The organism is Daejeonella oryzae DSM 19973 (genome assembly GCF_000422945.1).
GTDB lineage: Bacteria > Bacteroidota > Bacteroidia > Sphingobacteriales > Sphingobacteriaceae > Daejeonella > Daejeonella oryzae.
In genome coordinates, this window is record NZ_AUHA01000003.1 from 692,059 (window position 1) to 740,939 (window position 48,881).

The 48,881-nt window shown below is 38.8% G+C and carries 40 protein-coding genes, 1 tRNA gene and 1 pseudogene (1 of these 42 running past the window's edge); 28 read left to right on the forward strand and 14 right to left on the reverse strand.

The window, feature by feature from the left end; all coding sequences use genetic code 11:
* The 8 genes from yidC to G521_RS0110670 form a co-directional block, all read left to right on the forward strand.
* Positions 1-1,609: the 3' portion of a membrane protein insertase YidC gene (yidC, locus tag G521_RS16980; protein WP_051189668.1), read on the forward strand. The gene continues 248 nt to the left of window position 1, outside the view; only the last 1,609 of its 1,857 coding nucleotides appear in the window; the start codon falls outside the window, past its left edge; the stop codon is at positions 1,607-1,609.
* Positions 1,610-1,752: 143 nt separating this feature from the next.
* Complete coding sequence (locus G521_RS0110640; RefSeq protein ID WP_026898529.1) at positions 1,753-2,706, forward strand: metallophosphoesterase family protein; 954 nt, start codon at positions 1,753-1,755, stop codon at positions 2,704-2,706.
* Between the two features lie 68 nt (positions 2,707-2,774).
* A complete protein-coding gene (locus G521_RS0110645) occupies positions 2,775-5,612 on the forward strand; it encodes a S9 family peptidase (protein ID WP_036678875.1) in 2,838 nt (945 codons plus the stop codon).
* A 28-nt stretch (positions 5,613-5,640) separates the two neighbouring features.
* On the forward strand, positions 5,641-6,828 hold the full coding sequence (locus G521_RS0110650; RefSeq protein ID WP_026898531.1) for a M14 family metallopeptidase: 1,188 nt from the start codon (positions 5,641-5,643) through the stop codon (positions 6,826-6,828).
* A 34-nt stretch (positions 6,829-6,862) separates the two neighbouring features.
* Positions 6,863-8,107 (forward strand): nucleoside recognition domain-containing protein, encoded by a 1,245-nt coding sequence (locus tag G521_RS0110655; RefSeq protein WP_026898532.1) that lies wholly within the window; start codon positions 6,863-6,865, stop codon positions 8,105-8,107.
* A 107-nt stretch (positions 8,108-8,214) separates the two neighbouring features.
* Entirely contained in the window at positions 8,215-8,757 is a 543-nt protein-coding gene (locus tag G521_RS0110660; RefSeq protein ID WP_026898533.1) for a DinB family protein, read from the forward strand.
* Positions 8,758-8,835: 78 nt separating this feature from the next.
* The gene (locus G521_RS0110665; RefSeq protein ID WP_051189670.1) at positions 8,836-9,258 is read left to right on the forward strand and encodes an OsmC family protein; all 423 of its coding nucleotides are present in this window, start codon (positions 8,836-8,838) and stop codon (positions 9,256-9,258) included.
* A 114-nt stretch (positions 9,259-9,372) separates the two neighbouring features.
* Positions 9,373-9,446: transfer RNA gene (locus G521_RS0110670), tRNA-Arg, on the forward strand.
* Positions 9,447-10,194: 748 nt separating this feature from the next.
* Here G521_RS0110670 and G521_RS18365 read toward each other — a convergent pair.
* From G521_RS18365 to bioB, 6 genes and pseudogenes are all read right to left on the reverse strand, one after another.
* A pseudogene (locus G521_RS18365) lies at positions 10,195-10,977 on the reverse strand (recombinase family protein); the annotation flags it as partial.
* A gap of 5 nt (positions 10,978-10,982) precedes the next feature.
* Complete coding sequence (locus G521_RS18145; protein WP_155975755.1) at positions 10,983-11,141, reverse strand: hypothetical protein; 159 nt, start codon at positions 11,139-11,141, stop codon at positions 10,983-10,985.
* Between the two features lie 432 nt (positions 11,142-11,573).
* Positions 11,574-12,842, reverse strand: coding sequence for an adenosylmethionine--8-amino-7-oxononanoate transaminase (gene bioA / locus G521_RS0110680; RefSeq protein WP_026898535.1), 1,269 nt, complete (start codon positions 12,840-12,842; stop codon positions 11,574-11,576).
* Positions 12,839-13,468, reverse strand: a complete 630-nt coding sequence (gene bioD, locus G521_RS0110685; RefSeq protein ID WP_026898536.1) for a dethiobiotin synthase — start codon at positions 13,466-13,468, stop codon at positions 12,839-12,841. The genes bioA and bioD overlap by 4 nt, the downstream gene beginning before the upstream one ends.
* Positions 13,465-14,613 carry an aminotransferase class I/II-fold pyridoxal phosphate-dependent enzyme gene (locus G521_RS0110690; protein WP_026898537.1) on the reverse strand — a complete coding sequence of 383 codons (1,149 nt, stop codon included), beginning with the start codon at positions 14,611-14,613 and terminating at the stop codon, positions 13,465-13,467. The genes bioD and G521_RS0110690 overlap by 4 nt, the downstream gene beginning before the upstream one ends.
* Positions 14,597-15,550 (reverse strand): biotin synthase BioB, encoded by a 954-nt coding sequence (gene bioB, locus G521_RS0110695; protein WP_026898538.1) that lies wholly within the window; start codon positions 15,548-15,550, stop codon positions 14,597-14,599. The genes G521_RS0110690 and bioB overlap by 17 nt, the downstream gene beginning before the upstream one ends.
* Positions 15,551-16,452: 902 nt before the next feature.
* On the opposite strand from bioB, the gene G521_RS0110715 reads away from it, so the two are divergent.
* From G521_RS0110715 to G521_RS0110760, 10 genes are all read left to right on the forward strand, one after another.
* Positions 16,453-16,890, forward strand: a complete 438-nt coding sequence (locus tag G521_RS0110715; protein WP_026898540.1) for a hypothetical protein — start codon at positions 16,453-16,455, stop codon at positions 16,888-16,890.
* On the forward strand, positions 16,845-18,116 hold the full coding sequence (locus tag G521_RS0110720; RefSeq protein ID WP_026898541.1) for a relaxase/mobilization nuclease domain-containing protein: 1,272 nt from the start codon (positions 16,845-16,847) through the stop codon (positions 18,114-18,116). The genes G521_RS0110715 and G521_RS0110720 overlap by 46 nt, the downstream gene beginning before the upstream one ends.
* A gap of 10 nt (positions 18,117-18,126) precedes the next feature.
* On the forward strand, positions 18,127-20,109 hold the full coding sequence (gene mobC / locus G521_RS0110725; protein ID WP_036678877.1) for a conjugal transfer protein MobC: 1,983 nt from the start codon (positions 18,127-18,129) through the stop codon (positions 20,107-20,109).
* A 147-nt stretch (positions 20,110-20,256) separates the two neighbouring features.
* On the forward strand, positions 20,257-21,525 hold the full coding sequence (locus G521_RS0110730) for an aminotransferase class I/II-fold pyridoxal phosphate-dependent enzyme (RefSeq protein WP_026898543.1): 1,269 nt from the start codon (positions 20,257-20,259) through the stop codon (positions 21,523-21,525).
* 3 nt (positions 21,526-21,528) lie between these two features.
* Positions 21,529-22,179 (forward strand): TetR/AcrR family transcriptional regulator, encoded by a 651-nt coding sequence (locus tag G521_RS0110735; RefSeq protein ID WP_036678879.1) that lies wholly within the window; start codon positions 21,529-21,531, stop codon positions 22,177-22,179.
* Between the two features lie 15 nt (positions 22,180-22,194).
* Complete coding sequence (locus G521_RS0110740) at positions 22,195-22,794, forward strand: Crp/Fnr family transcriptional regulator (protein ID WP_026898545.1); 600 nt, start codon at positions 22,195-22,197, stop codon at positions 22,792-22,794.
* A 72-nt stretch (positions 22,795-22,866) separates the two neighbouring features.
* Positions 22,867-23,097: a hypothetical protein gene (locus G521_RS17790; protein WP_026898546.1), complete on the forward strand. Its 231-nt coding sequence runs from the start codon at positions 22,867-22,869 to the stop codon at positions 23,095-23,097.
* The gene (locus tag G521_RS18505) at positions 23,024-23,245 is read left to right on the forward strand and encodes a MauE/DoxX family redox-associated membrane protein (RefSeq protein ID WP_407637172.1); all 222 of its coding nucleotides are present in this window, start codon (positions 23,024-23,026) and stop codon (positions 23,243-23,245) included. Before G521_RS17790 ends, G521_RS18505 begins: the two co-directional genes overlap by 74 nt.
* Entirely contained in the window at positions 23,233-23,457 is a 225-nt protein-coding gene (locus G521_RS18510; protein ID WP_407637169.1) for a MauE/DoxX family redox-associated membrane protein, read from the forward strand. The genes G521_RS18505 and G521_RS18510 overlap by 13 nt, the downstream gene beginning before the upstream one ends.
* A 72-nt stretch (positions 23,458-23,529) precedes the next feature.
* A complete protein-coding gene (locus tag G521_RS0110760) occupies positions 23,530-23,817 on the forward strand; it encodes a hypothetical protein (RefSeq protein WP_026898547.1) in 288 nt (95 codons plus the stop codon).
* Between the two features lie 62 nt (positions 23,818-23,879).
* On the opposite strand, the gene G521_RS0110765 is transcribed toward G521_RS0110760, so the two are convergent.
* Genes G521_RS0110765 through G521_RS0110775 form a run of 3 tightly spaced genes read right to left on the reverse strand, consistent with a single transcriptional unit; the run spans position 23,880 to position 30,279 of the window.
* Entirely contained in the window at positions 23,880-25,235 is a 1,356-nt protein-coding gene (locus tag G521_RS0110765) for a RagB/SusD family nutrient uptake outer membrane protein (protein WP_026898548.1), read from the reverse strand.
* Positions 25,236-25,252: 17 nt separating this feature from the next.
* Positions 25,253-28,438, reverse strand: a complete 3,186-nt coding sequence (locus G521_RS16990) for a SusC/RagA family TonB-linked outer membrane protein (RefSeq protein ID WP_081675057.1) — start codon at positions 28,436-28,438, stop codon at positions 25,253-25,255.
* A gap of 17 nt (positions 28,439-28,455) precedes the next feature.
* Positions 28,456-30,279 (reverse strand): TlpA family protein disulfide reductase, encoded by a 1,824-nt coding sequence (locus tag G521_RS0110775; RefSeq protein ID WP_026898549.1) that lies wholly within the window; start codon positions 30,277-30,279, stop codon positions 28,456-28,458.
* Between the two features lie 433 nt (positions 30,280-30,712).
* Between G521_RS0110775 and G521_RS0110780 the strand changes: the two genes are divergently transcribed.
* From G521_RS0110780 to G521_RS0110790, 3 genes are all read left to right on the forward strand, one after another.
* A complete protein-coding gene (locus G521_RS0110780; protein ID WP_026898550.1) occupies positions 30,713-31,063 on the forward strand; it encodes a helix-turn-helix domain-containing protein in 351 nt (116 codons plus the stop codon).
* 129 nt (positions 31,064-31,192) lie between these two features.
* Positions 31,193-34,990, forward strand: a complete 3,798-nt coding sequence (locus G521_RS0110785; protein WP_026898551.1) for a class I SAM-dependent DNA methyltransferase — start codon at positions 31,193-31,195, stop codon at positions 34,988-34,990.
* The gene (locus G521_RS0110790; protein WP_026898552.1) at positions 34,987-35,571 is read left to right on the forward strand and encodes a hypothetical protein; all 585 of its coding nucleotides are present in this window, start codon (positions 34,987-34,989) and stop codon (positions 35,569-35,571) included. The genes G521_RS0110785 and G521_RS0110790 overlap by 4 nt, the downstream gene beginning before the upstream one ends.
* 718 nt (positions 35,572-36,289) lie before the next feature.
* On the opposite strand, the gene G521_RS0110800 is transcribed toward G521_RS0110790, so the two are convergent.
* The gene (locus G521_RS0110800; protein ID WP_036678882.1) at positions 36,290-37,921 is read right to left on the reverse strand and encodes a hypothetical protein; all 1,632 of its coding nucleotides are present in this window, start codon (positions 37,919-37,921) and stop codon (positions 36,290-36,292) included.
* A 286-nt stretch (positions 37,922-38,207) separates the two neighbouring features.
* Positions 38,208-38,633, reverse strand: coding sequence for a heavy metal-binding domain-containing protein (locus G521_RS17795; RefSeq protein WP_051189674.1), 426 nt, complete (start codon positions 38,631-38,633; stop codon positions 38,208-38,210).
* A 598-nt stretch (positions 38,634-39,231) separates the two neighbouring features.
* Here G521_RS17795 and G521_RS17005 point away from each other — a divergent pair.
* A complete protein-coding gene (locus G521_RS17005; protein WP_036678887.1) occupies positions 39,232-40,389 on the forward strand; it encodes a DUF3800 domain-containing protein in 1,158 nt (385 codons plus the stop codon).
* A gap of 145 nt (positions 40,390-40,534) precedes the next feature.
* On the opposite strand, the gene G521_RS0110815 is transcribed toward G521_RS17005, so the two are convergent.
* Both G521_RS0110815 and G521_RS0110820 read right to left on the reverse strand, forming a co-directional pair.
* The gene (locus G521_RS0110815; protein WP_026898555.1) at positions 40,535-40,921 is read right to left on the reverse strand and encodes a hypothetical protein; all 387 of its coding nucleotides are present in this window, start codon (positions 40,919-40,921) and stop codon (positions 40,535-40,537) included.
* 150 nt (positions 40,922-41,071) lie between these two features.
* Positions 41,072-41,254, reverse strand: a complete 183-nt coding sequence (locus G521_RS0110820; RefSeq protein WP_026898556.1) for a type II toxin-antitoxin system HicA family toxin — start codon at positions 41,252-41,254, stop codon at positions 41,072-41,074.
* An 814-nt stretch (positions 41,255-42,068) separates the two neighbouring features.
* Here G521_RS0110820 and G521_RS18150 point away from each other — a divergent pair.
* The 3 genes from G521_RS18150 (at position 42,069) to G521_RS17010 (ending at position 45,441) form a co-directional block, all read left to right on the forward strand.
* On the forward strand, positions 42,069-42,437 hold the full coding sequence (locus tag G521_RS18150; RefSeq protein ID WP_155975757.1) for a hypothetical protein: 369 nt from the start codon (positions 42,069-42,071) through the stop codon (positions 42,435-42,437).
* A gap of 1,461 nt (positions 42,438-43,898) precedes the next feature.
* Positions 43,899-44,480 carry a GNAT family N-acetyltransferase gene (locus tag G521_RS0110830; RefSeq protein ID WP_026898558.1) on the forward strand — a complete coding sequence of 194 codons (582 nt, stop codon included), beginning with the start codon at positions 43,899-43,901 and terminating at the stop codon, positions 44,478-44,480.
* A gap of 4 nt (positions 44,481-44,484) precedes the next feature.
* On the forward strand, positions 44,485-45,441 hold the full coding sequence (locus G521_RS17010) for a helix-turn-helix transcriptional regulator (RefSeq protein WP_051189677.1): 957 nt from the start codon (positions 44,485-44,487) through the stop codon (positions 45,439-45,441).
* A 28-nt stretch (positions 45,442-45,469) separates the two neighbouring features.
* Here G521_RS17010 and G521_RS0110840 read toward each other — a convergent pair whose 3' ends face one another.
* On the reverse strand, positions 45,470-45,835 hold the full coding sequence (locus G521_RS0110840; protein ID WP_036678890.1) for a hypothetical protein: 366 nt from the start codon (positions 45,833-45,835) through the stop codon (positions 45,470-45,472).
* Positions 45,836-45,950: 115 nt separating this feature from the next.
* On the opposite strand from G521_RS0110840, the gene G521_RS17800 reads away from it, so the two are divergent.
* From G521_RS17800 to G521_RS0110855, 3 genes are all read left to right on the forward strand, one after another.
* Positions 45,951-47,369 (forward strand): tyrosine-type recombinase/integrase, encoded by a 1,419-nt coding sequence (locus tag G521_RS17800; protein ID WP_162141789.1) that lies wholly within the window; start codon positions 45,951-45,953, stop codon positions 47,367-47,369.
* A gap of 79 nt (positions 47,370-47,448) precedes the next feature.
* Complete coding sequence (locus G521_RS0110850) at positions 47,449-48,144, forward strand: hypothetical protein (RefSeq protein ID WP_155975759.1); 696 nt, start codon at positions 47,449-47,451, stop codon at positions 48,142-48,144.
* A gap of 158 nt (positions 48,145-48,302) precedes the next feature.
* Positions 48,303-48,881 (forward strand): hypothetical protein (locus tag G521_RS0110855; RefSeq protein WP_026898561.1); only part of this gene is annotated, 579 nt, incomplete at its 3' end.

A 48,881-nucleotide genomic window follows, 5' to 3' on the forward strand; every position in this document is an offset into this window, starting at 1 on the left:
TCAGCCGGTAGTTTTAGAAAACGAACTGATTAAAGTTAACATCAGCCCTAAAGGCGGAAAAATAGCATCGGTTGAATTAAAAAGCTTCAAAACTTTTGATCAAAAACCGGTAATTCTTTTTGAAGGCGAAGCCAATAAATTTGGTTTACTATTTGGCTCTGCAGGAAAAAATATAAATACCAACGAGTTGTATTTTACTTCAACAGCTCCTTCCCTTTCGGTTGCCAAAGTTGATTCGGGCTCATTAACCATGCGCTTGAATTACGGTCCTGAAAAATACATCGATTATGTATATTCTTTAAAGGGCGACAGTTATAATGTTGGCTTAAGCATCCTCACTAAAGGGATGCAGGATGTAATTATTTCTGATCAGCAAAATATTACGCTAAACTGGGAAACTATCCTTAAACAGAAAGAAAAGGATATGGCCATCGAACAGCGCACTTCATCAGCTTATTACAAGATGGTTGATGGCGATGTGGATCATCTTAGTGTTACAGAATCTGAGTCTAAAGAAATTAAAGAAGGCAAAATTCAGTGGATCTCGTTTAAGCAGCATTTCTTCTCAAACGTGCTGATAGCCAAAAAAGGATTCAGTAATGGTTTACTAGCCATTAATACTTCTACAGAAAAAGACGTAGTAAAAGGTTTTAGAGCAAATATGCAGATTCCGTTTACGGATCAGGATTTGAATTTCCCAATGGAATTTTATTTCGGACCGAATAAAATCAGCACTTTAGAAGCCGTAGGTTATGATGTTGAGAAACAAATAGATTTAGGATACTGGCCATTAAAATACATTAACCGCTGGGTGGTACTTCCGGTATTTAACTTTCTGGAAGGTTTTGGATGGGGTTATGGATTAATTATTCTGGTGTTAACCATTTTACTTAAAACCGTTTTATTACCGCTTACATACAAGTCATATCTTTCGATGGCTAAAATGAAGGTTTTAAAACCCGAAATGGATGAAATCAAGGCTAAAGTTGGTGATGATAATCCTACACTTTTACAGCAGGAATATTTAAAACTGTACAAAAAAGCAGGTGTAAATCCACTGGGAGGATGTTTACCCATGTTGCTTCAATTGCCCATTATTATGGCATTCTTCTTTTTCTTCCCTAACTTATTTGAGTTACGTCAGGAGAGTTTCTTATGGATGAATGACCTTTCAACGTATGATGCATTTTTTAATCTTGGTTTTACACTTCCGTTTCTTGGAAACCACATCAGTTTAATGTGTATTCTGATGACGATCTCTACCCTGATTTATACATACTTTAATAACCAGGTTTCCGGAGCTACTGGTCAGATGAAATATATCGGTTACATCACTCCTATTATTTTCTTCGGGGTATTAAACAGCTATCCATCCGGATTAAACTATTATTATTTCCTGGCTAACATGCTTACATTCCTGCAGCAATATCTAATCCGTCAGTTTGTAAATGACGAAAAGATTCATGCCCGCATTCAGGAAAACAAGAAAAAACCGGTTTCAGATAAAAAGAAATCAGGTTTCCAAAAGCGTATGGAAGATTATATGCAAAACCAGCAAAAAACTAAAAATGAAATTGCCCCTGTAAAGCCAGGCGGCAAGAAAAAATAAAAGTCAAACCATTTTTTTTAAAAGCGACTCTTAGCGAGTCGCTTTTTTTTTGCGGGAAACTTTTTAAAAATTACAAAACCTCACTAAATGTTCCCAAAAAAATAAATTGAACTTTAAATTTCTATTTTCGTTCAGTTTTAAGGATGAATAAACAGCGGCGAAAATTTTTACAGCAGGGAATTATAGGTGCAGTAGCCGGAATTGCAGCTCCGCTGCTCAGTTCAGCAACTTTACCTACTGCGGATAAAAAAAGGGTTCTTCGCATAGCTCATATCACTGATGTTCATATTAAAAATGACCCGGTTGCAGAAACCGGCTTAAGAAATCTTTTCAGAGAAATCAATTCACTCGTTGATGCTGCCGACTTTATAATTAATACCGGAGATACTGTATATGAAGCAAACAGAAAAACAGATTCGTATGTGGCCTCGTGCTGGCAAAGCTGGAATAAAATCAATCAGCTCGAAAATAAACTCCCTGTTTTCAGCGTAATCGGCAATCATGATAACTGGTATGCTCCCGAAGGAATGGTTGAGAAATTCAGATCCAGCCCTGATTACCGTAAAAACTGGGTTATTTCCCAATTAAATCTCCCCTCCAGATATTATCATTTCAAACAAAAAAACTGGCACTTTATAGCTTTAGACAGTATTGGTGATATTAATTATGAACTGGATAAAAGACAGTTAAACTGGTTAAGAGAAACGCTTAAAAGTATTAAAAAATCTGAACCAGTTTGTATACTTAGCCATGTACCCATTTTATCTGTAGCATCTTTAATGTATATGATGGAAAGCAGAGAATCACCCGAAGAGTACAAATTCCCGGCTTCTGAAATGCATCGCGACAGCCTGATTTTAAAGAATCTATTTTTTGAACACCCGAATGTTCGCCTGGCCCTTAGCGGTCATACCCATTATGCTGATTCTGTTAAGTTTCAGAATGTAACCTATCTGTGCAATGGTGCCGCTTCCGGAAACTGGTGGAAAGGTTCGTTAAATAATTTTGCTCCCGCATATGCGCTCATAGATCTGTTTGAAGATGGTAGTATGGAATCAAACCTGATTGAATACGACTGGAGAAAAGACGGTTTGTAATAATCCTGCTTTAATTTTTATATCCTGCTATTATTTAAGCATCTTTAAATCCACAAAATGCTTAAAATATGCGCTGCTTTTTATTTGTTGTTCTATTCATTTCTGTAAACCTGACAGCTAATTCACAGTCAAAAAAACCTCTTGATCATTCTGTTTACGATTCCTGGCAAAGTATATCTTCAGAACGGATAAGTAATAACGGACATTGGGTTTTGTACTCAGTTACTCCTCAGGAGGGTGACGCTTTACTGCGTATTACCAATTTAAAATCCAAGTCATCGGTACAGATTCCCCGGGTAAACTCAGCAGAATTCACCCAGAATTCGAAATATGCGGTATTTATGATCAAGCCTTTTTTTAAGGATACCCGTCAGGCTAAAATTAAAAAGAAAAAAGCCGATGATATGCCAAAAGACAGTCTCGGAATTTTATCATTAGGTAGTACTAATGTTTGGAAGGCTCCCCGAATTAAATCCTATTTAATTCCTGAGAATTCATCAGAGTATATTGTTTATTTAAAGGATATTTCAATCGCGGATTCTATTTCCAAAAAATCAGGAGCAGCTAAAAAAGATGATGATTATTTTTTTGCGGATGAAGAACCTGCGGCTTCAAAACAAAAAGATGGTACCGAGCTGGTTCTGCGAAATTTAAACACCGGAACTGAGCGAATCTTTAACTATGTAACAGATTATTCTATCAGTAAAAATGGAAAAAACCTGGCGTTTGTAAGTACAGGTTCAAAAAAAGACAGCGTTAATAAACCCGGTTTATATTTCTATGATATTGCTGAAGAAAAACTCTTAAAAATAAGCTCGGGCAAAGGTCAGTACAAAAACCTTGCTTTTGATGAGGACGGAGATCAGCTTGCTTTTTTATCAGAAAAGGCACCCGAAAAAACCTTGCAGAAATTTTATAAGCTGTATTATTTTACTGCTTTGCAGGATAGCGCAACCATTATTGCAGATCAAAAAACTGAAGGCATTCCTCTTAACTGGAGCGTAAGCGGAGATGGGAAAGTCTATTTCAGTAAAAACGGTCAGAAACTTTATTTTGGAACTGCTCCCATTCAATTGCCCAAAGACACCACTATTGTTGATTTCGAGGTAGCTAAGGTTGATGTGTGGAATTATAAAGATGATTATCTGCAACCTATGCAGCTTAAAAATCTGGAGAAAAATCTTAAAAGAAACTACCTGGCAGTGCTTTATCCTAAAGCAGGTTCAAAAAAAATCATTCAGTTAGGGGATGAGAAATTGCCGGATATTCAAATTGCTGACGAGGGAAATGCAGAATATGCCATGGCCGAAACCGATTTTGGGAACCGAATAGAAATGCAATGGACTGGTGGAACTTTACAGAATATTTACGTGGTTTCAACAATTGATGGAAGCCGAAAAATGATTGCTGAAAATGTTCGTGGTAATTCCAGTATTTCGCCAAAAGGAAATTATGTAGCCTGGTATAACCGGATAGATAAAAACTGGTATGCCTACTCAATATCAGAAAAAAAACAGATCCAGTTAAATACCGGGCTCAATATTCAATTTTATAATGAAGAAAATGATGTTCCTGATGAACCGTACCCTTACGGAGTTGCAACCTGGACAAAGGACGACAAAAATGTATTGATTTATGACCGTTATGATATCTGGAGTTTTGATCCTGCAAACGGCCGAAGTATTAATTTAACCAACGGAATTGGCCGCGAACAGAAAATAACTTTTCGATATACCACCTTAGATCCCAAGGAAAAATTTATCGACAGCAGGCAAGCCATTTATCTGCAAGCCTTTGATAATATTAGTAAAAAACACGGCTGGTATAAAAAGAATATATCAAATTCCAAAAATCCTCAATTACTGGTCATGACGGGTTACAGTTATTCCCGGCCGGAAAAAGCTAAGGATGCTGATATTCTTGTTTATGAAAAATCAAACTACACAGCTTCACCAGATCTGTACGTTTCAAATGGATTTAAGCAGGAAGTTAAGTTAAGCTCAATAAACCAGCAGCAAAGCAATTATAACTGGGGTACAGCAGAACTGGTTAAATGGAATACACCCAAAGGCTATAAGTCAGAAGGCATTTTATATAAACCCGAAAATTTTGATCCAACGAAAAAATATCCAATGATCGTTTACTTTTACGAGAAATTATCTGACGGATTATATAACTACCATGCCCCGGCTCCTACTCCGTCCCGGTTAAATATTTCATTTTTCGTAAGTAACGGCTATTTGGTTTTTGCACCGGATATTAGTTATGAAGCAGGATATCCGGGAAAATCAGCCGAAGAATTTATTAATTCCGGAGTGGAAGAATTAAAGAAAAATACGTGGGTCGACGGAACAAAAATTGGCATCCAGGGACAAAGCTGGGGAGGTTATCAGGTTGCACATTTAATTACTCGCACAAATATGTACGCGGCTGCATGGGCCGGAGCTCCGGTTGTAAACATGACTTCGGCATACGGTGGCATCCGCTGGGAAAGTGGCATGAACAGGCAGTTTCAATATGAACGCACCCAGAGCCGGATAGGCGCTACACTCTGGGAAAAACCTGAATTGTATATCGAGAATTCTCCTTTATTTCACTTTCCGAAAGTAAATACCCCGGTGGTTATAATGGCAAATGATGCCGATGGAGCTGTGCCCTGGTATCAGGGAATAGAAATGTTTACCGGCCTGCGCCGATTAGGAAAACCGGTTTGGATGCTGAATTATAATAATGAAGCTCATAACCTTGTTTTACGCCAAAACAGAAAAGATATTCAGATTCGCGAACAACAATTTTTTGATCATTACCTGAAAGGCAAGCCTGCTCCTGCCTGGATGGAAAAAGGAGTTCCGGCCACCGAAAAAGGTAAGAATTGGGGTTTTGAAATACCAGCTTCGGTTAATTAATATCTGAGTTTACATAAACCTGTCAGAAATGGATTTATTAAAAGACATTCAGAAATACCAGGAACATAGTATCAGTAACCGTTTTTTTAAACATACGGAAGTACAGATTCTGCTGAATAACCTAAACTCTGAAAAGTTTATCTTAACACAGATCGGACATTCTGCAGAAGGAAGAGCCATTCATCTGGTAAAATATGGAAAAGGTGCAACACGAATATTTTTGTGGAGCCAGATGCATGGAGATGAGGCCACAGCGACCATGGCTTTGTTTGATCTCTTCAACTTCCTGGAGGCAGATGATGAACAGGGTGAATTGAGAAATTCTATATCTAACAACTGCACATTATACATTCTGCCAATGGTTAATCCGGATGGAGCAGAATATTTTACCCGCCGCAATGCCCAGGGAATTGACATTAACCGGGATTTCAACAAAAGGCAATCACCGGAAGCCATTATTTTAGCTGAAACCCGTGATCAGATAAATCCACATTTTGGCTTTAATTTGCATGATCAGAGCACTATTTGGTCGGCAGGAAAAAGTGGAAATCCGGCAACAATTTCCGTTCTGGCACCTGCTTTTGATGCTGAACTGACTGTAAACGATACCCGCTTAAAAGCGATGAACGTAATCACGCTGATTAATGAAGAGCTGCAAAAAATCATTCCTGGTCATGTAGGCCGTTTTAATGATGAATATGAACCCCGGGCATTTGGAGATAATTTTCAGGCTCTGGGAACCAGTACCATTTTAATTGAAGCGGGCGGATACGCTGATGATTCAGAGAAACAATTCATCCGGAAAATATTTTTCAAAGCCATTTTAAAAGGACTGGAAGTCATTGCCGCAAACAACAATTTCAATAATATAACATCATCTTATTTTTCAATACCTGAGAATGAGAAGCTGCATTTTCAAACCCTTATAAAAAATTGCTTACTAACACAAAGTAACATTCATTATACTGCAGATATCGGATTAATAGCAATTGAAGAAATTGCCGAAGATTTAAAATCAGTTACTTATACCTATGTCGTGGAAGACATGGGTGATCTGGAGGGCTTTAATGGTTACGAGATGATGGATGCAAGCGGACTACAGATCACGTTAATTAAGCCATTAATCTGCGGACAAAATGCAGATTTTGTAATCCGGGACGGCATGACTACAATTTTATGCATCGAGAATGGCCGGATTACTGACAAAAACTTCTAAATTCAGCGATTCTTAATTCCATCAGTTTTCATATATGGCCCTTAATTACGTTTGGATTGCTTTTTTTCTTATTGCCTTTGTTGTTGCACTTATAAAATTAATTTTTTTCGGAGATACCGGTATTTTTATTGCAGTCGTAAACGGCATGTTCGATAGCGCCAAAACAGGCGCAGAAATCTCATTAGGTCTGGTTGGTATCATGACCTTCTGGCTTGGTATTATGAAAGTGGGTGAAAAAGCCGGAATGATCAGTTTATTCGCCCGTGGCGTGGGTCCATTCTTCAGCAGACTTTTTCCCGGAGTTCCAAAAAATCATCCCGCCAACGGTTCTGTAATAATGAACTTTTCGGCAAATATGCTTGGATTGGATAATGCCGCTACCCCGGTAGGTCTTAAAGCTATGAAAGAACTGCAGGAATTAAATCCTGTGAAAGACACCGCCAGTAATGCCCAGATTATGTTTCTGGTTCTTAATACCGCCGGTCTTACGCTGATTCCTACATCTGTTATTGCCTTGCGGATGGCCAATGGAGCAGCCAATCCGGCTGATATTTTTATCCCATCTCTGATAGGTACTTTCATTTCATTTACATCCGGAATGATTGCAGTAGCATTTTTTCAAAAGATCAATTTATTCAAATTACCCATTCTTATATTTTTTGGAAGCTTTCTGGCCATGATGGCCGGTTTGTATTTCTGGTTGGGCAATCTTCCCCCGGATCAGATACAGGTATTTGCCGGCTTAATCGGAGGAGTAATCATATTCTCAATAATCGCTTTGTTTATAGCATTCGGAGCTTCTAAAAAGATCAACGTATACGAAGCATTTATTGATGGAGCCAAAGAAGGCTTTTCTACCTCCATTATGATCATTCCTTTTCTGATAGCTATACTGGTTGCTATAAGTGCTTTCAGAACTACAGGCTGCATGGATTATATAGTGAACGCAATTGGAGCACTGGCAGCTTTATGCGGGCTGGATACCGCCTTTGTTCCCGCCTTGCCTGTTGGATTAATGAAAACTTTAAGCGGCGGCGGAGCCCGTGGTTTAATGGTGGACGTAATGAAAACATATGGTGCAGATTCCTTTCAGGGACGGCTTGCCAGTATTATTCAGGGATCTACAGAAACCACATTTTATGTTCTGGCTGTATATTTCGGTTCTGTTGGTATTAAAAAACCCCGTTATGCATTAATCTGTGGTCTTATTGCTGATATGGTGGGCTTAATTGCTGCTATTATTTTAGCGTATATGTTTTTTGGTCACACCATAAAATAACAGGATCAATACTATATCTTTATACGAATGCAATATTATTCTTAATGTTTTAGCACATCAAACATTGGCCTGATTATCACGTTATAGTATGACCTAACCCAATTAATATGGAAATTCCTGCTCCAACCATTTTGCGATTTTCATCTCAGTATAAGATTATTAAATATTATATCGACGGACTTCCTCCGGAAGCAATTTATTCACGTTTTTCGGAAGAGAAATTTTCAATTCACGAAAGCATAGCTTATTTGTGCCGGTATCAGTATATTTTTTTAAGCCGCTTAAAGAAAATATCTCAGGAAGTTAATCCCTTTTTTGAGATTTACAGTCCCGAGGATGATTCAGAATTTTGCTTTACTGCTGCTAAAACCAGTGGATCATTACTTCATGAAATATACCGTGTACGGGATGAAATGATTCAAATAATCAGCAAATTAAGCAGCGAACAATTCGGACGTTTCGGCACACATGCCATTCTTGGAAAAATGAATCTCACCCAGTGGATAGAGTTTTTCTTATTACATGAATCCAATCAACTTTTTAAAATCTTTAAATCTGCAGGTAGCTTTTGGTCCTTCGGGAACCAATACCAGGATAAGGTTATTAATCTTCCCAGGTACCAGAGTCAGGTAGATGAGCTTGCAGGTTAAATTCGGTTGCTTTTTTTGGGGAGCCATTTCAATTAATTGAGATGGCTTTATTATTTTACACTATTATATAATTAAATTATGGTTGATCATTGTGCAGGTGCTGCATGTGCTATTGTTGAAACAGGTAAAGATCATTATCGTACAGAAATACATGCCGATGGCCATGTAATAATCTCTGATGAACCTGTTGAATTGGGCGGTAAAAATGAAGGTATTAATCCAACACTATTATTACTTGCCAGTTTAGGAAGCTGCACCTCCATTACATTAAGAATGTATGCTGACAGAAAAAACTGGCCAATTGATAAGATACGGGTCGAACTATATTTAGACGTAGTAAAAAGCGAATTACAGCAAACTACGTTCATTAAAAGACACATTCATTTTGAAGGAGACATTACAGAAGAACAAAAAAGCAGGTTATTGGATATAGCAGACAAGTGTCCTTTGCATAAAGTTATGACTAACCCCATTGTAATAAGTACAAATATTTTAGATTAACCTGCCATTATTCAACTTTAACATACTGACAGTAAAACAATTAAATAATAGTGTGTAAAATATGTTGCTTGTATTTGCGGTTTAACGATGTTTTTATACTTTTGTGCCGTTGATGCACCCATAGCTCAGCTGGATAGAGCAACGGTTTTCTAAACCGTAGGTCATAGGTTCGAATCCTATTGGGTGTACAAATCCGGATTGGTTACGATTCTTCGTTCTAATTCGGATTTTTTTTGCATCTAACTGTCTGTTTATCTGATAGATAAGAAGGGCTGCTTCATTGATTTTATTGGTTCGATGTTGTGTTCCGTCATAACTCCATTTTTCAGTAAATATCGAACCAATTATATCACGTTTAGCTCCATTATCTGCATTAAGGTACAATAAATCAAGGTTTTCAAGCTTTTCTAAAGCTTTATTAGAGAGTTCATCTATTTCAATAGTTTCCTTCCCTTGATTGATTAAATCATTTAATTTAGCTTCAAATTTTAATATCGTTTCCTCTGCTTCTTTTCTGATGGACTTGTAATCTATAGGTTCAATGGCTTCTCTCAAAAGCAATTCTCTGGCTTTAGTAATCCGGTTATTATTTTCGGTAATCTTTGATATCAACCGCTTACGTTCCTCCTGCTGATAACTTCTATCATCTTTAAAAAGGTCAATAATTACTTCTTTATAAAGTTCAGATATTCCAGGCCTGGGAATAAATTTTTTTAGCTCAAGAACAAAAGCTGTGTTTACTTTTTCTGCTTGTAGCCTCCACCCACAAACAGAAAGACAGTGGTAGTAATAATAATATTGATTACGTCCTTTCGAAGCGCTCCCTGTAAGAACGCGATTACATTTTGGACACTTTAAAAAGCCCCTCAAAGGTAATCTATCATGTGAAACAATAGCAATACCTTTTTGAACCTGGCCTCTTTGTCTGCCATTCAATAAATCCTGAATATCATAAAATAATGATTCCGAAATTAAAGGTTCATGCGTTCCTTGTACTAAATAAGACTCCTCATTATTGTATGCTGATATTTTTATCTTTCCATAATAACAAACGTTTCGTAATGCATTCCAAAAGCTGTTTAAACTACACGATAATCCCTGCTCTCTAGCCATTTTCCAAACCTCTTTTGTGCAATAAGGCCCATCGACTATTTTTTTAAATGCCCACTTGATGTAAGTGGCCTGAGGTTCAGAAATAGCTATATATTTTTTACCATCTTCATTAACCTTATTTATATAACCAGGAGGAGCGGTCCCCATCCAGCGTCCTTCCTTTTTTGCCTGCCGCATCCCATGCTTAACATTCAGCGCTCTTCTATCATTTTCTATTTCAGGTGCAGTAAGATAAACAGCAAGCATCATTTTATTTTCCGGAATGTTCAAATTCAGGGGTTGTTCAATCGCCTGCGGTTCCACTCCGTTTTTACGAAGAATGCTTATCATTTGATATGCGTCGCTGGCATTTCTGCTAAATCTATCCCATTTTGTAAATAGCAATAATTGCGATTTACCTTTATGTTTTTTTAGTTGGGTAAGAAATTTTATCCATTGAGGCCTTTGAAAGGTTTTTGCTGAATGATCTTCAAAAATAATATCTCGAACTATTATAGAATTTATCTCACAATATTTAGTCAGTACATCCTTTTGGTCCCTTTGAGAATATCCTTTATCAGCCTGCTCTTCAGTGCTTACACGAATATATAAATCAGCGATTTTCATATTTACTATTTTTTAACGTATTGATTAACAGCTAATTTAGCAAATTTATACATAATACTTAAAATATATTCTGCATCTTTCAATGTCACTATTGTTCCATGGTTTTTCAAAATTTCCATAGCTTTTTCAGGTGTAACTGTTCTTTTTTCATTTATCATTTTCATCTCTTTTCTTTAAAAAAGAAACAAAACTGGTTTATTTAACAAGTTACTTTTAACACCATCAAAGGACTGTTGTATATTTAGTTATAGATTATTTAACGATTAATTACCAGGATTCTACAGACCTTACTGTAAAGCGCAGAACAACTATACTTTGGTTTAGTGGAATTATGTTTATAATGGAATAGTTGCAACCTATGGAGGATTAAATACTACCCAGAAATTTATATGAACCAACAAATAAAAAGCAAATTCCTGGCAAGTCAGGTTTATGTAAACCTGATATTATTTTAAAATGCTGAGCATTTTTTGAAGAATCTGTCAAAAATCCCCAACCCACACAGATCCTACCAAAACATATTTTGGCAGAACATTATTAAAAGAAAATTATGTATTATCTATTTATAACCAGACTTTTTTTTACAGAGCCTGTCTCTAAATAAACGACTCCATCGCAGCATAAACCCTTGATAGCTCCTGATCGTTAATGCAGTAAGGCGGCATTAGGTAAATGGTATTTCCTAATGGGCGAAGAATAATGCCTTGATCAATAAAATATGTATAAAGGCGGGTACTAAGTGAATGAAAATAAGAGTTTTGCTCTACCGTTTCAATATCCATAGCCAGTATGGTCCCTGTGCTTCGAAGGTTCTTTAGAATTTTGTGGCCCTGATTTCTCGTAACAAAATCAACATGGCTCGAGGCAATCCTCTGAATGTTCTGCTGGCATTCTTCTTTAATTAACAAGTCAAAACTGGCTAATGCTGCTGAACATGCAACGGGATTTGCAGTATAGGAATGTCCGTGAAAAAAGGTTTTAGATCGATCATCAGATAAAAAAGCAGCATAGATTTCAGCGGTGCAGGTGGTTGCACCAAAAGCCATTGTACCGCCTGTAATGCCTTTAGATAAACAAATAATATCCGGCTTTCGGGTCAGGTGACCGCATGCAAAATTCTTTCCGGTCCTTCCAAAACCTGTCATTACTTCATCGGCTATAGCAAGAATAGAATTTTCTGAACAGATTTCAAGAAGCTGGTCAAGAACTTCCGCTTCATACATGAGCATTCCGCCAGCCCCAAGAACCAAGGGCTCAAAGATGAATGCGGCAATTGTATTCCCGCTTTCGCTGATTTCTTTTTGCAAAATACTGATTGTAAGATTTTCATGTCCCTTTAATGGTAATGGAATATGGATAACTTCAAAAAGTAGTTCTGAAAAAGCGTCGGTAAAGCTGCCTCTGGCACTGGCCGACATAGCCCCAAAGGTGTCCCCATGATAAGCATGTTCAAAAGCAATGATTTTAGTTTTGGTAATACCTTTATTCCACCAGTATTGAATAGCCATTTTTATGGCTACTTCCGTAGCCGTAGAACCGTTATCGGAATAAAACACCCGGTTTTGATTTGAGGGCAGGATGCTGAGGAGACGTTCGGCAAGTTCAATGGCTGGTTGATGGGTAAAACCGGCAAATATCACATGCTCCAACGTATGTAACTGTTCGCTGATTTTCTGAGACATATAGGGGTGTGAATGCCCGTGGAGGTTTACCCACCAAGACGAAACGGCGTCAAGATATTTGTTCCCAGTATCGTCAAACAAATTGACCCCTTCACCCCGTACAATTGCTATTGGTGCGCCGCTTAGTTGGGCTTGCGTATATGGGTGCCAGATTACTTGCTGGTCTCTTTCTGAAAGTCTCATGTTAAAATACTTTTTAATCCCGCTTTTAATTCCTGAGTAAGTCGGCTCACCGTATCTTTGTTGATCATTGTTTGTTTACCAATATTGGCCAGACAAGGCATCCCGGTATAATTCATAATAAATTCTTCAGAAGCTGGATTTGGATTGCCGTTGAAAATGATACCAATGCAATGGATACCTTTGCTTTTTAATACCTCAACAGATAACAAGGTGTGATTGATACTGCCCAAATAATTCTCTGAAACAAGGATAAGCGGCAATCGCCACTGCTGTAATAAATCTATATTAAGTTGATTGTTGTTTAATGGCACCATTAAACCTCCTGCAAGTTCTATAATCAGGCTTTTCTTGGTTTGAGGAACTTCAAGTTTTTCCAATTCAATCAAAATTCCTTCTGCTTCTGCTGCCGCATGAGGTGACATTGGAGCTGATAAGCGGTAAGCCTCCGGATGGCAAACGGTTTTTTTATTGCTGATATGGTGCTTTATAAAATCGGTATCTGTACAATCAAGATTTCCGGCCTGTATCGGTTTCCAGTAATCGGCTTCCAAAGCTTCAACCAAAATAGATGAGATAAACGTTTTACCGATTTCAGTTCCTATTCCAGCTACTACAAAATACTTCATGCTAAAATCTCGTTCAATGTATTTTTTAAATTATCAACCTCTTTTAAACTATTGTGCATGTGCAAGCTGATCCGTAAACGTTCTTTACCCACTGGAACCGACGGACTGAGTATAGCTCTCACATCAAAACCCCAGGCTTGCAGAGCCAATGAAATGCTGCGGGCACGTTCATTGCCGGGAATGATCAGGCTCTGTACCGGACTGGTGCTTTCTATAAGATAAAAATCAGGATGTATAAAAAAATCACTTTTAAAATGACAAATGAGCTCATGCAGGTAACTGTTATCAAACTTTTCTGACAATAATTGATCATAAGCACTTTCTATTGCCGTTAATGAGTGGGATGACAATGCGGTAGTAAAAATAAAACTTCGCGAGAAATTGATTAGATAGTTACGGAGAACTTCAGTTCCAACAACAACTGCACCATGACAACCGATGGCTTTGCCAAACGTATGGATTCTTGCAAATACCTCCGCTTCCAAACCCAATTCTGATACCAAACCTCTCCCCTGTCTCCCGAAAACGCCGGTGGCGTGAGCTTCATCAACAATCAGATTTGCTTTATATTCTTTGCAAAGATCAGAGATCAGTTTAAGCGGGGCAATGTCGCCATCCATGGAATACACAGATTCCACAGCCACAAATATCTGCCCGTTCTGGATCTTGCCAGAGGCATGTTGAAGCTTCTTCTCTAGATCGTAAGCATCATTGTGTGCAAAACGCAACCTGCTGGCATAACTTAATCTGCCGCCATCGATAATACTGGCATGGATCAACTCATCACAAACCAGAAAGTCATCTTTTTTTGCGATACAAGAGAACAAGCCAAGATTTGCATCATAACCGGAATTAAACAACAAAGCCGCTTCGGCACGATGAAACCTGGCAAGTCTTTTTTCAAGATCTTCGGCCTGGGCCGTGTTACCAGATATTGAACGTGAACCGGTTGATCCCGAAAATCTTCCTGCTACATTAAAGGAATCTTTGACTTTCTGCTTTATTTTTGGGCATCGGGCAAAGCTTAAGTAATCATTGGAACAAAAATCAATCAGATCTTTATTGATCTGTAACTGGCGGTACAATGCTTGATCTTTACGTTTGTTAAGATCATCCTGCAAATATGTATTAATGGGCAGGCTCATTCTTGAACGCTTTACGTGCTGTTAAGCCGAGAATTTCAAACATCTGCATATCATCGTTAAAAGAAGGGTTAGGAGTTGTCAATAATTTATCTCCTGCAAAAATAGAATTCGCACCCGCCATAAAACACAATGCCTGTTCGGCCATGCTCATTTCTAGCCTTCCGGCTGATAAGCGAACAACTGTTTTTGGCATGATAATACGGGTTGTTGCTATCATGCGCACCATTTCCCAAACAGAAACCCGTTGCTGATTTTCAAGTGGTGTTCCTTTGATGGCCACTAATGCATTGATTGGAACCGACTCTGGATGATGAGGCAAATTGCAAAGCGTATGAAGCATTTCTATCCGGTCTTCTTCTGTTTCGCCCAAACCAATGATTCCACCTGAACAGACAGTCAAATTCGCTCGACGAACATTATGCAATGTCTGTAAACGGTCATCAAATGTCCTGGTGGTGATCACCTTGCTGTAATTCTCTTCGGATGTATCCAGATTATGATTATAAGCGTACAGACCTGCCTTTTTTAATTTAGTTGCCTGCTCAAATGTGAGCATACCTAATGTGCAGCAAACTTCCATATCAAGAGCATTTACTGCGGTTACCATTTCTATCACCCTGTCGAAATCTCGGTTGTTCCTTACTTCACGCCAGGCAGCTCCCATACATAAACGTGAGGATCCGGCATTTTTTGCTTTTTGGGCGAGTTCCACCACTTCGCCAACTTTCATCATCGCATGAACTTCCACCCCGGTATGATAACGTGCCGCCTGTGGACAATATGCACAATCTTCTGAACAGCCGCCGGTCTTGATAGATATCAAACTGCTAATCTGAACTTCACTGTAATCACTGTTGTTTCGATGAATTGTCGCGGCAGCATAAATAAGATCCAGCAGCGGTCGGTTATAAATTTCGGAAATTTCTTCTTTATTCATAGTGCTTAAGAAATGTTCGCCGAAAATAATAAATATCCTCTGCACCTGCGGATACCACATGTAAAAACTGGCTGCAAAATGAATGATGTTCAACTGCAAATCAAGATGGATGCGAAACTGAAGAATTCTCAATCATTTTACCAAGTTTTTGAAGAAGTTTGAATTCTTTTCTACGTTGAATTACACTGGCGGCTGTTTCACTTATATTTTTGCCCGGCAGTCAGAAGTTGCCAGACTTGTACAAATGATGAAATCTGATCGTTAAACAAAGAGTAGTGAAAAACCTCATAATTTTCATCGGAAATAATACCCTCCTCCCACTATTTTAACTTTATTTATTCCCGGTGATTATGTCTCGTATTTCACTTCTATAAACTGGCAAGGAATACCAGAGCCTTGGTCTAATTTCTATTTATTTTTAATTCGAAATTATATATAGTCTGATAAAAACTTTAACACCTTTCTATCTCCGTGTTAATCACTATATAAATCAATCCCAAACTTTGGCTTTATAAAATTCAAAGTTATGGCAAATAATCCCGCAATATCCTACCTTCTCAACCAGAAATTTATTGGCACTTTCCACCCTCAAATAAAGCGAATACGAGTAAGCCCAAAAATCCGGACTCATCTATTATTACGGTCTTTTATTCCATTGAAAAAGATAAAAAAGATGGAAGATAAAAGCTAACTGGTTTATCGCCTTTTCCTAAAATAAAAATATTTTTAATTACAAACCAAAGCTTTTGAATCGCAGTGGTAAGGTCAGTATTTGCCCACGCGGGTGTGCAGCAAGATGTATTTTCGTATACGAAAATATCTTGCCAGCCTTGAGGCCGGTGACTTTGCTGCGGAACTTGCAAAGTCTGAAACTTTCTTTTCGAGCCTTAAAGTAGATTTTTATGCCTAGAAAAAAACTTACTAACCCGGAGGATATTTTAAGTAAACCTATTATCATCCGGGTAAATGAAGCCGTTTTTAAGCGGCTGCAAGTGTTGCAAAAAGAAAGTGACTGCAGTTCCGTTGGTGAGGTCGCCAGGAAGATCCTTTCCCGCGAAAAGATTAATTGCTTTTACCGCGATATATCTCTCAATGCTCCCATGGAAGAAATGGCACTAATCCGGAAAGAATTAAAATCTATAGGCATTAATATCAACCAGCAAACCAAATACTTCCATACCAGTCAAAGTGAAGCAGAACGGGCCTTTTATACAAACAGAACTGCAAAACTTTACCAAACAATAGATGAAAAAGTTGAACAGTTGCTGACACTGATATTCCAACTGGCTGAAAAATGGTTGCAAAAATCTCAAGCGGTAAAAGCATCCGTGGAATCCTGAAGTATAACGAAAATAAGGTAAACCTCGGAGAGGCCAGGTTAATTATGGCTAGTGGATTTGCTATGGACATAAACAAGATGAGTTTTGAAAACAAGGCCCGGCGTTATGAAAGGCTGACCATGCTCAACGGAAGGGTCAAGACCAATGCCATGCATATCTCCCTCAATTTTGCCAATGAAGATAAACTCAGTGATGAAAAACTGCAGCAAATTGGCGCAGCTTACATGAACAAAATCGGGTTTGGAGATCAGCCCTATTTAATTTACAAACACCTGGATGCCGGTCATCCCCACCTGCACATCGCTACTGTTATCATTAAACCGGACGGCAAAAGAATTGACATACACGGTATTGGCAGAACAATTTCTCAATCGGCAAGAAAGGAACTGGAGCTGGAGTATAAATTGGTTCTGGCTGATGGGAGGACTTCAAGTAATAGGTTAGGTATAAAAGGGGCAGATATTGAAAAGGCCATTTATGGAAAAGTACACACGAAAAGGGCAATTACTAATATTGTAAATGATGTGATCCGTACCTATAAATTTACTTCCCTCACCGAGTTCAATGCTATTTTGAAACAGTTTAATGTAGTTGCTGACCGGGGGAAAGAAGATACCATCATGTTTCACAAGAAAGGCTTGATTTATTCCGTCCTGGATAAAAAAGGCGATCAGATAGGCATTCCCATTAAGTCCAGTTCCATATATGGTAAGCCAACTTTAGCAAACCTGCAGCTGCAATTTGAAATGAATAAAGAATTAAGGAAGCCCTACCGGGATGATCTGAAAGAAAGAATAGACCAGGTATTAGGGAAATACAGCGAAATAACCAGAACTACATTTCAGGCAGAGCTGCAAAAGCAAAAGATTCATTCAGTATTCCGGCAAAACAACCAAGGGTATATTTTCGGATTAACTTTTATCGACAACAAGAACAAAACAATATTTAACGGCAGTGACCTGGGGAAAAACTATAGTGCTAAAGTCATCATGAAACGCTTTGGCAATATAGATAATCCGATTAAGCCTACGGTAAAAGTGTATCTGACAGAGCAGAAAAACACAAGTTATCTGGAGCATCAGAACTCTCTGAAACAATATTTAAAGCTTCCCGAGGAAACAGGGTATTTGAAAAGTTTATTAAACCATTCCGATCAGGATTCCAGCCCACAAGGGATGAATTTCAAAAAAAAGAAAAAGAAAAAAAGGTCAGGGATCTCAATTTAGCTATTATATCATGAATACAGGAGAAGACGGTAATGGGCTTCGTAAGATCATTGACCTGACAAGGTTCATCAGCATATTGATATTAAGCATCCATTTTTATATATGCTGTTATCAAGTGTTTATACTTTGGGGCTTCACAGCAGAAATTACAGACCGAATTATTGGAACTATTGCAAAAACCGGTTTATTCAGCACCATTTTTAAGCCTAAATTGGCAGCTCTTTTATTCCTGATTATTTCATTACTGGGTATTAAAGGAAAGAAGGATGAACACATCAAGGTAAACATTATTCTGATTTACCTGATAGGAGGTTTTCTACTCTATTTTCTAAGTGAGTTATGCTTTTTTATGAATGCAGAAGACCGGACCCTGGCAGTTTGTTATATGCTTTTAACTTTAGCCGGATACCTGATGATTATTTCCGGGGGAGCTTATTTATCCCGTCTAATCAAGTTGAACCTGCAAAAAGACATTTTTAACGAGGATAACGAAACATTTCCTCAGGAAGAACGGCTATTGGAAAACGAATATTCTATAAATCTGCCTGCCCGATACAACTTGAAAGGAAAAATTCGTGAAAACTGGATCAATTTCATCAATCCATTCAGGGGAATGCTGGTTGCAGGAACACCCGGTGCCGGAAAGAGTTATTTTGTGATCCGCCACATTATTGATCAGCATATTAAAAAAGGTTTTTGCATGTTCATTTATGACTTTAAATACGATGACCTTACAAAAATTGCCTACAACAAACTTCTTAAATACGGATCAAACTATAAGGTAAAACCATCGTTTTACGTCATCAATTTTGATGACCTTAACCGGTCCCACCGGTGCAACCCATTGGACCCTGCTGGTATGAACGACATTACCGATGCCACTGAAGCCTCCAGGACAATTATGCTGGGATTGAACCGACAGTGGATAAAGAAACAGGGTGATTTCTTTGTTGAATCGCCCATTAATTTTTTAACGGCAATCATTTGGTACCTCCGCACCTATAAAAATGGGAAATATTGTACCCTCCCCCATGTAATCGAATTGATGCAGGCCGATTACGACCCCCTCTTTGCCATACTTCAAACACAGGAAGAAATAAAAGTGTTGATCAATCCTTTCGTATCCGCTTTTCAGAATAAAGCGAAGGAACAACTGGAAGGTCAAATTGCCAGTGCCAAAATTGGCCTTGCAAGGCTATCCTCCCCGCAATTGTATTATGTTTTGTCAGGCAATGATTTTACGCTTGATGTGAACAATCCGAATGAACCTAAAATTGTCTGTATTGGCAATAATCCACAGAAACTGCAGATTTATGGGGCCGTTCTTTCCCTATACATTTCGCGGATGATTAAACTGGTAAACCGAAAGGATCAATTAAAAAGCAGTCTGATTTTTGACGAATTTCCTACGATATACTTCAATAATATCGACAGCCTCATCGCCACGGCAAGATCTAACAAAGTGGCCACAACTTTAGCAGTTCAGGATTTTAGCCAGCTCAAAAAGGATTACGGAACTGAGGAGGCCGATGTAATTACCGGTATCGTAGGAAATATCATCAGCGGGCAGGTAACGGGTGATACAGCCAGAAAGTTATCAGAAAATTTCGGCAAGATTCTCCAGGATCGGAATAGTATGACAATTAATAGTTCTGATACTTCGACCACCAAATCTGTTCAACTGGATTATGCTGTTCCAGCATCTAAGATTGCCGCCTTATCCTCAGGTGAGTTTGTTGGGGTCGTAGCTGACAATCCGAATTGTAAAATTAAACTTAAAGTATTTCATTCTGAGATACAAAACAACCACAAGGAAATTGAAAAAGAAGAAAAACGGTATAAAAAAATGCCTGTCATCGAATTGGTTACAGCCGAATTAGTACAGGAAAATTACAAGAGAATTAAAGAGGATATTCAGGAATTAATAACCAGTGAACTTGCCTCACTACAAATAAATCCGAGTGGTGATGAAGAACAAACATTGTCGACCTAAGTTTATAAAATCAAATTATCCATTATTTAAATTCTGATGATTAAAATCTTAATGATAACTCATTGTTAAAATAAATTCCTCCATGTCACCACCTTGTATTTAAAAGGAACTTATTTTTAATATATGTTTAATCCTAATTATCTAAATATGGAAATCGACTTCAGTAAAGCAAGCTTCAAAGATTTTGAAAATGTATCTGGTATGGATGCATGGAAAAGGGCAGATTTATTTAAAGATTATCTTGATTATCTTAATAACAAAGGTTATTTAAATTACCGACTGGTATCTACAACCGGTTGCGGTCCGGAAATGGAAATCATTACCGATAAGAATGAAAAACCAAAGTCTTTAGTAAGTTTTGTTTCAAATGACTATCTGGGTTTTACTCAGCATCCTAAAATTAAAGAAGCTGTAATTGAAGGTATACGGCAATACGGTACGGGAGCCGGAGCCTCCCCTGCTTTTGGAGGACAATTCAGCTATCACGAACAACTTGAAAATAAGATAGCATCCTTTTTTAACCGGGATAGTGCCATTATTTATACAACTGGTTATACAGCAAACAGCGCCACTTTAATGAGTCTGCTGCAAAAGGAAGATATTGCTATTGTGGATATGCCTGTTCATGCCCGCGTTTACGAGGGCTGCCAGTCCACCAATCTGAAGGTTTTTCTTCATAATCGACTGGATATACTCGAAAAAGTTCTGAAAGAATCGCAATCAAAATACCGGACAAAGATGGTGATTGTGGACGGGGTTTATTCTCAGGACGGCGATATGGCACCGCTCGATAAAATACTTGAATTATGCCGGCATTATGGTGCATACCTCTGTGTTGATGATGCTCACGGTGTTGGAGTAATCGGCGAAACCGGACGCGGAGCAATGGAGAAATACGGGGTTACTAATGAAGTAGATATCATTACAGGTACTTTCAGTAAAACTTTTGCCAACGTGGGAGGATATGTAATTGCTGATCCCAATCTGATCAGTTTCCTGAAATATCAGAGTCGCCAGCATTTGTTTTCTGCCACCTCTACTCCTGCCGCCGCAGGAATTCTGAAAGGTATAGACCTTTTGGATGAAGAACCGCAGTGGAAAGATAAACTTTGGGATAATATCAACTATTTCAAATCCGGTTTAACTGAACTTGGTATGGACATCGGAAATACAGAATCCGCAATTATCCCAGTAAAAATTGGTGATGCCGCTACAACCGGTGAAGCAGGGAGATTACTGCTTAAAGCAGGCGTTTACTGCAATCCAATTATTTATCCGGCAGTTTCTAAGAAAAACGCAAGAATAAGAATGAGTGTAATGGCCACTCATACCAAGGAACAGCTGGACAAAGCACTTAACGCATTTGAATATGCTGATCAGAAACTTCATATTTCAAAATCACTATCAAATCTGTAGAGCATGGAAAATCAGGTGATACCAGTCCGCAAACCCAAAAGGACTAAAGACAAAGAACTTGCTAAACTTGAGCTAATCCAGGCAGTTGCTGAAATTATACGAACCAAAGGCTATACCGGATTAGGGGTTAATAAAATAGCCCAGAAAGCAGGATTACATAAAAAGTTGATTTACCGTTATTTTGGAAACGTAGATAACCTGATCGAACAGTATATTGTTGAAAAAGATTTCTGGATTATTGCTTCTGAAGAATTGAGTAATAAGGCAGCGGTCAATTCAGAAAGTAATCTCGAAGATGTCATTTCAACTATTCTGGAACAGCAATTTCATTTTTTTTATAACGAACAAGAAATGCAGGAACTTATTCTGTGGGAACTTAGCGGCAAAAGTTTCCTGATGAACAGCATTTCGAAGGCAAGAGAAGAACTCGGGGAAAAATTCCTGACATTAACTGATAAATATTTTGAAGATTCTGACATAAACTTCAGGGCATTAAGCGCATTACTAACCGCTGGAATTTATTATATCATTCTGCATTCCAGGGTCAGCACTTTCTGTGGATTAGATATCAGAAACAAGGAAGATAAGGAAGAAATACTGAGAACATTAAAACTCGTTATTCATCGTGCTTTTGAGTCTGCAAAAAAGAAATAATTATAACTCATCATTATGGAGAATTCAGCACATATCAATTCGCTTTTTCTTCTCTTCGAAAAATACCAGCCAACAAAGGAAAATCTTTCAGGAAAGCTGAAAGACTTTCTGGCCGGAGCGGTCAAGGAAAGATGTTACAGGAAAAAACATCTAATCCTGAATGAAGACGATGTTCCCTTGTATGCCTGGTACATAGTGAAAGGATCGGCCAGGGTATATTTTTATGATCCAAAGGCCCGGCGTGAAATAACCAGATGGTTCTGGTACGAAGGCGATCTGATGTTATATCTCCGAAGCTTTTTCAGACAAAAAGAAGCCGGAGAATTCATTGAGCTTTTACAGGAAAGTACCCTGTTGCTTATTTCGGCAAGGGATATAGATATTATGATCCGTCAATTTCCGGAGTACAGATTCTTTGAAAGAGCTTTATTGGAAGAATATCATACCCGTATGTCTGATCATACCAATGATCTTGTTAGCCTGATCCACAGACATAAATTTCTAAAACTCATGAAAACTCACAAAGAAATTTTTAACCTCGCCTACCTCAAAGATATTGCCTCCTTTTTAAATATGCACCCTGCCGCTCTCAGCCGACTTAGATCTGAGAAATAAATATCTTCCAAATTAACATATAGAATCCGTCGGTTGATCTGTTTAAGGTATAATATCACACCTTATGGGAGAATGTCAGTTCCGAATAGCTATAAAGCAATTCCTCAATTGCTGGTTTACGGATATTCTTTTGCGGATTTAGCCTCCTTCATTTGCTCTCCTGATAATCCTTCATCTCAGCTTCATTCTAACTTTAAACAAAGAGTTAGCTATGGAAAAGTTCAAATTTATGGTCTGGGAAAACCGGCTTCGGGTGATCTCTTCAATCTTGATCTTCCTTTGGGTCTATGCTTCACTAAGTAAGCTTCTCAATTTTGAGCAAAACCGTAGTCAGATGCTGGAACAAGTATTTCCGGTTGCGATTTCTGAAATTCTTTCATGGGCCGTTCCACTCGCTGAACTGGGCACTGCGGATTACTCATCTTTTCAAAAACCAGATTGCTGGGCCTAAATTTTTCGCTATTCCTTTTAATTCAATTCACCATTTATATAATCCTGATAATGCTAAACGTCTTTGGACGCATCCCCTGCTCCTGCGGGGGCATCCTGGAGGAAATGTCCTGGGGACAGCATCTGGTATTTAATTTATTCTTTCTGCTCTTAACCATAATTGCAATAATTCATAATTCTAAAGAAAGGAGGCTTATGGGAAAAGTGTTTTGAGTTAAGATAATTGATAAATAAAGGGGAAGCCGAAAACCTTTCAGAGTAGGCAATCAATTAAATTTTTAAGTCATGTTTAAAAAAATCAATTTCGCAATTTTTGCACTCCTATTGGGTGCGGGACTGGCATTTGCGTTTAATGCGCCGGTCACAAAGCCAGCAAATAAACTTGCTGTGCAGTGGTTTTTGTACAACGGAGGCGGTGAAAGCAATCCGAATAATTATTCGGAATTACCGGGAATGCCCAGTTGTGCAGGTGCAGGGGTTCTTTGTGCTATCGAGGCACCTGAGAATGGCAGCAGCGGGAAACCAACACAATCCGGTGTGAACAGTCCGATCAGCACCCGGAAATACGATTAAAAACACAGGCAGATACCTGATAAAGCCCGGGACTGAATCCTCCCGGGCTTTTCATGTGCTTATTAATTTTGTTCTATCCCGCTTGCTTCTATCACTTTGCGGGGGATCGGCATCGCATACCTTTTATCTCCGGGTTCCAGCGTATAAACGGAGCCATTCAGATTGCGGATAATGGTTTTCTGCCGGTTCGGCTCCAGGTTCAGGCGTTTCAGATCGCTCCAGCGCCTGTTCCGGAAAGCAAGCTCTTTCCTCCGCTCATCCAAAATTAAGCTCAGGACTTCGCTGGCATCCGGGGTATTCAGGGGTATAAACGTTCCGGTTTTCCAGCGATTGACAAGGAGCTTGTTCAGACGGTTAAGCGCAGCGGTCACATTATTGCTGCGGGCATAACATTCGGCTGCGATCAGGTATAATTCATCTGTAGCCAATCCGCTAAAACGGGAGGTGGAACCATTATAGCTGCCTTTGAAAAAAACCTCTCCGGCACTCTGGCGGTAATAAACGGTGCGGCGTAAATCATCCGGCCGGTACATTTCATACAAATCAGTACTTACCCTGCCAAAGTTTGGGGTGGTTCCGGATAATCCGGTGATAATGGAATGAAAAATCACTTCTTCATTAAACCGGTTTAAAGGAAAGGCGGCATCGGCATTTAAGGTATTGTAATCAATCAGCACCGGAGATGCCGAAATGGCTTCTTCGGCATTTCTCAGCGCCAGTTCATACTGCTGCATCTGCAGATACACCCGGGCCAGTAAAGCGGCGGCGGCCGTCATGCTTACTCTGGTTTTAAACTCAACTGTTTTAGGTAGTAATGTTTTTGATTCTTCCAGATCTGCCAGCACATGATCATAACATTGCCGTACAGATGCCCGCGGAAGCTTTTCATTGATATCCGAACTTAATTTTAAAGGCAAGCCGGGCGTATTGTCCGCAGTAGCTTCGCTGTAAGCCAGAGAAAAGGTTTGAAGCAGGTTGAAATTAGCATGCGCCCTGTGAAATAAGGCAGCCCCCTTCAGTTCTTTCCAGAGTACCTGGCCCGATTCTTCTTTCAGCTTGTCCAGTCCTTCCAAAATCAGGTTTGAATATAAAATAGCCTTGTAAGAGGTTGCCCAGTCAGTAAGGTCTATGTCGTTAAATACATCCTTATCCCAGATATAGGCATTCGCCGATGTTCTTTGCGCCTGCAGAAGCGCAGTCCATTTATCCCCGGGAATAAACACATCATCCACAGCCAGATCAGAAGCCGCAGGATTAAACATATTCATGGTTCCATGGTCCTCCAGCATCAGCTGCAGGTACAGCAGTTTATCAGAAGGGACGGCCAGTTTGGCATCCGGCTTTACATCCAGAAATTCTTTGCAGCTGCTGATAGCGGAGATCAGAAACAGCGCCAGTATCATTTTTATCATTTTCATAATCGTCATTTTTAGATTTAGAAGTTTGCTTTTATTCCAAATGCAAGGCTTTCACGCTGGGGTGTAAAACCCGTATAATCCGGATCCAGTCCCAGTTTATTGGATCTCCAGATAAATCCCGGATTACGCAGGTTCAGGTTCAGGCTGAAATCCCTGATCTTTATTGCCTTAAGCAGCCGATCATTGAAACTGTACGTAAGATTCACATCCTGCACACGCAGGTTATCCCCTTTTTCTACCAGGGCGGAAGAATTGGTATAAAATTCATCCCGGGTTTCATCGGCCGGATAAATCATCGAAGGAACCGAACTGCGGCTTTCATCACCCGGTTTTTGCCAGCGCTCCGCAAAATCTGCATGCCCCGTCCATGAATTATACAACCTGTTGTATGAAATAGATGGCCGCGTAAAATAGTATCCCAAGCGGTAGCTGATATTTACAAATAAGCTCAGGCCTTTATATGAAAATGTGTTGGCCACTGATCCAAATGTAACCGGTGTTGCCGGGCCGTGATATTCCAGATCTTCAAGGCCGGAATTATAGACCAGGTTGCCGTAATCCGCGGAGAGGGCGCCAGCCTCTATCCCTCGCGGATCACCCGTTTGAGGATCCAGGCCTCCCCATTTATAGGTATAAATACTTTGTACCGGGCGGCCTTTAACAGGTGTAATTCCAAGGCCCCCGTTGATATACCTGTATCCCCTAAGGGTATTATTCCCGCCGGAAGTGATCCTGCTGCTGTTGACATTAAACAGCAAACCGGTATTCCATTTAAAAGCCCGGTCAATCGTATTCACATTCAGCGTTATATCCAGCCCGGTGGCTACCATATCCGCTACATTTTTACGGATAGTTCCGGAAATCACACCCGATGTAGGATCCACTGCCTGGTCGCCAATCAGATCCTTTCCATTTTTTCTGTAGTATTCTATTGTTCCGCTGAACAGCCCGCTGCCGGATTTAAAATCAAGACCGGCATTCAGTATGCCGATCTTTTCCCAGCTCAGATCCGGATTCGGATAGGTTCTGATCAAAGCATAGGGCATATTGTTCAGATTGCCGTTCACCTGCAATACCGTAGCAAGCGCCGAGAGGCTGCGGCTCAGGTTTCCGTTGTATCCGTAAGTGAGCCTCAGTTTCAGATAATCCATCAGCCTGCTTTTGAAAAATTTCTCCTGATGCACGTTCCAGCTTAATCCGGCTGACCACAGGGGAACGCCTTTCTGATTGCTGTTAACCCCAAACAGGTTGGAGGCATCTTTACGGGCGCTCAGTGAAAGCGTGTATTTCTGATCATAGGTATAGGCGGTATTGGCATAAATGGAAGTATATCGGTTCAGTTCCCTGGTATACTCATTCTGATACGGTATGCCCTGTGAATCATCCGGATTGGTGTACAAAGTATACAGGGAGGTATAATCAACCGGTACACTAACCAACCCGGAGGAGTCATACCCGTAGGTACGGAAGGAATGGCCCTCCTGCCTAAGCTGGCGGATCTCCGCCCCCATTAAGCCGGAAAAAGTATGTTTCAGATAATCCTTCTGATATTTTAACTGGCCCCGGCCCGTGTTTGAAACTAAAGCGGATCGGGACTGATCCAGGATGCCGCCTCTGGGGACAGGGAAAGTCAGGCTGCCGTTTTCATCCAGCTGCGTAAAGCGGTTGACCATATCGCGGGCATAAAAGGAATCCCCGCCATACATCTCGCCGGTTTCGGCCCAGTTGCGGTTGTACTGATACAAAGCCTCTGCGGACAGACTTTTCGACAGATCATATACGGCACCGGCACTCATCAGCAGTTCATGACTCTGATTGTTATTTTCACGGGAGCGGTAATCGCTGAGCGGCAGGTAGCTGTAATCCAGCAAACCTGAGCCGGGAGCCTGCTGTATAAAAGAAGTACGGTAGTTTTTTACGATGGCAAGCGGATTGCCGGCATCATCTGCCAGCCGGGCATAGGGATACAAAAAATAATTATCGCCGCTGGTTATGCTGCTGAAATCCGGCCGCTTCTGCTCCGAATTCTGCAGGCTGTACGAGAGGGCCGGTTTGATACGCAGCCTTGTGCCGATCCGGTTGGTATGATCTGCCCGCAAACTGAATCGCTCATAGCTGTTATCTGTATGCCCTGTGTTTCGGTCGTATCCCGCAGAATAGTAATAGGTATTTTTATCTGATCCGCCCTGCAGGTTGAGTGCATATTGCTGATTAACACTGTTTCTGTACAGATAACGGGAAAAATCATTCCGCACGTCCTGCTGTTTAAGTGCGTTAATTTGCTGATCCGCGTCGGCGGCAGTAATCTTTCCATCCCGGGCAGCAATCAGCAGCTCCACAACCGGCGTAAGGGGCGAATGAGCCGGATCTCCTTCCAGACCGGAATAAAAATCGTTCTCAAACAGCATTTTTTCCACTTCTATAAAGTCAGCGGAAGCTATCGCCGGGCGGTAAAACATATCCGGCTTTCTTCCCATGCTGATTGCAGAATTAAAGGAAACCCGTGCAGGACTATTAAGCCCTCCTTTTTTAGTAGTGATTACCAGTACGCCGTTTGCCGCCCGTACTCCCCAGATGGAAGCCGCGGCCGCATCTTTTAAAATGGTGATGCTTTCCACATCATTCGGATTGATGCTGCTGATACCTCCCTCATAGGGAAAATTATTGAGTACAATAAGAGGCTGTGTATCTCCGTAAATGGTACTTAGTCCCCGTATGCTGATGCTGCGGTTATTATCCACCCGCTCGTCAAAGAGTACGGCATTGGAAACCCCTTTCAGCCTGCTGATGATATCCGGCGCCGTGCTGCGGTTGAGGGATTTATTGTCGAGCAGCGTAAACGAACCGGTTACCCGTTCCCCGGGTAATTCATAATACCCTGTATTTATTTTTACTTCATCCAGAACGAGGTTATTTTCTGTAAGTTCAATCAGCAGCGGAGCGCTTAGCGGAAGCATGACAGGCACAAACTGATCCCGGTATCCAACAAAAGAGATCTTCAGGGTATCCGCCCGGCCGGACACGGCCAGGCTGAATGTCCCGTCGCGTTTGCTTAGCGTACGGGCCTTGCTTCCGGTAGTGCTGATGGAGGCCCCGGCAAGCGGTAGCTTATCCGCAGCCGATATAACCTTTGCCCGGATCAGTTCCTGCCCCCGCATCAAGAAGGGAAGGAATAAAAAAAGTATCAGACCTACATATTTCATAAGATTCAATTTTAGGGTTAGCGATTAGTGTTGATTGGAGCAGGCGAAAGGATCATCATTTTCAGAAGCCTCTTTTCTTTATTCAGCCGGAGGCCATAGTTTGCAAGGGCCCTGTTCAGAGAATCTATAGTGCTGATATTGGTCCCCAGTTCCATATTCAGTGTATAGGTAATGCCGGATTCATCAATAATCGGAGGCATGCCCGGCTGCCGGTTCAAATGTTCTATGAAGCTACTGATCCAGTCATTTTTCATCGTATACTCCTGCCCTGCGGCTGCCGATAAATTCGTGTGCCGCTCTCCCCGGGAAGGAACTGGAATCAGTTTTTTATCCCTGACCTGCAAGACCAGGCAATCCATAAAACGTTCCTCCGCTACCGCACTCACTTTAAAGAAGCGTGCAAGATCCTGCTGCATGAGCAGGTGCAAATCCTGCCTGAAAGAAAGGGGCAGGATCAGTTCATAACACCATACTTTATCCTGCCGCTCCCGGTACCAATCGCCAATTTCATAATCCCTGCGCTCCAGTCCTTCATACAAAACCCGATTATCCTGCCAGTATGAAGGCAGGTTCAGCGCTTTTTTATACATGCTGACTACTCCCTGGTTCAGGGCATGCAGGCGTACCGAAACACTGTCTTCCCGCACACCGATACTGCCGGGAAGGCCCGCTGAAAAACCTGTGATCATGGAACGGTATTTATAAACAGCAGCTCCGCCGTTACCCCGGTCAAACAGGGGTTCGCGGGTATCGAAATTCAGCTGATCTGTTTTTTGGGCTTTAAAGTCCGCCTGCTCTTTTGCGAGCAATTTTTGAATATTTTGCGCATTAAAATCATAGGATTCTGTGGTTTGAATGAGTTTGCCCTCCGGACTGATCCAAACCAAATGCGGAACCGTGGCATAGGGGAACAGCTTTTTCATAGCGATATCTCCGGTAGCAATCACATTTTTGAAAGCCGCTATCCGGGGGTATTTTAGCAGGAATTTTTGGATCTCCTGCCCCTGCTGAGTGGTAATAAACAGCACCTGCAGCTGATCACCAAACTGCCTTTGGAGCTCATCCGCTTTTTCAAATGATTCCAGGCAGCCTTTGCACCAGGTATTCCAGAAATCCAGGATCAGCAACTTACCCCTGAAGTCTGAAATTTTTGCTGTACCGGTTTTGTAGTTTATCAGATTACTGATCGTCACATCGGGAACCTGATCACCCGGCTTCAGCTTGTCCAATTCCTGGGCATGGAGCTGCCCGGCACCTGTTGCTATAAAGAATAATAAAATGAAGCCAATGCGGCGATAGAAAGGATTGGACGGTTTTTGAGGTATCTGAAAATTTAGATTAACGATATTGTTTTCCAACATGTACTGCTCCAGCTGGTTTTCGTCATGATCCCGCAGGAAGAGCTTTGTCAGCATTGTATCATGGGCGGAGCCGAAGCTCACACTCCCGCCGTCATGGTGTGAAACCGGTTGGGATTGTTTGTTTGGGCGATGTGTAAACCCCGCAGCCATAAGCAATGAAAAGGATGTAGATCTGTCGTCTTCTTCCCGCCAGCTCATTTTCAAATCACTTCCTCCCTCCTTTTTATCGTGATACTTTTTAGACTTGCCCGGCAAGTAATACGGTTTTGTTACTTCCAGTTTGTACTGCTCTGCCCTGAGTTTGGATTCTTCAACACGGCGTGCTGATTCTTTCAGCTCTTCGGCCATGAGGTCAAATTTCAGTCGCTGGCAGGATCTGGTACTGGTATATTCTGTGCGGCAAAAGCGCCTCAGGAACACATGAAATTTTTGCTTTAAAAAAGGCCAAAGCACGGCCATTAAGCTCTTTTTTGCTTTCATTTTTTTTAATGGTTTGTTAAAAATTAATTACCTAATCCATCAGCCTGAGCATCGTCGAAGGCTGAGCAACGTCGAAGGCTGAACTTCGTCACAGCCTGAGCATCGTCACAGCCTGAGCTTCGCCGAAGGATGATCATCCGTCAGACTGAGCATCGTCGAAGACTGAGCATCGTCGAAGGCAGTGACTTAAAGCAGGCAGGGAAATAATCAAAACTAAACGGGTACCCTGCCGCCTTCAGGCAAGGGTCATTCGGGAGGGCAAATGATTAAGGAAAGGTGATTGCTGTATAAAATTTGCATAAAGGGAAGTTAGGCCTAAGTTGTAAAGTACCGAACCACAGCAAATTGTATTTAACAACCGCTTAAAGGTTTTAAACAACCAACCTGAACTTGTATATTTATAATATATATTTGAAACCTAAACCAAACAGCTATGTCAGAGACCTCAACTCATATCGGAAGAAAAATCAGCCGCATTCGCGAATTGCGTGGCATGAAACAAGAAGCTTTAGCAGCTGAACTTGGTATCAGTCAGCAGGCGGTTTCGAAAATAGAACAGAGCGAAGAGGTGGAAGAAAGTGCATTGGCTAAGATTGCTAATATACTTGGTGTAACAGTTGAAGCTTTAAAGCATTTTACAGAAGATTCCGTATTTAATAATATCAATAATTTCCACGATAACTCTATTCAAAACAATTTTAATCCTATTGAAAAGATTGTTGAACTTTATGAGCGATTGCTTGCTAGTGAACGGGAGAAGGTCGAAATTTTGAAGGCAAAGTAAATTTTTCCCGCACCTAACTTCATATGTCTATAAGTTCTTTCTTTTGTGTTTAAAAGGTAAAACAAAATAATTTAACTTACCCTTAAATCCCCAAATCTTTATTTACTTTATGCCTTCGAAATACCTTGAATGCAACTAAGTAAACTCAAACCAAAGCAATCCCTTAATAAAGCCTATCTCAAAGAAACTGTACTTCGTGCTGATATTGAGCTGTTTAAAGATAATTTTAAAACTTTTTTAAGCAATACCAGCACTAATTTAAACGATGAAGAATACCTGAAAACTCAGGTGAGCCATTTGCTTTGGGACACTTGGTATAAAGGTAAGCATCATATCAATCCTATCAGCAAGAACGACCTGGCTATTCATACCGGCAAATCTCCATCCGATGCTATCGGGATAATTGTTGAGTTGAAAAGCGTGGGCAATAAAACTGAAATGCTAACCTCCGAAAAGCCAAACGCAAAGGCTTTTCATGAGTTGGTACTTTATTACATGCGGGAACGCCTGGAAACTAAAAACAACGAAATAAAGCATCTGATAGCAACCAATATTAACGATTGGTATGTTTTTGATGCCAATGAATTTGATAAGAAGATTTTCCGCAACACGGCTATTAAAAAACTTTATGAGCTTAAAATATCCGACAAGAAAGATAATCCCTGGTTTTATAATGAGCTGAAGGATCTGCTTAACAAATCCGTTGATCTCCTTTTAGAATGCACTTATTTCAATATTCGTGAATTTGAAAAGTTTATACTGAACCAGCAAAGAGAGGATGATAAACGGATCATTCCTTTGTATAAGATCCTTTCTCCGCCACACCTGCTCAAATTGCCTTTTGCCAACGACAGCAACTCCTTACAGCCCAAATTTTATTCAGAACTGCTGCATTTGATCGGTTTAACTGAAATAAAAGAGGGGAGCAAAAAATTAATTCAACGCAAAAAAGAAGGTCAAAGGGATGCGGGCTCGCTGATTGAAAATACCATCATGCAACTTGAAAGCCTGGATAAGTTATCCAGAATGGACCGGCCTTCGCAATATGGTGACAACCAGGAGGAACGTTTGTACAATGTGGCCCTCGAACTGGTCATCACCTGGATAAACCGTATCCTCTTTCTTAAGCTGTTGGAAGCTCAGTTACTAAGCTACCATAAAGGAGACGTGGCCTACACTTTTTTAAATAAAGATAAGATCAAGGATTTCGATGACCTGAATAAACTCTTTTTTAGAGTTTTGGCTAAACGGAACGACGAGCGCAGTGAATCCATCCGCCAGTTATTTGGCAACGTTCCTTATTTGAACTCTTCTCTTTTTGAACAAACCGAGATAGAGCACCAGTCGCTGTTCATCAGTGCCCTTGAAGATAATCTTGATCTAACACTACTTAGCAACAGCATATTAAAGGATAGGCATACCAACACCCGCAAAGGCTCATTAAATACACTCGATTATCTTTTTGAATTTCTAAATGCCTACAATTTCAGCAGCGAAGGCAAAGAAGATATTCAGGAGGATAATAAAACACTGGTTAACGCATCCGTTCTGGGGCTCATTTTTGAAAAGATAAACGGCTACAAAGACGGTTCCTTTTTTACCCCCGGTTTTATTACCATGTATATGTGTAAAGAAACTATCCGGCGGGCAGTAGTGCAAAAGTTTAATGAAATTAAAGGATGGGATTGTCAGGCCTACGAGGATTTGTATGATAAAATACAGGATCAAGCAGAGGCCAATACGATAATAAACAGCTTAAAGATTTGCGACCCGGCTGTTGGCTCAGGGCACTTTTTGGTTTCTGCCTTAAATGAGATTATTGCTATCAAACACGATCTCCGTATTTTATCAGACCGTAACGGCCACTGGCTGAAAGAATACCAGGTAGAAGTGGTAAACGATGAGTTAATGGTTACCGCAGACGGCGACCCGTTTCAATATAACCCTTTAAACAAAGAAAGCCAGCGGGTACAGGAAACTCTTTTCCACGAAAAGCAAACGATCATAGAAAACTGTCTTTTCGGTGTTGACATTAACCCCAACTCCGTTAAGATTTGCCGCCTTAGGCTATGGATAGAGCTTCTTAAAAATGCCTATTATAAAAACTCAGTATCCCTGAATTTGGCAGAAAATCCTCATTCTTTGCAGGTACTTGAAACATTACCCAACATCGACATCAATATTAAATGTGGTAATTCCCTAATTAATCGCTTCGCTCTCAATTCTGATTTGAAACAAGCTTTTAGCGGTAGCAAGTGGAAATTAGTTGATTACAAAGAAGCAGTTGTAAAATATAAAGCCACATCAGATAAACAACAGAAAAAGGATTTAACAAAACTGATTGATGATATAAAAAGCAACTTTAAGGTTAAGTTTTATGCTAATGATAAGGAGAACAAAGAACTAAATAAGTTACGGGGACAGCTCACTAACCTGCTTACTGCTAATATTGATCTGTTTGGCAAGAAACGTTCGGCCAAAGAAATTGAAATAGAAGCCCGGCGGTTAAATTTATTGATAGCAAAACAGGAGCAAATAATCGACGAGATTAAGAACAATAAGATATATGCAAATGCATTTGAGTGGCGTTTTGAGTTCCCGGAAGTATTAAATGATGATGGTGATTTTGTAGGATTCGATGCGGTGATTGGAAATCCACCGTATGTAAGGCAGGAGGAGTTTAGCGATATAAAAGATTATCTCAAACAGAATTACGAGGTATTCGCAGGGACTGCCGACTTATTAATTTACTTCATCGAAAAAGGATTATCCGTATTAAAAGAAAATGGACAGTTCAATTTTATTATTGCGAATAAATTCATGCGAGCCGGTTTCGGTAAACCGGTTAGAACTTATCTCCAAAAGTATCAATTAGAATCCATCATTGATTTTGGCGATTTGCCTGTTTTTCAGGAAGCCACAACCTATCCTTGTATTTTAACCGTTAAAAAGCAAAAAGTTGCTTCTCCGTTCTTTGCATTAATCATGACTGATTTGCACGTGGATGATTTACAAATACACATTCAGGAAAATGCTTTTCATCTGCATCAGAATACTTTGAATAAGGAAGGGTGGAATTTAGAAAAGCAGGAAACTCAAAGCTTGGTTAATAAACTTAAGAAATCCGGGAAACCTTTTGACGAGTATGTAAATGGAAATGTTTATAGAGGATTATTGACAGGGTTAAATGAAGCCTTTGTTATTGATGAGAGCATTAAAAATCAAATAATTGCCCAGGAACCACAGGCTGGAGAAATTATTAAACCATTTTTAGAGGGCAAATATGTCAAGCAGTATAACTCCTTAAATCCTAATAAGCACCTTATTCTTTTTCAAAACCAGCAAACCCGGAGTTGGTTTGGAAAATTAAAAGAGGAAGAAGCATGGATAGAGTTAAGCTCAAAATTTCCAGTCTTATGCTCTTATTTATCACCTTTCAAAGAAAAAGCTAAAGCCAGATCTGATCAGGGAGAATATTGGTGGGAGTTAAGGCCTTGTGCATATTATAACAAGTTCCAGGAAATTAAGATAATCTACCCAAATATTTGCAGAAGACCTGAATTCACTTTTGATGAAACCGGTGTTTACACGAACCAGAAGTGTTTCATCATTCCGGTTCCGGACAAATATCTTCTGGGAGTTTTAAATAGCTCTGTAACGTTCTTTCTTTTCAGAAATATCCTCCCAAAGCTTAGAGGTGATTTTTACGAACCGAGTTATGTTTATTTCAAAGATTTCCCTATTGCTTTACCAGATGATGAAACAAGAGCGGAAATCATAAGGCTTGTGGAAAAAACCATACTCATAAAGCAAGATGATTCAAACGCTGACATTAGATACCTGGAACAAAAAATAGATCAACTCGTATATCAGCTCTATAACTTAACCGAAGAGGAAATTAAGATTGTGGAGGGAGAAGCTCGATGAAAAAGGACGAAAAAGAGATAATAAATCCATTGGAAGCATACAAATTAGAACTTGTTAAAGTATATGAAAAAAGCCAAGACTCCTTTGAAAAGCAGTTGTCCTATTTAAGTGCCGGAGCTTTAGGCTTATCAATTCTTTTTATTGAAAAAACTGTTACAGATATTTCTACAAGCTCCTTTAAAATTTTTTTAGCCGGAAGTTGGATGCTATTGGCAATAACATTAGTAGTAAATTTGATTTCCCATTCCATCTCTGCCAGAAATAGCTATAAAACCATTAATGACATTGAAACAAATAAATATGATTCTGAAAAGGCCGAAAAACGTATTAAGCAAGTCAACAAAATAAATAATTTAACGATAACAACCTTTTTACTAGGCATTTTGCTACTTATAATATTTGTAATAATTAACACAATGAGCGATAAAATAAAAACTTCAAACAGTTCCGACTTAACAAAAGGTTTTACATCGGGTCCACCACCAAATAGTTACCCGACACCAGCCCCTCAAATAGGTCAAAATCCAACGCCACCGCCGAGTATTCCATCCAAGCCGATTGAGGCACCAAAAGAAAAGTAATGTCAAAACAGATAAAAATCTCACCAGGTCCTTTAAGGGAACGGGGTCTTACTCCTTCTCCACCACCCAGAGAGAGGCAAGGGGGTCAGAATCCAACACCACCCCCAGCAGCGCCTAAAAAACCTCAAAAATAGCAAATGATAAAATTCGAAATTAAGCTCGGTGCCAGTTATCTTAATAAAGAAGCCCGGGAGATCAGAGACTTGATTAATCCTCAGATAAAAGGGATGCGCTGTAGCAAATGTAAAGTGAATACAATTATTGATTTTTATAAAGGATCAGATAACCATGCTTATCACCGAATTACTTCATGCTGCACTGAATTTGAGAAAAGAGTTAAGGATAAACTTTTTCATCCAAAGAGTAATTGACGGGAACACACACAAGCTGTTAGAACTCCCAATCGTCCGCGTTTGTAACGCGTTATAAATGAGAAATGCGATAGGATCGCACTTTGGGTTTCGATTGCTGCTTTTAATTTTATGCTGCTTTATAGGGCATCTGCCTTTAAACTTTCCCGTCTGCACACAGCACCCTTAGCATGTTGAGGATGCCTGGGATCGATGGTTGGATCCAGCGGGTTTACATTAAATTTAGGTTTACCCCTGTGTTTGAAAAAGAAAGGAATGCGGCTTTCAATACATTTTAATTTGACATATTCTATTCATTCTTTTTGAATGGGGTGGGCTTTATGGTCGGATTCACCACCTACTATCTGTTATAACGTTTCGTTTTCTTTATCATAGAATTTCTCAATAATCTGAATTTCTTTTTTAAATGATCTTGATGTTAGCAAACGAAGCAGTTGGTCTCTATCATAAGATACATCCATTAACGATGACTTGTATTTGCCACTATTTATCTTTCTTAAAAACTCAACACCATCACTCCAAAATCCACCAGTTGTAAGAATTACGGCTTTAATTTGTTTCCCTTCACCGATTTCCTTGGCAAATTGTTTTTGAGCGAATGGTACAGCTTTGCGAAAGAACCTTTTCAGGCTACTATGTGTGTCTAAATCACCAAGTGGGATGGTAGCGGCCTTGTCATAGCCCTTAAGTTCGACAAAGATGAGCTCATCAGGATTAGAAGATTTAATAATATAATCATATTCATGAGATATCTTTTGGCCATCGACTTCAAGCGTTAATATTTTCCCGGACGATATTTCTGAATTTGGAAACAGTGACCGAAGCAGCGGGTACATTAGAAATTCAAACAATATGCCCTTTAGAGCTTTAAGACTATCTTCCTGTCCGGCGTCCCGGATAGTTGACAAAACTTTTTCAACGCTTTCATCTATATTCTGCAGGTTGGAAACCCCGTTCTGCAAAAGATTTACCTTATCAACTATGTAATGGATCTTTGTTCCAAAGATTGATCCAATATCAAATGCCATAAAGCCAAGTTGCCTTATTGAATTAATAACATGCTCTGAGGCTTCACGATAGAAAATTATTGGCATAACTTTCCGTTCTCCAGTCTTTACGGAGTTAAGGGCGATTTGTATGCGGTTATAAAAGCCGTCGAGGTCAATCCTATCATACGGCCTGTGCATCAATACATCAAGTGCCACAAAAGTTTCCTTTTCATTTTGATCAGCCTTTACTCCAGGTAGTGGATTTATACCTGTAGTTTTAGTATATGCAAATGCATCCCATAACTGTTTATTATGCTCAGCACCGATAGCCGGGGAATTTTTATTTCGATATATGATCCTGGAGTTGTCAATTATATTACACTTCCCAAGCCATCTGAGAATGTCGGGCATAAGATTAACATCTTCGACCATTCTAGAATAATGAACTCTCAAAAGTTCAGATTCAGTTTCCGAAGACAAGGTATTACCGCCTCTGGTATATAAGATATAATTGACGGAATTAGTATCACGGGTCTCATAAATGATTTCAAGTTTTTTTAAAATATTCAAGATATCCTTTAAGTAAGAAACTTTGGTTGAGGTCTCCTCAATAGGTGACGCTGTGAGCTTGATGGCTTCATAATATGATATGACGCCATCATTGATATCCATTGCCTCCAGAAGTCTATATATAGGAGGTCTCGAGGCCACGCTGATCGCTTTTACACTATCAGCCGTGAGTTTCTCATCATCATAAAGATAAATGTACTGGCCACCCTTCCCAAAAGTGAACGGCTTAGATGATTTGATTTCGTTTTCTGTTGCAGCACGTCCAATTATTTTTCTTGCATAGGGATCACTCACGGAAAACTTTTTGACAAGAAGTTTTCTGAGTTCGCTGCCCGATTCATAAAGTTTTGTTGCTAAAATCTCACGCAAAAATTCGTTATACTTTGCTTGCTCGGAGTTTGCCTTTTTTTCTTTTGTCACACTGCCCTTATTAATTATATTCCTTTATTTACTTATATCCTAAATCTTTTTAAAAATTTTCGATATTTACAATATCTAACTAATTTTATTTCAAATGGTTATCAATAATAAATTCATGGTATAACCTGATTCATTGTCACATAATGGTAGCATCGTAAGAAAAAGTAATATCTCGATTGGTTCAGCAGTGCTCGTATACCGGCATTGAAAGGTTCGTTTTAAAGAGCTGTGTGTAGCCTTCTTTGGTTAAGACGGTAATTCAAAAAAGCCGTCTGGTATAAAACACTTAATAAGGATTTTCGTAAGCATAGACACTATATTTTGAAATGTCAAAAAGCTGTTTGGCAACTTCATCCATTTCCGAAAACTTTTCTCCAATATCTTCAGCTAAAATCCCAGGGTTCGCAAGTCTTATTGCCGTACCAGCCATACAAACCATTAACATACTTTCATCCCCACCCACTTCTGCGTCATCAATGTCTGTAGCAATAATTGCATTAGCGCCGATACTTACAGCATCAAGACGAAGTTGAGCTTTACAAAGATCTTCCCCTGCCTTTATTTTAGTATTATATTTTTTTGATTGCATACCGAATAAATCTGTGAAGCTTGATGCAAATTCCGAAACAACTCCTGTCCCGGTAACTGATTGGGCAGTAACTATTCTTAAAACTGTATAATCCCAGTCTTTGGGACTTTTTAATGTAACCACAGGTATCTATCTGATTAATTCTTTTAAAGATGTATTCAACTTTGTATTCTGCGATCTCCAAGCTGACGAGGCCTTTATAGCTAAATCGGGAGAACATTTTGTGCAATAATCATCAGATTGAAGATTCGCAAAGCGATTAATAAACTCTGTTTTTCTTTTCTCAATAAGCTCAGTTGACCCGAAAAACCCGCTTTTAAGGGATGCTTTACAATTGGTACAATAATCCATTTATTTTATTTAATCTAAGCTATTTGTTGATGCTGCAGTTACGTTAATTCGTAAAATCCATGAGAAAATTTATTTGTTTAACTTATTCACCTTTTAATAGCTGCCATATAATGTTATCTGCCATTAATTTAATCGTTAATTATTATTTGAAGATTAATCATCAATAAAAAGGGTGAAAGGTAGGAATTACTGAGGGAACGGTAAGATTAATTAGCAAATGTGGAAATGAGCAAATTAGCAAATGAAAGAATGGTGAACGGTAGGAATTATTGAGGTAAAATAATTGACTTCGCTCTGGAGGAAACCGTATCTTGATTCTTTAGAAAATATTTACCTTACACAAAATACTCAAAATTTTAATTCTTTAAATATGTCAGAAGAGTTTGCAGAAAATTTACATGAAGTTGCTGACCCGGCTCCAAAGAAAAAAATAAAAAAAATACTCACAAAAGAAGAAAAAGAAGCAAAAGCTTTAGTAGAAAGAAAATTGCTTATTGATCGTGTTGCGAGCGGTACTATCTCCACAGTGAAGGATAAGGTTGCTTTTATCTTAAATAATCACAACGAAGCCAGAAACTCCGATATTAAACTGGCTTATATTTATTGGCGTAATTTTGAAGAAGAAAAACTAGAAGGCAAAGAAGATATATCTGTTGAAACAATGCTTAAACTCACCAAGCAAATCACCTTAGCAAGGTGGCGAGCCAAGATCCAGTACGAATACAAACTATTTCTTGCAGACGAAGATGTACAAGTATCTCGAGGAAAGTTACAGGGACAATATAAAAGAGATGCATTGGTGAACAAGCCTCTAAATCTTCCTTTATATCAGGTCTTTATTGACGAAACTGGCAAAAATGATGAATATCTCTCAGTGGGATCGCTATGGCTTCTTGGTTATAATGCCAAGCTTATTATTCATTCTATGGAAATTAATGAATGGAGAAAAAGGCAAAACATTGAGTACGAATTTCATTTCAGTAAATTGAGCAAACATAAGTTGGAAGTATATAAAGACTTTTTTAGGCTTTTTATCTCAAAATTTCCTGACATTGGATTTAAAGTCATTGTGTTAAAATCAAAAGGACTGGCAAATAAAAATGAAGCAATCGTTGATCTGACATTTCATTTGTTACATAAGGGTATCCTCCATGAGCATGATTCTAAAAGAGCGCCACTTCCAAGAATGCTTCAGGTAAGAATAGATGACGAAGAAAGTGGAAGTGACACGCTAAAGCTTGAAAACATAAAGGAAAGACTTAATGGTCAAAAGGTAGCTGGTTTACATCTAGACGTATTTGAAGCGGTGTCATCCGCGAAAAATCACTTTATCCAAGCTGTCGATCTTTTCACCGGGGCAATCAACAGAAAATTGAATTTTTCAGGTGACCCAAACTTTAAGGACGGATTTGCAGATTTCATTTTCGATATTTTAGGATTTGACATTGTGAATGTTGATACTTCGGTTGATGATCCAGGAACATCTAGGGTTTTTAATTTGAGTGCTAAGCATGACGACGCTCTTTGAAAACCATGAAATAACGAAGCTTTTTCGCGATTCCACCCAATGAAAACAAAAAAACCTGAAACGACGTCCAGGTTTTAGGTCCTTATTTTAGAGTGCACCACTAAAGCAAATGAATTGCGGGGCACTAATGCTATAAACTTATAATTTATTCTGCAAATACAAAAGCGTCCTTTAATTCATCAGCAAGTTGATGAAGCGTAGTCTCAATTCTTTTCCCTTGGCTTGCGGAAGGGTGTTTAACCCCGGAGGCGTACTGTCGCAATAAACCGGGGTTCATTCCGGCCCGTTCTGCTACTTTTGATATTTTTAAATAATCAAATTTTAAGAAGAGTGCATATACGTCATAAAGATGATCAAACTCTACATCTTCTGGTTTCACATCTTCGAAATCAAATAATACTCCTTTTATTTTTTCTTCTAACTCAGTGACAGAGTTTCCAAAATCTGAAACCAGGTTATCCTTATAATTTACTCTTCCCCATAGACCATCTTCGGCTTGTTCGATGATCAACTCCATTTTAATCCTTTTCATGTTAAATCCCTTTTATTAGTTTTTCTAATAACCATAACCTTTGTATGCTGGTGAGGCGGGTTACTATTATCGTCCCTGTATCGCCGGGCATCGACTGCTTTTTAATGATCAGTTACATTATAAATGAAAGAAGTAAAGAAACAGGAAGGACTACTTTAGTCCCGCCTGTTTTAGAATTGAGTTCAGCGTTCCTTTTGGGATATCACCGCCATGTACCGGTATTGTAACCTTACCTGGCTTTAAAGGATGCTCCAATTGAAGATGACTCCCCTTTTGACTCTTTTCTTCCCACCCATGTTGCTTTAACAACTTGATTACCGCCTTCACTTTCATAAACAAAGGTAGCAAATTTGCTACTTTTTATAAAATTTTTTATATTTTTTTTTGTAAAATATTTTATAAAAATCTCGGGTAAAGTTTATACAACATGTTCATGGGTAATCCATACGGTTGCATGAAACTTGAGGTGCATAATTAAATGATGAGATAAAATCTATAGAATCTTAACATAGCCCCATTATTATATCTTTGGTTCTGCCAGCCTGCCTTTGAGGGTGAACGGTAGTAATTATTGAGGGAACGGTAAAATTGGCTGGAACAGCGATTGGAATGATTGGAAGAGTGGGTATGATTTTATAATACAGTGGTTATAATGTTTTACACTGCCTGTGCATAGGCAGTGGTTTAGGATCAACGATTAGTGCCCTAATATTATTTCGATGATGAAATAACTTAGATTTGAGTTAAATCAAATGTATACTCATAATTAATGACGGTTTTGTCAAGTGTTTATACTTATTTTGGCCGCAGAAATAATTACTTCTCTTTTCCTTAAATGAAACAAAGTCAGATCTTAGAATTCATACGCCTAAATAGTCATGAACAGTTAAAATCATATCAATCAGAATTAAAAGAAAGCCTTAAAGACCTAGAGCAATCCATAAACAGACTATATTTTTGGATGATAATAACCGGCGTTCTATACTATCTGTTTAGATTATCAGCTATTACCTCATTTGAATTTAGTATAATAAAATTATCTGATCTTAAGATTATTGAGATATTGACCCCACCCCTCTTTTCAATTATGTTGCTCTATAATTTTCTTTTCAATAATAGGAAAGCCGAACTTCTGCATTTTTCAAAATTGATTGCCACTAGACTATACAAAACTGGAAAGTTTGATCATTTAGATTTGATAGCCGGTCGTCCAAAAGATTATGTAAGACTCATTCAACCATTTTCGATATCCAATGAACTAATGAAAAGGGATTATCAGGTTAAAGTTTCAGTTATTGAGACCATATTAAGATTACCTTCATTAATAATTGGAATTGGTCCTATCATCTTTGCATTCATTTGTACAAAACACTTATATGTGAATTACTTCAACAGCTTAGCTACCAAACTTTCGTTTCTTTTTACAGTATGGCTCTTAGCGTATACAGCGTTTTTATTGGGCAAAGTAATGTATCTCGAAGCAAGAAACACTCAAACGACTGAAGATCAAAATTAAGTAATTAAATTCTTTAAATGTTAAAAAAGGGTTGCAGTCAGGATTAATGAGGGAACGGTAAAATTGGCTGGAACTGTGATTGGAATGATTGAATGATGGGCTATGATTTATAGTGCCCGGGTAAAGTGTCTCTTAAAATTTCGCTAATAAGGGTTCTATCAATTTTTCATCATATTTAGATCGGCTTCAATAAAATCATTAGGCTGAATATTTGAAATGACAGGGGTAATTTTTCTTAGTTTTTTTACCGCCTGTTTATCATTTTTATAAGTGAGCTATATAATTGAAATGCCTTCTGATATTTCGGGTCGTTTGAAATGGCCAAATCACAAAACTCGTAGTCTTCAGTCTCCCACTCCGTAATAGTCCTTGAAAAATAGGTCGCCAAGGACGGAATCCTGAAAGTGGAGTTCAGTTTATGAGACTTTGAGTCCTATACAGGAGCAGTGGACCCGGTATGTAAAGCCATTATAGCTTATACTTATATCCCGCTTCATTACAATTATAATATGCAAACTGCACAGTTAACTCATGCCCGGGAATCGAAAACATCCCCAAAGTATTTTCTGATGATTACAGGCATTAATGTAAAGTTAAAACCGTATGACCCCGTTTGACAAAGTGTATTGACAAGCTTAATCAGTATGAGTTTTATATTTGTAAAGCTTAAACCGTAAACCGTTCGCTTTTTGTAAAGCTATTTAAGTGTAAGACATATTGGCTTTTCTTCGGCTCTTATTCGGTTCTTGTTCGGGTAAATATGCATTCAGACTATCTTAAACCAGGATATAGCCGAAGAAGGAGCGACTGAGAACCGAACAATGTACCTTTGAAGATAGTTTTGTATCCTATCTGAGACTCGAGTAGAAACAAAAAAGGATCAAATTAATAATTTGACCCTTTCAGAAAGGAGGCTACTGGAAATTTAGTCTCTTTATTGATATCAGGAAAGGTAGTTTTCCTTATATCTTCAATATTTTCGAACTGTTCTAAATATTTTTGTGAATATATCTTCTATTTGTGGGTACGTCTTTCATACAGGCCAAGCTTGAATACTAAATATAGCACAATTATCTATATTGCCCAAAAAGCAGCAGGTTAAAATAGGATCAAATTGATTCCATGGGGTTGATAATTCCTAACTAAATTATATACACAAGTTCCCCATTGTTGTGAAGATTCCTGGCTTTTGGCACCAGACACAGATGCCTTAGTTGAAGGCGAACATCTATCAAAAAGTTACGAAGATATGGCTTTTCCCCAAGCTGATGATAGGTAATAAGCAGAATTGCGCCTATTATAAAATAATTCTACACTGATACCATCCTAATCTAAAAGCAATCGTCATAAAAATAAATTTGACCATGTCACCACAAACCTTAAAAAAAGGAGCCTAAATTTAATTTAGTTTCTAACTGATTAACATCAATACCGGATGTTATTTCTTTAACGAACAAATCTATGAGACAGGCGACTACTAAAGATAAAGACCATATAACAGATCTATTAACCTGTGCTTTTACTGACAATCAAAGTGTTAATTATATTATTAAACAGGATGAAAAAAGACTAAAGAGGATTAAGGCGTTAATGTCATACTCTTTTGAAATTTGCAAGCTGTTTGGCGAAGTCTATTTGTCTGATGATGATCATGCTTGCGCTTTGATAGTGTATCCCCATAAAAAGCGAACTTCTTTTAAATCAATCCTGTTAGATATTCAACTCATTTATAACTGCATCGGTTTTTTTCATATAGGCCGGGCTCTTAAAAGGGAATTAAAAATCGGAAAAATCCAACCAAAAGAAAAAAAATATTACCTATGGTTTATTGGCGTTGATCCCGCTTATCAAAGTAAAGGAATTGGCTCTGAGTTTCTGATGGAGGTAATTGAAGACAGCGAAAAAAAACATCTTCCAATCTATCTGGAAACCTCTACCCTGCGTAACCTGCCCTTTTATACTAAAATGGGTTTTAGCGTATATCATCAATTGAATTTATCTTATCAGCTCTATTTTTTAAGAAGATTTCAATCTAAAATATAATATTATGAATGTATTTGGCACAGAAATGCTTTTAGTAACCTGCATTTTCGCATTACTTGAAATTGTGATGTTCTTCTATCAGTTTATTCATTACTTATCACGTCCTGAGGAAAAGCAAAGACTCTACTATCTTATACTACTGTTTCTGCTTATTGTTTATAACATCAGCGGCGGACTCTTTCCCGATCCGAAAATCGATATTCCGGTTGTCGCTCAAAATATTATTGCATATGGTAGTGGTTTTCTGATGGCCTCCTATTTTCCGTATTATTTTTACAAAGGGTTTGATTTGATCAGGTTGCGATTCCATGCTTTATATGGGGTTTTGTTATTTTTAATCCTGCCTTTTGTAATCTTCTTTGTGATCGTTTATTCCATCCAACAGAGTTTAGATTTTGCAATCAAATTCGGCATCATTATTCCATTTTTCTATTCAATTGTACTCCTTTGGGCAATCATGAGGGCAATCAGGTTAAAATACAGGGATCATAAAAGCAGGGGAAATTTCATGGAAGTGGTTGCCGTTTATCTGGCAGTAATTCCCTGGGTAATGATGACTCCTATTGCCTATTTTGATTTAGGCCAATTAATAGAAGTACTCTGCACAAATGGTGGTTTTGTAGTCATAAGTATATTATTCATATCCAAATCAATCAGCAGATCCAGGTTAGAATATCAGAGACTGATGGAGTTGAATGCCGGCGGAGTACCGCCAATACTGTTTATGGAAAACTGCTTTTTATATAAATTAACCAACCGCGAAATTGAAATAGTAAAGCTACTGAGGCAGGGTAAAAAATATCAGCTTATAGCCGAAAAATTATTTATATCTGAATTTACGGTGAAAAAACATGTTCATAATATTTTTCAAAAAACTGAAGTAAATAATAAAGTTGAGCTAGTCCATAAGCTTGACCAGCAACAATTTTTCCAGGGAAACAACCGACTGAGACAGGCTTAAATCATAGAAAACAAAGGAGAAGATTTCTTCAGCCCTTCATGTATTTCTGATGCCCTACTATTCTTACTTTATCCTCATCCAGATACATATAGCCCATGTCATAACAGAACCAGTACTCATTGCCCTCTTTGGTTTTAAACAGGCTGGTAAAATACTTAAAGTTGAAATGACGTTCTTCCAGAAATTCTTTACGGATCACACTCATTCCGGCAGGATTTAGCGTTTTGAGAATAGTCCGGTTTCTGCGGAGAACCTGGTTCACCTGCTGTATCACCTTTTCACTTTCTGCCCGGTTCTGATTATTATAACTCGCCCGGCATTGATCCGTACAAAAACGCTTATCACTTCTACCTTTTAGGTCATCGTTACAAAACAGGCAGGATCGTTTTTCCATAGCTATCTTATTAACCGAATATATCCATTTAAGATACGGATATATTCGTTTATAAATCGGCTAAAACTCTTTATGTTTTTAGTTTCGGAATAACTAATATATAATGCGATCAGGTATGGCTATTCACGTTTACATACGGCCTTTAATTTTGAAAAGCCAGGCGGTGTACAGTTATACTTTTCAAAAGAACCCTCCCCTGTTTAAATGGCTGTTGGGTTTGTCCTGTTTTAAATATGACCGACCAGGAAAAATACTCTACACCGAAGCCAAAGAAGAAATACTTGATTATTTAGAAATCGCTTCCGGAGGCAAATTGCTGATCAACAAAAACAATCTTTACCGCGATTGTGTCATTGAGGCGCAAAAGCAGAATTTAAATGGACTTTCCCGGGTAGAAATTCCGAAGTATCGCTTTGAAGCCAGAATGACAATTAAGTATGCAGTGGTGGAAAATTCAAATTGTTTTTTGCTTACTACTGACCGGGTTAACAGATGTAAAGAAATTTTAGAACCTTTAGAATTTATTTATTTTAATCGTAAACTTTCGGCCTTTCTGATGCCTATGCGGGAAGTAAATCTATTAAAGTTATTGACGGTGGTAAAGGGCAAAGTAGTGCTTTCGCTTCAGCAGCATGTAAAACTTAAAAGCCTCTTCCTACAATCATATATTTGGAATCAAACGTATAATGTGGATGTAGTGGTACCGGAGGCTTATCTGAAACACTTAAAGTCCAAAAACTACAGCCCAAACACGATTCAAAACTATTACGCATCATTTTTCACTTACCTGTATTATTGCAAAACAATCGCAGTTAATGCCGAAGACCTTAGTCCGGAACGGGTAAACGATATTGTTCTGAAGATAGCCAGCAATAATAGTCATTGCAGCAGCAGCACGCATATGATGATTAATGCGGTGTTGTATTTTTATAAAAATGTGCTGAATAAACCGGAATATACCAATCAGTTACACCGCCCTCACAAAGAAAAAGTGCTACCTAAGGTAATTGCCAAAGAAGATATCGAAAAAATTCTAAACAGCTGCAGCAATATCAAGCATAAAACGATGCTCAGCCTGGTATATGCCTGCGGCCTGAGAGCCGGTGAACTTATTAATTTAAAAGTTTGCGATATAGACAGCAAACGAATGATTATTCTAATTGCAAAAGCCAAAGGTTATAAAGACCGCCGGGTGATGCTATCTGAAAAATTGCTTGAAAAATTAAAAGAATATTATAAAGCATATAAGCCCCGCACCTACCTGTTTGAAGGACAATACCAGGATCAGTATTCGGTAAGTTCATTGAGGCAGGTGCTTGCTGAAGCCTGCAATAAGGCAGGTTACAAGCAAAAAGCGACACTGCACTGGTTAAGGCATTCCTTTGCCACCCATTTACTGGAAGCCGGAACAGACATCCGTTATATTCAGCAACTGCTCGGGCACAGCAGTACCAAAACCACTGAAATTTATACCTATGTGAGCACAAAACACATCAGCAAAATAAAAAGTCCGCTGGATAGTTTAAACATTTGAAATAATCTGTATGTTGGCTCCACTTATAGTAAATATATATGCAATAGACAGCGTATATCTACTAGTTATGTGTAACCTTATGACGACACTTCGAAACATATTGACCATACTGACAATTGGAACAACTTTTCAACTCTTCGGACAGAGTGTTGGAAAGGATACGACTTTTATTTTTAAGGACACGGTTGACGGAGAACTTCAAACTATTTTTATTGACAACAATAAGGACAGCAAATTTTACGACCACATATCTAACTTTAATTTCCAGCATTTCGACAAAGACAGTTATAAATATTCGACTGACTTTTTCAAAGAGCAAAAACTGACTTTAACTAAATCAAAGCCATTAATTCCTTGGACAAAGTGGGTTACACTTAAACAATACAATGGACAACTTTATGCTTATCACCCTTGCGACTTTTTATTTCATTTTCGACAATCAGTAAATGACACAACATTTATTGACTGGACTGGTGAAGGTCCTGTTGCAAACAAAATTATCGAGCAGAAGAAAATTGACAACAAGACGTATGAGTTTAAGTTGACCGGTATTTACGACCACGACCGAAAAATCATAATTTACATAATTGACTTTAAAAAAGGAATAGCAGTTTTTGAGCAAATTACTAACGGGATAGACAAGAATTATTACTTGATGATAGCAGCAGACAAAATAAAAAGTGTTCCAATTATTGTAAATCATTGCCCGACTCAAAAGCAAACAGAATTACAATTTGACGAGCCTGACTTTAAAACTTTATTGACAACGAAATGACAAGAAAGGCTACACATAACACGGGTTTTGCGTCAGGCGGGCTGATGTGCAAAGCTTAACGGTAATTTTTTATTTAAGCTTTTGTAATAAAATCGACTTTTGTGCTTCGATTTCCCGCCCGAACGCAAAGCCCGAATCGTTATGCCCAACCATAAAACATGCAACAATTCATAAGACTAAATCTTAAGAAATTTAAATACATTTTTCTAATACCTGCTGGTGTTATGACTGCTTTCATTTGGTTTCTATTCCTTTTTGTAGACTCATCAAAGACTTATACTTTATCAGAAAAAATATTTATACCACCGACGATGGGATTGTATGTTGGTTTTATCATCCTGACTTTGGCTTTTGTCTCTGGCTATTACACCTTTTACAAAAACAGAAAGACTTTAAATAAGTACCCTTATATTGAATTGGAAGCGCAACTTGGCTTTAAAAAACAGTTTTTTGGAAAGAATAATATATGGCGTTTCACTGAAGAAATTTTGGTAGGTCAACAGGAAGGCTTTCCAATAGAAATACATTCTATAAACGAAAATGGTAAAAAGAAAATTGGAGTTACCGTACTAACTGAAATAAATGAGTTAGACGACATGACCTACAAGAAAACTTTTGAATACTTTGAAAAGGAAGATATATATTTTGGAGTAGGAGGTTCATCAAAAACTTTTGAACTTGAGAAAGGTAATACAGGAAATCTCGAACAGATTAAAACGGAATTAACAACGTTTATT

Bases quoted from the DNA above. Each gene is read 5' to 3' on its own strand.
- G521_RS17790 (WP_026898546.1), top strand. From the start codon at position 22,867: ATGTCAGTTCCGAATAGCTATAAAGCAATTCCTCAATTGCTGGTTTAC.
- G521_RS0110850 (WP_155975759.1), top strand. From the start codon at position 47,449: ATGACGACACTTCGAAACATATTGACCATACTGACAATTGGAACAACT.
- G521_RS18505 (WP_407637172.1), top strand. From the start codon at position 23,024: ATGGTCTGGGAAAACCGGCTTCGGGTGATCTCTTCAATCTTGATCTTC.
- mobC (WP_036678877.1), top strand. From the start codon at position 18,127: ATGAATACAGGAGAAGACGGTAATGGGCTTCGTAAGATCATTGACCTG.
- G521_RS0110765 (WP_026898548.1), bottom strand. From the start codon at position 25,235: ATGAAAATGATAAAAATGATACTGGCGCTGTTTCTGATCTCCGCTATC.
- G521_RS0110640 (WP_026898529.1), top strand. From the start codon at position 1,753: ATGAATAAACAGCGGCGAAAATTTTTACAGCAGGGAATTATAGGTGCA.
- G521_RS0110840 (WP_036678890.1), bottom strand. From the start codon at position 45,835: ATGGAAAAACGATCCTGCCTGTTTTGTAACGATGACCTAAAAGGTAGA.
- G521_RS0110790 (WP_026898552.1), top strand. From the start codon at position 34,987: ATGAAAAAGGACGAAAAAGAGATAATAAATCCATTGGAAGCATACAAA.
- bioD (WP_026898536.1), bottom strand. From the start codon at position 13,468: ATGAAGTATTTTGTAGTAGCTGGAATAGGAACTGAAATCGGTAAAACG.
- bioB (WP_026898538.1), bottom strand. From the start codon at position 15,550: ATGAATAAAGAAGAAATTTCCGAAATTTATAACCGACCGCTGCTGGAT.
- G521_RS0110650 (WP_026898531.1), top strand. From the start codon at position 5,641: ATGGATTTATTAAAAGACATTCAGAAATACCAGGAACATAGTATCAGT.
- G521_RS0110715 (WP_026898540.1), top strand. From the start codon at position 16,453: ATGCCTAGAAAAAAACTTACTAACCCGGAGGATATTTTAAGTAAACCT.
- G521_RS0110775 (WP_026898549.1), bottom strand. From the start codon at position 30,279: ATGAAAGCAAAAAAGAGCTTAATGGCCGTGCTTTGGCCTTTTTTAAAG.
- G521_RS0110820 (WP_026898556.1), bottom strand. From the start codon at position 41,254: ATGAAAGTGAAGGCGGTAATCAAGTTGTTAAAGCAACATGGGTGGGAA.
- G521_RS0110690 (WP_026898537.1), bottom strand. From the start codon at position 14,613: ATGAGCCTGCCCATTAATACATATTTGCAGGATGATCTTAACAAACGT.
- G521_RS0110655 (WP_026898532.1), top strand. From the start codon at position 6,863: ATGGCCCTTAATTACGTTTGGATTGCTTTTTTTCTTATTGCCTTTGTT.
- G521_RS16990 (WP_081675057.1), bottom strand. From the start codon at position 28,438: ATGAAATATGTAGGTCTGATACTTTTTTTATTCCTTCCCTTCTTGATG.
- G521_RS17800 (WP_162141789.1), top strand. From the start codon at position 45,951: ATGGCTATTCACGTTTACATACGGCCTTTAATTTTGAAAAGCCAGGCG.
- G521_RS0110815 (WP_026898555.1), bottom strand. From the start codon at position 40,921: ATGAAAAGGATTAAAATGGAGTTGATCATCGAACAAGCCGAAGATGGT.
- G521_RS18145 (WP_155975755.1), bottom strand. From the start codon at position 11,141: ATGAAAATGATAAATGAAAAAAGAACAGTTACACCTGAAAAAGCTATG.
- G521_RS0110740 (WP_026898545.1), top strand. From the start codon at position 22,195: ATGGAGAATTCAGCACATATCAATTCGCTTTTTCTTCTCTTCGAAAAA.
- G521_RS0110720 (WP_026898541.1), top strand. From the start codon at position 16,845: ATGGTTGCAAAAATCTCAAGCGGTAAAAGCATCCGTGGAATCCTGAAG.
- G521_RS0110645 (WP_036678875.1), top strand. From the start codon at position 2,775: ATGCGCTGCTTTTTATTTGTTGTTCTATTCATTTCTGTAAACCTGACA.
- G521_RS0110780 (WP_026898550.1), top strand. From the start codon at position 30,713: ATGTCAGAGACCTCAACTCATATCGGAAGAAAAATCAGCCGCATTCGC.
- G521_RS0110665 (WP_051189670.1), top strand. From the start codon at position 8,836: ATGGTTGATCATTGTGCAGGTGCTGCATGTGCTATTGTTGAAACAGGT.
- G521_RS0110735 (WP_036678879.1), top strand. From the start codon at position 21,529: ATGGAAAATCAGGTGATACCAGTCCGCAAACCCAAAAGGACTAAAGAC.
- G521_RS17005 (WP_036678887.1), top strand. From the start codon at position 39,232: ATGTCAGAAGAGTTTGCAGAAAATTTACATGAAGTTGCTGACCCGGCT.
- G521_RS0110830 (WP_026898558.1), top strand. From the start codon at position 43,899: ATGAGACAGGCGACTACTAAAGATAAAGACCATATAACAGATCTATTA.
- G521_RS0110785 (WP_026898551.1), top strand. From the start codon at position 31,193: ATGCAACTAAGTAAACTCAAACCAAAGCAATCCCTTAATAAAGCCTAT.
- bioA (WP_026898535.1), bottom strand. From the start codon at position 12,842: ATGAGACTTTCAGAAAGAGACCAGCAAGTAATCTGGCACCCATATACG.
- G521_RS0110660 (WP_026898533.1), top strand. From the start codon at position 8,215: ATGGAAATTCCTGCTCCAACCATTTTGCGATTTTCATCTCAGTATAAG.
- G521_RS0110730 (WP_026898543.1), top strand. From the start codon at position 20,257: ATGGAAATCGACTTCAGTAAAGCAAGCTTCAAAGATTTTGAAAATGTA.
- G521_RS0110760 (WP_026898547.1), top strand. From the start codon at position 23,530: ATGTTTAAAAAAATCAATTTCGCAATTTTTGCACTCCTATTGGGTGCG.
- G521_RS17010 (WP_051189677.1), top strand. From the start codon at position 44,485: ATGAATGTATTTGGCACAGAAATGCTTTTAGTAACCTGCATTTTCGCA.